The sequence below is a fragment of the Aeromonas sp. QDB25 genome, assembly GCF_027707725.1.
Lineage (GTDB): Bacteria > Pseudomonadota > Gammaproteobacteria > Enterobacterales > Aeromonadaceae > Aeromonas > Aeromonas caviae.
The window spans coordinates 1-44,386 of record NZ_JAPCIZ010000036.1 but is presented as its reverse complement, the minus strand read 5'-3'; the positions used below and the strand labels follow the sequence as shown (position 1 = coordinate 44,386).

At 63.2% G+C, this 44,386-nt stretch carries 41 protein-coding genes; 28 read left to right on the top strand and 13 right to left on the bottom strand.

From position 1 onward, the window contains the following. From PG883_RS13680 to PG883_RS13670, 3 genes are all read left to right on the top strand, one after another. On the top strand, positions 1-102 hold a 102-nt coding region (locus tag PG883_RS13680; protein WP_164882044.1), incomplete at its 5' end, for a transposase. A 140-nt stretch (positions 103-242) separates the two neighbouring features. Beyond that, positions 243-2,399, top strand: coding sequence for an AsmA family protein (locus tag PG883_RS13675; protein WP_270807316.1), 2,157 nt, complete (start codon positions 243-245; stop codon positions 2,397-2,399). A 139-nt stretch (positions 2,400-2,538) separates the two neighbouring features. Further along, positions 2,539-3,273 (top strand): SDR family oxidoreductase, encoded by a 735-nt coding sequence (locus tag PG883_RS13670; protein ID WP_043154840.1) that lies wholly within the window; start codon positions 2,539-2,541, stop codon positions 3,271-3,273. Positions 3,274-3,329: 56 nt separating this feature from the next. Here the strand turns inward: PG883_RS13670 and glnE are convergent, their stop codons facing one another. From glnE to PG883_RS13655, 3 genes are all read right to left on the bottom strand, one after another. Then, complete coding sequence (glnE, locus tag PG883_RS13665) at positions 3,330-6,203, bottom strand: bifunctional [glutamate--ammonia ligase]-adenylyl-L-tyrosine phosphorylase/[glutamate--ammonia-ligase] adenylyltransferase (RefSeq protein WP_048208431.1); 2,874 nt, start codon at positions 6,201-6,203, stop codon at positions 3,330-3,332. A 135-nt stretch (positions 6,204-6,338) separates the two neighbouring features. Beyond that, a complete protein-coding gene (locus PG883_RS13660) occupies positions 6,339-6,779 on the bottom strand; it encodes a GNAT family N-acetyltransferase (RefSeq protein ID WP_039040551.1) in 441 nt (146 codons plus the stop codon). Positions 6,780-6,886: 107 nt separating this feature from the next. Beyond that, a complete protein-coding gene (locus PG883_RS13655) occupies positions 6,887-8,137 on the bottom strand; it encodes a methyl-accepting chemotaxis protein (protein ID WP_010675666.1) in 1,251 nt (416 codons plus the stop codon). 100 nt (positions 8,138-8,237) lie between these two features. Here PG883_RS13655 and PG883_RS13650 point away from each other — a divergent pair, with 100 nt between their 5' ends. The 9 genes from PG883_RS13650 (at position 8,238) to PG883_RS13610 (ending at position 17,921) form a co-directional block, all read left to right on the top strand. Beyond that, positions 8,238-8,990 (top strand): potassium channel family protein, encoded by a 753-nt coding sequence (locus tag PG883_RS13650; protein WP_270807315.1) that lies wholly within the window; start codon positions 8,238-8,240, stop codon positions 8,988-8,990. Between the two features lie 152 nt (positions 8,991-9,142). Beyond that, on the top strand, positions 9,143-9,748 hold the full coding sequence (locus tag PG883_RS13645) for a TIGR04211 family SH3 domain-containing protein (RefSeq protein ID WP_010675664.1): 606 nt from the start codon (positions 9,143-9,145) through the stop codon (positions 9,746-9,748). Positions 9,749-9,912: 164 nt separating this feature from the next. Beyond that, positions 9,913-10,692 (top strand): NAD(+) diphosphatase, encoded by a 780-nt coding sequence (gene nudC / locus PG883_RS13640; protein WP_270807314.1) that lies wholly within the window; start codon positions 9,913-9,915, stop codon positions 10,690-10,692. Positions 10,693-10,831: 139 nt separating this feature from the next. Beyond that, positions 10,832-11,899, top strand: a complete 1,068-nt coding sequence (hemE, locus tag PG883_RS13635; protein WP_263308299.1) for a uroporphyrinogen decarboxylase — start codon at positions 10,832-10,834, stop codon at positions 11,897-11,899. 151 nt (positions 11,900-12,050) lie between these two features. Further along, positions 12,051-12,980 carry an ROK family protein gene (locus tag PG883_RS13630; protein ID WP_113068976.1) on the top strand — a complete coding sequence of 310 codons (930 nt, stop codon included), beginning with the start codon at positions 12,051-12,053 and terminating at the stop codon, positions 12,978-12,980. Positions 12,981-13,030: 50 nt separating this feature from the next. Next, positions 13,031-14,041, top strand: a complete 1,011-nt coding sequence (gene epd / locus PG883_RS13625) for an erythrose-4-phosphate dehydrogenase (protein WP_041211676.1) — start codon at positions 13,031-13,033, stop codon at positions 14,039-14,041. 66 nt (positions 14,042-14,107) lie between these two features. Then, positions 14,108-15,271 carry a phosphoglycerate kinase gene (locus PG883_RS13620; protein ID WP_010675659.1) on the top strand — a complete coding sequence of 388 codons (1,164 nt, stop codon included), beginning with the start codon at positions 14,108-14,110 and terminating at the stop codon, positions 15,269-15,271. A gap of 115 nt (positions 15,272-15,386) precedes the next feature. Continuing rightward, on the top strand, positions 15,387-16,466 hold the full coding sequence (gene fbaA / locus PG883_RS13615) for a class II fructose-bisphosphate aldolase (protein WP_010675658.1): 1,080 nt from the start codon (positions 15,387-15,389) through the stop codon (positions 16,464-16,466). A gap of 153 nt (positions 16,467-16,619) precedes the next feature. Next, complete coding sequence (locus PG883_RS13610; protein ID WP_270807313.1) at positions 16,620-17,921, top strand: NAD(P)/FAD-dependent oxidoreductase; 1,302 nt, start codon at positions 16,620-16,622, stop codon at positions 17,919-17,921. A gap of 19 nt (positions 17,922-17,940) precedes the next feature. Here PG883_RS13610 and PG883_RS13605 read toward each other — a convergent pair whose 3' ends face one another. From PG883_RS13605 to cutA, 4 genes are all read right to left on the bottom strand, one after another. After that, positions 17,941-18,366 carry a hypothetical protein gene (locus tag PG883_RS13605; RefSeq protein ID WP_039040544.1) on the bottom strand — a complete coding sequence of 142 codons (426 nt, stop codon included), beginning with the start codon at positions 18,364-18,366 and terminating at the stop codon, positions 17,941-17,943. Positions 18,367-18,452: 86 nt separating this feature from the next. Further along, on the bottom strand, positions 18,453-18,905 hold the full coding sequence (locus tag PG883_RS13600) for a GNAT family N-acetyltransferase (protein WP_270807312.1): 453 nt from the start codon (positions 18,903-18,905) through the stop codon (positions 18,453-18,455). Between the two features lie 63 nt (positions 18,906-18,968). Continuing rightward, the gene (locus PG883_RS13595; protein WP_270807311.1) at positions 18,969-20,747 is read right to left on the bottom strand and encodes a protein-disulfide reductase DsbD; all 1,779 of its coding nucleotides are present in this window, start codon (positions 20,745-20,747) and stop codon (positions 18,969-18,971) included. Beyond that, on the bottom strand, positions 20,744-21,061 hold the full coding sequence (gene cutA, locus PG883_RS13590) for a divalent-cation tolerance protein CutA (protein WP_010675653.1): 318 nt from the start codon (positions 21,059-21,061) through the stop codon (positions 20,744-20,746). The genes PG883_RS13595 and cutA overlap by 4 nt, the downstream gene beginning before the upstream one ends. A gap of 183 nt (positions 21,062-21,244) precedes the next feature. On the opposite strand from cutA, the gene PG883_RS13585 reads away from it, so the two are divergent. After that, complete coding sequence (locus tag PG883_RS13585) at positions 21,245-21,586, top strand: hypothetical protein (protein WP_162726114.1); 342 nt, start codon at positions 21,245-21,247, stop codon at positions 21,584-21,586. Positions 21,587-21,656: 70 nt separating this feature from the next. Here PG883_RS13585 and PG883_RS13580 read toward each other — a convergent pair whose 3' ends face one another. Further along, on the bottom strand, positions 21,657-22,094 hold the full coding sequence (locus PG883_RS13580) for a PACE efflux transporter (protein WP_039040541.1): 438 nt from the start codon (positions 22,092-22,094) through the stop codon (positions 21,657-21,659). Positions 22,095-22,218: 124 nt separating this feature from the next. Here PG883_RS13580 and PG883_RS13575 point away from each other — a divergent pair, with 124 nt between their 5' ends. Next, complete coding sequence (locus PG883_RS13575; RefSeq protein ID WP_010675650.1) at positions 22,219-23,100, top strand: LysR family transcriptional regulator; 882 nt, start codon at positions 22,219-22,221, stop codon at positions 23,098-23,100. Positions 23,101-23,107: 7 nt separating this feature from the next. Here PG883_RS13575 and ygfZ read toward each other — a convergent pair whose 3' ends face one another. Next, positions 23,108-24,019, bottom strand: coding sequence for a tRNA-modifying protein YgfZ (ygfZ, locus tag PG883_RS13570; protein WP_201996499.1), 912 nt, complete (start codon positions 24,017-24,019; stop codon positions 23,108-23,110). A 113-nt stretch (positions 24,020-24,132) separates the two neighbouring features. Between ygfZ and PG883_RS13565 the strand changes: the two genes are divergently transcribed. Both PG883_RS13565 and PG883_RS13560 read left to right on the top strand, forming a co-directional pair. Then, positions 24,133-24,402, top strand: a complete 270-nt coding sequence (locus tag PG883_RS13565; protein ID WP_354005962.1) for an FAD assembly factor SdhE — start codon at positions 24,133-24,135, stop codon at positions 24,400-24,402. Between the two features lie 58 nt (positions 24,403-24,460). Then, on the top strand, positions 24,461-24,832 hold the full coding sequence (locus PG883_RS13560; protein ID WP_270807317.1) for a protein YgfX: 372 nt from the start codon (positions 24,461-24,463) through the stop codon (positions 24,830-24,832). 101 nt (positions 24,833-24,933) lie between these two features. On the opposite strand, the gene nadB is transcribed toward PG883_RS13560, so the two are convergent. After that, the gene (gene nadB / locus PG883_RS13555) at positions 24,934-26,541 is read right to left on the bottom strand and encodes an L-aspartate oxidase (protein WP_010675646.1); all 1,608 of its coding nucleotides are present in this window, start codon (positions 26,539-26,541) and stop codon (positions 24,934-24,936) included. 181 nt (positions 26,542-26,722) lie between these two features. Here nadB and rpoE point away from each other — a divergent pair, with 181 nt between their 5' ends. The 10 genes from rpoE (at position 26,723) to pdxJ (ending at position 35,590) form a co-directional block, all read left to right on the top strand. After that, entirely contained in the window at positions 26,723-27,304 is a 582-nt protein-coding gene (gene rpoE, locus PG883_RS13550; protein ID WP_010675645.1) for an RNA polymerase sigma factor RpoE, read from the top strand. 22 nt (positions 27,305-27,326) lie between these two features. Next, positions 27,327-27,914, top strand: coding sequence for a sigma-E factor negative regulatory protein (locus PG883_RS13545; RefSeq protein ID WP_270807310.1), 588 nt, complete (start codon positions 27,327-27,329; stop codon positions 27,912-27,914). Between the two features lie 21 nt (positions 27,915-27,935). Continuing rightward, entirely contained in the window at positions 27,936-28,916 is a 981-nt protein-coding gene (locus PG883_RS13540; protein ID WP_010675643.1) for a MucB/RseB C-terminal domain-containing protein, read from the top strand. A 90-nt stretch (positions 28,917-29,006) separates the two neighbouring features. Beyond that, the gene (locus PG883_RS13535) at positions 29,007-29,468 is read left to right on the top strand and encodes a SoxR reducing system RseC family protein (protein WP_039040538.1); all 462 of its coding nucleotides are present in this window, start codon (positions 29,007-29,009) and stop codon (positions 29,466-29,468) included. Positions 29,469-29,627: 159 nt separating this feature from the next. Beyond that, positions 29,628-31,421: a translation elongation factor 4 gene (gene lepA / locus PG883_RS13530; RefSeq protein ID WP_010675641.1), complete on the top strand. Its 1,794-nt coding sequence runs from the start codon at positions 29,628-29,630 to the stop codon at positions 31,419-31,421. Positions 31,422-31,424: 3 nt separating this feature from the next. After that, positions 31,425-32,348: a signal peptidase I gene (gene lepB / locus PG883_RS13525; protein WP_010675640.1), complete on the top strand. Its 924-nt coding sequence runs from the start codon at positions 31,425-31,427 to the stop codon at positions 32,346-32,348. Next, entirely contained in the window at positions 32,349-33,020 is a 672-nt protein-coding gene (gene rnc / locus PG883_RS13520) for a ribonuclease III (RefSeq protein ID WP_270807309.1), read from the top strand. Between the two features lie 58 nt (positions 33,021-33,078). Further along, the gene (gene era, locus PG883_RS13515) at positions 33,079-33,984 is read left to right on the top strand and encodes a GTPase Era (RefSeq protein WP_270807308.1); all 906 of its coding nucleotides are present in this window, start codon (positions 33,079-33,081) and stop codon (positions 33,982-33,984) included. Further along, on the top strand, positions 33,985-34,695 hold the full coding sequence (gene recO / locus PG883_RS13510) for a DNA repair protein RecO (RefSeq protein WP_039040537.1): 711 nt from the start codon (positions 33,985-33,987) through the stop codon (positions 34,693-34,695). It abuts the gene before it with no gap. A 157-nt stretch (positions 34,696-34,852) separates the two neighbouring features. Continuing rightward, the gene (gene pdxJ, locus PG883_RS13505; protein ID WP_010675636.1) at positions 34,853-35,590 is read left to right on the top strand and encodes a pyridoxine 5'-phosphate synthase; all 738 of its coding nucleotides are present in this window, start codon (positions 34,853-34,855) and stop codon (positions 35,588-35,590) included. Positions 35,591-35,731: 141 nt separating this feature from the next. Here the strand turns inward: pdxJ and PG883_RS13500 are convergent, their stop codons facing one another. The 3 genes from PG883_RS13500 to barA all read right to left on the bottom strand — a co-directional run bounded on the left by PG883_RS13500 (position 35,732) and on the right by barA (position 39,925). Continuing rightward, positions 35,732-36,622, bottom strand: coding sequence for an N-acetylmuramoyl-L-alanine amidase (locus PG883_RS13500; protein WP_270807307.1), 891 nt, complete (start codon positions 36,620-36,622; stop codon positions 35,732-35,734). A 32-nt stretch (positions 36,623-36,654) separates the two neighbouring features. Continuing rightward, a complete protein-coding gene (locus tag PG883_RS13495; protein ID WP_270807306.1) occupies positions 36,655-37,140 on the bottom strand; it encodes a DUF1456 family protein in 486 nt (161 codons plus the stop codon). A 64-nt stretch (positions 37,141-37,204) separates the two neighbouring features. Then, a complete protein-coding gene (gene barA / locus PG883_RS13490; RefSeq protein ID WP_270807305.1) occupies positions 37,205-39,925 on the bottom strand; it encodes a two-component sensor histidine kinase BarA in 2,721 nt (906 codons plus the stop codon). A gap of 269 nt (positions 39,926-40,194) precedes the next feature. Here barA and rlmD point away from each other — a divergent pair, with 269 nt between their 5' ends. Together rlmD and relA are read left to right on the top strand one after the other, a co-directional pair. After that, positions 40,195-41,517 (top strand): 23S rRNA (uracil(1939)-C(5))-methyltransferase RlmD, encoded by a 1,323-nt coding sequence (gene rlmD / locus PG883_RS13485; protein WP_270807304.1) that lies wholly within the window; start codon positions 40,195-40,197, stop codon positions 41,515-41,517. A 349-nt stretch (positions 41,518-41,866) separates the two neighbouring features. Beyond that, complete coding sequence (relA, locus tag PG883_RS13480; protein ID WP_134996887.1) at positions 41,867-44,077, top strand: GTP diphosphokinase; 2,211 nt, start codon at positions 41,867-41,869, stop codon at positions 44,075-44,077. Positions 44,078-44,386 lie beyond the last annotated feature (309 nt).

Sequence of the window (44,386 nt, the reverse complement as noted above, 5' to 3'; positions counted from 1 at the left end):
AACAACAAGATCAAAGTGATAAAGCGCATGGCATATGGATTTAGGGACTCAGAATACTTTTTTCTGAAAATCAAGGCGGCCTTCCCCGGAAAGCCGCGATGAACCCTTTTTATTGCCGCGTGTTTGAACGTGGGCCTGCGACCATCCCTGTCTCGCCGCTGGCCCGTTTTGGCAGACGGGCCCCATCTGTCATCCCCCCGGTGGTATAGTCAGCCACAAGATCCGCATTCAAGGAGTCCATCGTGAAGAAGATCATCTACATCCTGCTGGGGTTGGCGCTGGCGGCCGTGGTGGCCATCGCCGCCCTGGTGTCCCTCATCGATCCCAATCAGTTCAAACCCCAGCTGGTGGAACAAGTGCGCAAGAGCACCGGCCGCGAGCTGGTGATACAAGGGGATATCGGCTGGCGTTTCTGGCCAAGCCTGGGCCTCTCCCTCGAGAAGGTGGCGCTGCGCAACCCCGCCGGCTTTGCCGAGCCCGACCTGGTGCGCTTCACGCGCGGGGAGGCCTCGGTGGGCCTGCTGCCCCTGCTCTCCCACAAGCTTGAGATAGGCAAGGTGACCCTGAGCGGCGCCCATCTGTTTATCCAGACCAGGGCTGACGGCAGCTCCAACCTGAGTGACCTGCTCAAGGCCTCCGCCGAGCCTAAGGGGGAAGCGACCTCCGAGCCTGCCGCAACGACGCCCCCACCCGCCAATGACAAGCAGCCCTGGCAGATCAGCCTGCAAGGAGTGGAGCTGCAACAGGCCAGCGCCCTGGTGCAGGACGATCGCAACGGCACAGTCTCTCGTCTCGAACAGCTGGACCTGAACCTGGGCCAGCTGGCGGTCGATCAATGGGTACCGGTGACTCTGGCCGCCAAGGGGGCCCAGGGTGAGCTGGCGTTTGATCTCAAGGGGTCGGCCCAGCTCAAGCTGGCGTCCGATGCCAGCCGCAGCGAGCTGAAAGACGTCGCACTGGCGGGGAGCCTGAGCGAACCGACCCAGCGGCTCGATGCCTTCACCCTCAAGGCCGATCGGCTGGCATTGGGGGAGTGGAGCAGTCTGAGCCTTAGCCTCGGCGGGGCACAGGGGGCGGCGGACAAGCCGACCCTGGCCGGTACGCTGGAGGGGACCCTCAAGGCGCGCCTCGATGAAAACCGGCAACTGCTGGAGATATCGGATGCCGTGCTGGCCGCCAAGCTGAGCGGCGACGCCCTGCCGCGCCCGCAGATGCAGGTGAAGCTGGCGGGCTTTGCCCGCGCCGAGCTGGGCAAACAGGCTGTCACCCTCAGCAACCTGGTGATGGGGGTGGATGACGCCCTGCTGAGCGGCAGCGGCGCCGTTCGTCTGGGGGCCGTACCCAAAGTGGACTTTGACCTCAAGGGGGACAAGCTCGACCTGGACAGTTGGCTGGGTCAGCCAGCCAGGACGGCGTCCGCTGCGGCCACCTCGGGAGCGGCTGCACCGGCCGGAGCAAAGGAGCAGGCTGCGGCGCCCGCCAACAGGGCGCTCTCCACGGTAGAGCCTGATCTGACCGCCCTCAAGGCGGTGGACCTGGCTGGCCGCCTGCAACTGGGCAGCCTGCGCCTCAAGGGGCTGGATCTCAGCGCCGTGGATCTGCAACTGGCCCTGGCGGGTGGTCAGCTCACCCTCAAGCAGTTCAGCGCCGGGGTGGCCGGCGGCCAGGTGACCGCCAGCGGCGTGCTCGATGCCCGTCAGCAGCCGGCCCGCTATCAGGTGCACAAGCGGGTGCAGGGGGTCGATGTGCGGCCCCTGCTGCAGACCCTGGCCCAGACCGATCTGCTGGAGGGCAAGGGGGATCTGGAGGTCGAGGCGCAGGGTAGCGGTCTTTCCGAGCAGGCGCTGCGCAGCCGGATGCAGGGCAAGGTGAACCTCAAGTTGAGCGATGGCGCCCTGCACGGCATCAACCTGGCGGAGATGATCCGCGAGGCGCGGGCCACCCTGACCGGCAAGGGGGCGGATCAGGTGAAGGAGGTGCGCAAGACCGACTTCAGCGCCCTCACCGCCAGCTTCCAGATTGCCAACGGGATTGCCAGGAGCGATGACATCCAGCTCTTTGCCCCCGCCCTGCGGGTGAAGGGGCAGGGCCAGACCGCCCTGGTGCCGGAGACCCTCGACTTCCTGTTCCTCACCTCCGTGGTGGAGAGCAGCAAGGGGCAGGGGGGCAAGACGGTGGATGAGCTCAAGGACATCACCATACCGGTGCGCATCGGCGGCCACTGGCAGGCGCCGAGCTACAAGCTCGACGTGAAGGAGCTGCTCAGCAACAACAAGGTGCTGGAGGAGAAGGCCCGCAAGGAGGCCGAGCGCGGTCTCAAGAAGCTGCTGGGTGACAAGGCCGACAACGAAGGGGTGAAAGGGGTGGCGGACCAGCTGCTCAAGGGCCTGTTCAAATAGCCAGCCTCCCGTTGTTGTCATCAAGAGCCCGCCCCGTGCGGGCTCTTTGTTGTGGTGCCGGGCGTCACGGGACGAGGTGTGGTCGGCAACATGAGGTACTATGCGAAACAGTCTTCGAAACCGGGAACCAGGAGGGTTCATGAACAAACGGGTGCTGATCACCGGCGGCGGCAGAGGTATCGGGGCCGCGACAGCCCGCTATCTGGCGGCGCAGGGTTACCATCTCTGTCTCAATTATCGTCAGGACAGGGCGTCCGCCGAGGCGGTGGTGGCCGAGATCCTGGCCACCCATCCGGTCGAGTGCATCGCGGTGCAGGCCGATGTCAGCGTGGAGGCCGAGGTGGTGCGCCTGTTCGAGGAGATGGACGCGAGGCTCGGCCCCGTTACCCACCTGGTGAACAACGCCGGCAGGTTGCAGCCCCAGATGCGGGTGCTGGAGATGAGCGCAGAGCGCATCAACCAGACTCTGACCACCAATGTCACCAGCTGCTTTCTCTGCTGCCGCGAGGCGGTGCGCCGCATGACGGCGGGGGGCGCCATCGTCAACGTCTCTTCCGCCGCCGCCCGGCTGGGCTCCCCCGGGGAGTACGTGGATTATGCCGCCGCTAAGGGGGCCGTCGACGTGCTGACCAGAGGCTTGTCGCTGGAGCTGGCGGCCCAGGGGATCCGGGTCAACGGGGTGCGTCCGGGTTTCATCTACACCGACATGCATGCCGACGGCGGCGAGCCCGGCCGGGTGGACAGGATCAAGGGGGCCATTCCGCTGCAACGGGGCGGCGAACCCCGTGAGGTGGCGACCGCCATCGCCTGGCTGCTGTCGGACGAGGCCTCCTATGCCACCGGCACCTTTATCGATGTGGCGGGCGGGCGCTAGGTCATCTTCAACAAGCCTTTCGTCAACGAGAAGGGGCGCCATGGCGCCCCTTCTGCTTATTCTCCCAGCAGCTGTTGCCAGACCGCCAGCACATGGCCCCGCTCTCGCGGCAACTGATCGTCCCCCACCTTGCGGGAGATCTCCGAGAGGTTGAGGCGATGGCCGAGGTTGCGGATCTCCAGATAGGCCTGCTTGAGCCCCTCAGCCTGCTCCAGTGTGAGTACCCCCGCCATCACGCACTCATCGAAGATGCGCACATTGTCTGACCAGCGGGTGAGGGCGTCCGGCTCACCGCAGGCGTGGGCCAGCACCAGGTACTGGGCGATGAACTCGATGTCCACCATGCCGCCGGGGGACTGCTTGAGATCGAACTCTCCCTCTCCCGCCTTGAGCAGGTGATCCCGCATCTTCTGGCGCATCTCCCGCACTTCGCGGGCCAGGGTGGGCAGATCCCGCTCCTTGGCCAGCACGTCGCGGCGGATGCGGGCAAATTCGGCGACCACGGCATCATCGCCATAGATGGGACGGGCTCGCACCAGAGCCTGATGCTCCCAGGTCCAGGCTTCCTGCTGCTGGTACTGCTCATAGGCCGACAGCGATGAGACCAGCAGGCCTGAGTCGCCGGAGGGGCGCAGCCGCATGTCGATCTCGTAGAGGATGCCGGACGGAGTGCGGGTGCTGAACAGATGCAGGATCCGCTGGGCCAGGCGCAGGTAGAACTGGCGGCTGTCGATGGGCTTGCGGCCATCGGTGTAACTATTGGGGTCGCCGCCGTGCAGGAACACCAGATCGAGATCCGAGCCGTAGCCGAGTTCGATGCCCCCCAGCTTGCCGTAGGCCACCACCGCAAAGCCGCGCTGGCCGCTCACCGCCACCTCGGGCGGCACCCCGTAGCGTTCGCTCATCTGGGCCCACGCCTGATTGACCACCTCCTCGGTGATCGCCTCCGCCAGCCAGGTGAGGTGGTCGCTCACCTTCATCAGCGGCAGGGCGCCGGCGATGTCGGCGGCGACGATGCGCAGGAGCTGCACCTGCTTGAACTGGCGCAGCGCCTCCATCTGCTGCTCCACGTCCTCCTCGGGGATGCGCAGCAGGAACTGGCGCAGCTGGGGCTTGTACTGATCCAGCGGGGTGGGGTGGTAGAGGTGTTGGGGATCCAGCAGCTCGTCCAGCAGGATGGGGTAGCGGGCCAGCTGCTCGCTCACCAGGTTGCTCTCGTCACACAGGCGCACCAGCTGGCGCAGGGCGGCGGGGTTTTCCGCCAGCAGTTGCAGATAGGCGCTGCGGGTGAAGATGCGGGTCAGCAGGGTGCAGACCCGCTCGAACAGGCGGGCGGGCTCGCGGCTCGCCACCACCAGCCGCAGCAGCTCCGGCATCAGCCAGTCCAGGGCGATGCGCCCCTGGGGCCCTACCTGACGGCGCTTGTACTCCTCCTTGAAACGCAGCAGAGCGGCGCAGAGGGGGGCGGGCTCCACCACTCCCTGCGTGGTCAGCAGTTTTTCCAGCTCGGCGGCGTCGAGCTCGGTGCGCCAGAGATCGAGCCAGAGCTGTTCCAGGTGGGCGGGGGCCTCCTTCTCTTCCCCCACCACGGCGACGAACTCCTGATGGACGGCGGCCATCTCCTCATCGAGGTGGGCCATGAAGGCGTCCCAGTCGGTAAAGCCAAGGGTGGCGATGAGCCGCTGGCGATCCCGATCCTCGGTGGGCAGAGTCTGGGTCTGCTGATCGCCGATCTCCTGCAAGATGTTTTCCACCCGGCGCAGGAAGCGATAGGCGGTGAGCAGGCGTTCGCACTGGCTCCCCTCCAGGGCACCCCCCTGGGCGATGGCGGCCAGCGCCTCGGGCAGGTGGCGTACCCGCAGGGCGGGCTCGCGCCCGCCACGGATGAGTTGCAGCGCCTGGGCGATGAACTCCACCTCGCGAATGCCCCCGGCCCCCAGCTTGATGTTGCCCTCCAGTCCCTTGCGGCGCACCTCGGCGGCGATCATCGCCTTCATCTGGCGCAGGCCGTCGATGACGCCGAAGTCGATATAGCGGCGGAACACGAAGGGGCGCAGCAGTTCGGTCAGGGCCATGGCGTGTTCGCACTGGGGGCCCAGCACCCGCGCCTTGACCATGGCGTAGCGTTCCCAGTTGCGGCCGTGATGCTGGTAGTAGTCCTCCATGGCGGCGAAGGAGATGGCGAGCGGCCCCGCATCGCCAAAGGGACGCAGCCGCATGTCGACCCGGAACACCTGACCATCCTGGGTGGGCTGGTGGAGGGCGTTGATGAGACGCTGCCCCAGCTTGATGAAGAACTGCTGGTTGGCGAGCTCCCGCCGACCGCCAACGGTGTAGCCGTTCTCGGGGAAGGTGAAGATAAGGTCGATGTCCGAGGAGAAGTTGAGCTCGCCGCCGCCGAGCTTGCCCATCCCGAGGATGAGCAGCGGCTGGGGGTTGCCATCGCCGTCCATCGGGGTGCCCAGCTCGCTGCACTGTTTGGCATAGAGCCAGTCGCGGGCACCACAGATGAGGGCATCCGCCAGCTTGGTGAGATGGATGAAGCTCTCTTCGACCTCGGACTCCCCGAGCAGCTCGCGCCAGGCGATCACCAGCATGCGGCTGCGGCGGAACTGGCGCAGGATGCGCTTGAGCGCCTCCTCGTCCGCGACCTCGGCGAGCAGGGCTGCGAGCTCAGGTTCATAGGCGGGCCAGCGCTCGGCCCGGGTCAGTGCGTCCGATGCCAGGGTCTCGGCCAGCAGCCCCGGCTGCTTGATGAGGGAGTCGGCGACAAAGTCGGAGAGGCCGAGCAGGGTCAGCAGAGTCTGGCGGGTGGGCTCGGGCAGTGCGTCATACTGGGGCGCCAGAGCGAGCAGCCGCTGCCAGTGGCGCAGGGCCTGCTCCTGCAGCAAGGGAGAGAAGGCGGAGAAAGAGGGAGAGTGCTGGGCCACGGTTGCCATCCTTGTGGTTGACGAGTCTGCAGGGAGAGTGAAATGCCGGCTGCCAATCTAGCACTCCCGGGCGCTGGCGTCACAGCGCCGCTGCCCGGAAGGTGATCCGGCGACGGATCTGGCGATCGGCCGGGCTCAGGGACGCCGGTAGATCTCGGGGTCGTAGATTTCCATCAGGCTGCCGGGGCTTCTCGGCGGCACAAAACCGAAACCGGCGTAGAGGCCGTGGGCATCGGAGGTGGCGAGGGAGAGACGGCGCAGCCCTTGCAGCTCCGGGTGGGCGAGGATGGCGGCCACCAGGGCCTTGCTGTGACCGCGCCCGCGATGTTCGGGCAGCACGAAGACGTCGGCGAGATAACCGAAGGTGGCCTTGTCGGTGATGACCCGGGCGAAGGCGACCTGCTGGCCGTCGAGATAGGCTCCGAAGCACAGGGAGTGGTTGATGGCCCGCTGCAGGGTAGCGAGGGGAATGCCGAGGCACCAGTAGGCCTCTTCACTGAGGAAACGGTGAATGAGCGGGACGTCGAGGCGCCCCTTGTCGTCGCTTATCTCAAGCGCAGGTTCTGTGGTCTGCATCCTGGCTCCTTGCCGTGATGAAAAAAGAAAGGCCCCTAAGGGGGCCTTCCAGTGTACTCAAATCACGACCTCAGGCCAGCCTGAAGGTTTGACGATGGGCGCCAGCATCAGGCCAGCTTGAAGGCCTGGATATGGCTGTCCAGCGTCTGGCTGTGGTGTTCCACCAGTTCGGAGGCATCTTTCAGCTCCCGCAGCACCACGACGGAGCCTTCCACCACCTGTTTGACCTGCTCCAGGTTGGCATTCATCTCCTCGGCGACCGAGCTCTGCTGCTCGGAGGCGGCGGCGATCTGGCGGTTCATGTCGGCCACTCCCTGCACCCGTTGCACTATGGTGTCGAGCTGGGTACCTGCCTGGGTCACCTGCTCCACCCCCTTGTCCGCCTGCTGCACGCTCTCGGCCATCAGGCCGACGGCCTGGCGGGCGTTGCCCTGAAGCTGCTCGATCATCTTCTGGATCTCGACGGTGGCCGCCTGGGCACGGTTCGCGAGTTCGCGCACCTCGGAGGCGACCACTGCAAAACCGCGACCCGCCTCACCGGCGCGGGCGGCCTCGATGGCGGCGTTCAGGGCCAGCAGGTTGGTCTGCTCGGAGATGCTGCGGATGGTGTCCACCACGGAGCCGATGCGATCGACCCCGTGCTCCACTTCGTTGACCACGGTGGAGGAGCGCTGGATGTTGCCGGAGAGAGTGTCGATGGTGTTGACGGTAGCCGCCACGCAGCGGCTGCCCTCCTCGGCCAGCTGGCTGGTTTCGGCGGTGGCGTGGGACGCCTGCTCCGCGTGGTTGGCCACTTCTCGAATGGCACCTACCATCTGGCTCATGGCGCTGGCAAGCTGCTCAATCTGGGTGAACTCCTCGTTGATGGCCTCGTTCGCCTCATCCATGCAGAGAGTCACCTGGGAGGCGATCTCGTTGAGCTCCTTGCAGGCTGCACGCTGGGTCCCGAACACCTCCTTGAGGTTCTCCTGGGAGTGGGCCACCGCCTTGGCGATGTCGCCGAACTCGTCCCGGGACTTGAGCAGCACGCTGTGGCTGAGATCCTTGTTGGCGAAACGCTCCAGCAGCCCCACCAGGTAGTGGACCTGCTTGACCATGAGGCGGGAGCCGGTGAGCAGCAGCACCACGAAGACGACCCCCATGAGCGCCGTCTCCACCAGCCCGGTCCAGAGCAGGCGATCGGCGATGGTGTTGGCCATGGCGGCATCAATGCCCTCGCTGAGCAGGGTCGCTTCCAGGTTGCTGGCATCGAACCAGAGTTTGGCCAGCAGCAGCAGGGTGCTGAACACCATGAGCAGCACCACCTTGGGCACCAGTCGGATGTTGCTCATGCGCCTCTCCAGCGGGTTCAACTGCATAATTTTTCTCCTTTCAACGTCCATTATTCCTTTGCCGTCATAGCTATCGGCATTATCTTCCTTTTTATTAATTTGCACCGTGCTTAAAGTTGGAAAATGTATGCGACATCACTTAACTCATTTGCGTACCATGGATCTGCTGATGGGGTTTCTCTCCGTGATTTCGGTTTGCCTGGTGGCTGCTCGCTGGCTGGGGCACGGTGAACTGAGCCCCCAAACTTTGCAGCTCTTTTATGATGTCGACAGCCTGATCAGCTACTTCTTCCTCGCTCACTTCGCCTATGGCTGGGCGCGCGCCTCCGACAGGATGGCCTTCTTCAAGAGCAACTGGTTCTATCTGCCCGGCAGCCTGCCCATGGTGGAACAACTGCGCTGGGCGCGGCTCATCCAGCTGTGGCGGGTTTACCAGTTGCTCCGGGACAGACCGGATCTGCTGGCCATGTTCCGTCGTGAACGCAACGAAACCACCCTCTCCGGCATTCTCTTCCTCTTCTTCCTGTTGCTGGGGGTCGGCTCCGGCGTCATGTACTGGCTGGAAACGGGGCAACCCGGCAGCCTGATCCAGACTCCTTACGATGCCTTCTGGTGGACGCTGGTGACCCTCTCTACCGTGGGGTACGGGGATCTGGTGCCCAAGACGGAGGAGGGGCGCTTCGTCGCCAGCCTGCTGATCCTCTTTGGCGTGGGGTTGTTTGGCGCCCTCAGCGGCTTCATGGCCAGCCTGTTCGTCCATCCCGGCAAGACCAACGACGACACCGCGGTGTGGCGACGCCAGCAGAGCGAACAGCAGGCGCAACTGCTCAAAGAGCTCAAGGCCCTGCGCGCCGAGGTGCAGGCGCTGAAACAGAAGTAGGTACGACGTCTGGAATGGTCGCGTGGCAAACCGGCGGCGCTGCGAGACAGCTCTCACTCGGGGAGATGGCGCTTTTCTTTGCTTGTCCTTTGACCCGCAGGCGGCTTAACATTCGGCCTGCAACCTAATCCAACGAAGAGAATCGATCGACCATGCGCGCCCTTCTCGGGATCCTGATCTGCTTGTGTGCCCAACAGGCACTGGCCGATACCCGCTATGTTTCAGACAACATCTTTACCTATATCCACAACGGTCCGGGTACCCAGTACCGGATCCTCGGCAGCGTCAAGGCCGGTGAGCCGCTGGAGGTCAAGGCGGTGAACCAGGAGGCCGGATTCACCCAGGTGGTGGACGGTCGTGGCCGCGAGGGCTGGATCAAGAACAGCGAGCTGCAGGGAGAGATCAGCCTGCGTGAACGCCTTCCCCAGGTTCAGAAAGAGCTGGACGAAGCCAAGGCCCGTCTGCTGAACCTCAATGGCGACAACGAGAAACGCTTCGCCGAGAAGGATGGCAAGATCGCCGAGCAGAGCAAGGAGATCGCCAGCCTCAAAGCCCGTCTGGACAGCCAGAGCGCCGAGATGAGCAGCCTCAAGGAACAGAACGACGCCCTGACCCAGAGCTATGACAACCGTGAGCACGACATGCAGATGGACTGGTTCATCCGCGGTGGTGCCATGGTGGGGGGCGGCATCCTGCTCGGGATCCTCCTGCCCATGCTCCCGCGCCGTCGCAAGAGCAGCGAGCGCTGGATGAACTGATCGCCCGGCGGTCAACAGGATGAAAGGTCGCCAGAGGCGACCTTTTTTCATGGCGTGCCTGGCGAGAAGAGGGCCATGTCGGGGGTCGCCATCGGCCCTTCCCGCTCGTAAGATGAGGCGAACGATCCTGTGCCGCGCGCATTCTCAACAAGAGCCTTCATCATATGTCATCAACTGAACAGGCCGTCTGGTTCGTGCTGGGGGGCGATCACCTCGTCCTGCTGGATGAACAGGGGCGCATTCCACAAGGGCCCCGCGCCGTTTTGCCCACCCATCTGCACACCGCCCCCTTCGAGCGCTTCGACGAGTGGGGCGGCCTGCCTTGCCATCTGCTGGATCTGGGGGGCGAGGCGGAGACCGGGGCCATGGCCCCGCTGCGCCAGCTCATGGTGGCGGGGGACGAAGAGGGCTTTCGCCTCGCAGGACGGGCCTGGCAGCTCGCCACTTTTCGCCGTACCCATCGTTTCTGCGGTGAGTGCGGCGCCCCCATGACCCCGAGGGAAGGAGAGTGGGCCCAGGGGTGTCATCACGGCCATGTCGTCTATCCGCGCATCTCCCCCTGCATCATCGTCGCGGTGCGCAAGGGGCCGGCCATCTTGCTGGCAGCCCACCGCCGTCACTATCAGGCGGATGATCCCATGTATACCGTGCTGGCCGGCTTCGTGGAGGCAGGGGAGAATCTGGAGCAATGTGTGGCGCGGGAGGTGTTCGAGGAGAGCGGCATCCGGGTGGCCAATGTGCGTTACGTGGCGAGCCAGCCCTGGCCCTTCCCCCACAGCCTGATGATGGGCTTCACCGCCGACTATGAGAACGGCGAGATCCGGGTGCAGGATGACGAACTGGTGGCGGCAGGCTTCTTTGAGGCTGACCGGCTGCCGCGCTTGCCCCCTCATGGCACCATAGCGCGCCGGCTCATCGAACAGTGCCTCGCCGAGGCGCGTTGAGGGAAAACGGGGGCGCTTGTATGCGCCCCCTCACATCTTTGCACTCCTGCGGCGATGTGCGGCGTCAGGGTCGCCCTCAGCCTTGCACAAAGTGGTATCATGTCCGCCATTTTATGCGTGACATGACTCAGGAACTGGGATGAAAGAGCTGAAAAACGATCGATACCTGCGTGCCCTGCTGCGCCAGGAAGTGGACATGACCCCGGTATGGATGATGCGTCAGGCTGGCCGTTATCTGCCGGAATACAAGGCGACCCGCGCCGTTGCGGGGGATTTCATGTCCCTGTGTCGCAACGCCGAGCTGGCCTGTGAAGTCACCTTGCAGCCCCTGCGCCGCTATCCACTCGATGCCGCCATCCTCTTCTCCGACATCCTGACCGTGCCCGATGCCATGGGGCTGGGCCTCTACTTCGAACAGGGGGAAGGCCCGCGCTTCGAGCGCCCGATCACCTCCATGGCCGACGTGCAGGCCCTGCCCATCCCGGATCCGGAAGACGAGCTCGGCTACGTGATGAATGCGGTGCGCACCATCCGCCGCGAGCTCAAGGGCGACGTGCCGCTCATCGGCTTCTCCGGAAGCCCCTGGACCCTGGCCACCTACATGGTGGAGGGGGGCAGCTCCAAGGCGTTCACCAAGATCAAGCAGATGATGTATGCAGAGCCGCAGACCCTGCACCTGCTGCTCGACAAGCTGGCAGACAGCGTGATTAGCTATCTCAACGCCCAGATCAGGGCGGGTGCCCAGGCGGTCATGGTATTCGACACCTGGGGCGGCGTGCTCACCCCGCGCGATTACCGCGATTTCTCCCTGCAGTACATGCACAAGATCGTCGATGGCCTGATCCGTGAACATGAGGGCCGCCGTGTGCCGGTCACCCTGTTCACCAAGAACGGCGGCCAGTGGCTGGAGCAGATCGCAGCCACCGGCTGTGATGCCCTGGGGCTGGACTGGACCACCGATATCGCCGACGCCAAACGCCGGGTCGGCGACAAGGTGGCGCTGCAAGGCAACATGGACCCCTCCATGCTCTACGCCACCCCGGAGCGGATCCGCGAAGAGGTCGCCACCATTCTGGCCGGTTTCGGTCATGGCAACGGTCATGTCTTCAACCTGGGCCACGGCATCCATCAGGATGTGGACCCGGAACATGCCGGCGTGTTCGTCAACGCGGTGCATGAGCTCTCCGCCCGATACCACGGTCGCTGAGGGCGGCATACAGCGTGATGAACGGGGCCTGCGGGCCCCGTTTTGCTGTCCGTGACACAGGGGGCTGCATCCTGGTCGCGGCTCGGGTTACACTGCACCCCCATGTTGGCAGTCGTGGCCGGGATGGGGTCGTTGAGGGGCAGGAGGCTGGATGGAGAAGCGGGTGTGGGATTGGGGCATCGACCTTGGCGGGACCAAGTGCGAGTGCGTGGTGCTCGATGGCGACGAGGTGCTGCTGCGCCACCGCATTCCCACTGAACGGCACGGCGGCTACCAGCACATGCTGGGCCAGATCGCCAAACTGGTGGACGAGTGTGCCGCCAAACTCGGTCAGCGTCCTGTACTCATCGGCATGGGGACGCCGGGGGCCCGGGACCCCCAGACCGGGCTGCTGAAAAACAGCAATACCACCGAGTTCAACGGCAAGCCGCTCAAGGAAGATCTGGAGCGCAGGCTGGGCGTCCCCGTGCTCATCGCCAACGACGCCAACTGTTTCGCCCTGGCGGAAACCCATCTGGGGGCGGTGCGCCAGCATCACCCCTCTGCACGCGTGGTGTTCGGCATCATCATGGGCACCGGAGTCGGGGCCGGCATCGTCATCAACGGCCAGATCCTCAACGGTCACCACGGCATCGCCGGGGAGTGGGGGCACAACGTCCTGTTGCCGGAGGGGCCAGAGTGCTACTGCGGCAAGCGCGGCTGCGTCGAAACCCTCATCAGCGGCCCGGCGCTGGAGGCCTGGTACGAGGCCAGGACCAAACGCCGTCTCTCGCTCGCCCAGATTGCTGCGGCCAGTGCCCATGATCACGTCGCCAGGCTCACCATGGATAGGTTGCACCTGCTGTTCGGCCAGGCCCTCGCCAACGTGATCAATATTCTCGATCCGGACGTCATCGTCATCGGTGGCGGCGTGGGCAATGTGCAGAGCCTCTATCGCGCCGGGCGCGAAACGGTATTGCCCTTCCTGTTCAACCCCCGTTTCGCCACCCCCATGATAGCGCCGGCCCTGGGGGACAGCGCCGGGGTATTCGGTGCCGCACTGCTGGCCCGCGGCGTCTTTCGCGAGGCACTGCTCTCGTGAGTCGCCCCTTCCTCCCATCCCTTTGTCGCAGCTAAGGACACAACGTTTCCATGATCAAGATTGCCATCAACGGCTATGGCCGCATCGGCCGCAACGTGCTGCGGGCCCTCTACGAGAGCGGCCGCGACAAGACCATCAAGATAGTGGCCATCAACGAGCTGGCGGCCCCCGAGGCCATGGTACACCTGACCCGCTTCGACACCAGCCACGGCCGGTTCCGCTATCCGGTGCAACTGGCGGGCAACAGCATGCAGGTGGGGGAGGATCTCATCGCCCTGTTTGCCGAGCGGGATCCGTCGAACTTGCCGTGGCGGGCGCTGGGGGTGGACGTGGTGCTGGACTGCACTGGGGTGTTCGGCTCCCGGGCCGATGCCGAGCTGCATCTGGGGGCGGGAGCGGGCAAGGTGCTCTTCTCCCATCCGGCGGACGCGGATGTGGACGCCACCATCGTCTACGGGGTTAACCACCAGGTGCTGACCGGGCGGGAGCGGATCGTCTCCAACGCCTCCTGCACCACCAACTGCGTGGTCCCCGTCATCGAAACATTGCATCGAGAATTCGAGATAAATTGTGGTACTATTACGACAATTCATTCGGCCATGCACGATCAGCAAGTCATCGATGCCTATCACGGCGACTTGCGCAGAACCCGGGCAGCCAGCCAGTCCATCATCCCGGTGGACACCAAGCTGGCAAAGGGGTTGGAACGTATCCTTCCCCACTTCGCCGGCAAGTTCGAGGCGATCGCGGTGCGGGTACCCACCATCAATGTAACCGCCATGGATCTGAGCATTACTGTTCGTAAAAAAGTGACAGTTAGTGACGTAAATCAAGCCCTGCAACGGGCATCCAGAGGTACATTACACGGTATTCTGGACTACACGGAAGAGCCACTGGTCTCCGTAGACTTTAATCATGATGCACACTCCTGCATCATTGATGGTACCCAGACCCGGGTCAGCGATGCCAACCTCGTCAAGATGTTGATGTGGTGCGATAACGAATGGGGCTTCGCCAACCGCATGCTGGATACCACCCGGGCCATGATGGCCGCAGGCTGAAAGTCTGCACCGGGCGCAAGGTTACTGTTTTTTTAACATTACCTGAAAATATATAGAGGACTGAATATGTCTGTTATCAAGATGACCGACCTGGATCTGGCGGGCAAACGCGTTCTGATCCGTGCTGACCTGAACGTGCCGGTAAAAGACGGCAAGGTCACTTCCGATGCACGTATCGTTGCGACTCTGCCGACCATCAAGCTGGCTCTGGAAAAGGGCGCCAAGCTGATGATCACCTCCCACCTGGGTCGTCCGACCGAGGGTGAATACAACGAAGAATTCTCCCTGGCTCCGGTTGTCAACTATCTGAAAGACGCACTGTCCTGCCCGGTTCGTCTGGCCAAAGACTACCTGGATGGCGTAGACGTCGCCGCCGGTGAGCTGGTTGTGCTGGAAAACTGCCGCTTCAACAAAGGCGAGAAGAAGAACACCATCGATCTGGCCAAAAAATACGCCGCCCTGTGTGACGTCTTTGTAATGGATGCGTTCGGTACTGCTCACCGCGCCGAAGGTTCTACCTACGGTGTGGCCCAGTTCGCGCCGGTTGCCTGTGCAGGCCCCCTGCTGGCTGGTGAACTGGAAGCCCTGGGCAAAGCCATGCTGAAGCCCGAGCGCCCCATGGTTGCCATCGTGGGTGGCTCCAAGGTCTCCACCAAGCTGACCGTACTGGAATCCCTCTCCAAGATCGCTGACCAGCTGGTGGTCGGTGGTGGCATCGCCAACACCTTCATCGCTGCTGCCGGTCACAACGTCGGCAAGTCCCTGTGCGAGCACGACCTGATCGACACCGCCAAGAAGCTGGCTGCCGAAACCAACATTCCGGTGACCACCGACGTGGTTGTGGGTAGCGAATTCTCCGAATCCACCCCGGCCACCATCAAGTCCGTGTCCGACGTGACTGACGGCGACATGATCTTCGACATCGGTCCGGATTCCGCCAAGGCCCTGGCCGACATCATCATGAACGCCAAGACCATCCTGTGGAACGGCCCGGTCGGCGTGTTCGAGTTCGACCAGTTCGCTGAAGGCACCAAGGTGATCGCCGAAGCCATCGCCGCTTCCCCGGCCTTCTCCATCGCTGGCGGTGGTGACACCCTGGCTGCCATCGACAAGTTCGGCATCGCCGACAAGGTCTCCTACATCTCCACCGGCGGCGGCGCCTTCCTGGAGTTCGTAGAAGGCAAGGTACTGCCGGCTGTCGCGATTCTCGAAGAGCGCGCCAAAGCCTAATTGACCCGGGACGGGGGGCAAAAGCCTCCCGTTTCGTTTATCATGTGGCCGCTGTGCCGGTTCATGATGAACCCCCCACTTTTTATTAACGGCATACGAGACAGGACGATTAAACATGTCTAAGAAAATTTTCGACTTCGTAAAACCCGGCGTGATCACTGGTGATGACGTTCAGAAAGTATTCGCCATCGCCAAGGAAAACGGCTTCGCTCTGCCGGCCGTCAACTGCGTCGGTACCGACTCCGTGAACGCCGTGCTGGAAGCTGCTGCCAAGGTCAAAGCCCCGGTTATCGTACAGTTCTCCAACGGTGGTGCCGTGTTCACCGCCGGCAAGGGTCTGAAGCTGGAAGGCCAGCAAGCTGCCATCCTGGGTGCCATCTCCGGTGCCAAGCACGTGCACGCCGTTGCCGAAGCCTACGGTGTACCGGTGATCCTGCACACCGACCACGCCGCCAAGAAGCTGCTGCCGTGGATCGACGGTCTGCTGGATGCCGGTGAGAAGCACTTTGCCGAAACCGGCAAGCCGCTGTTCTCCTCCCACATGCTGGATCTGTCCGAAGAGTCTCTGGAAGAGAACATCGACATCTGCTGCGAGTACCTGACCCGCATGGCCAAGATGAACATGACTCTGGAGCTGGAACTGGGCTGCACCGGCGGTGAAGAAGACGGCGTGGACAACAGCCACCTGGACCAATCCTCCCTGTACACCCAGCCGGAAGACGTGGCCTACGCCTACGAGCGTCTGTCCAAGATCAGCCCGCGCTTCACCATCGCTGCCTCCTTCGGCAACGTGCACGGTGTGTACAAGCCGGGTAACGTCAAGCTGACTCCGAAGATCCTGGACAACTCCCAGAAGTACGTCTCCGAGAAGTTCGGTCTGCCTGCCAAGTCCCTGGACTTCGTGTTCCACGGTGGCTCCGGCTCTACCCTGGAAGAGATCCGCGAATCCATCTCCTACGGCGTGGTGAAGATGAACATCGACACCGACACCCAGTGGGCGACCTGGGAAGGCGTGCTGAACTTCTACAAGTCCAACGAAGCCTACCTGCAAGGCCAGCTGGGCAACCCGGAAGGTGCCGACAAGCCGAACAAGAAGTTCTACGATCCGCGCGTATGGCTGCGTGCCGGTCAGACTTCCATGATCGCGCGTCTGGAGAAGGCCTTCTCCGACCTGAACGCCATCGACGTACTGTAATTCGCAGCACCTTGATTGCATGAAAAGGCGCCCTTCGGGGCGCCTTTTGCATTTCTGTGATCCTGACGGGCTGGATTGGGGATGGGGGGCTGGGTATTATCGATGACACCCGTTTAATTTAGTAAACGAATGCAACCAGGCAGGATGCTGAGCATGCAGACAGGAAGACAGGGACATCAGGAACACACGGCCTCCTATTACGCGGCCACTCGCAACGACCATCGGCAGTGGCCCGAGCTCAGTGGTGAGCTGGATGCGGACGTCTGCGTCATTGGTGGCGGTTTCACTGGCCTCAACACCGCCATCAACCTGGCCGATGCCGGTTACAAGGTGGTGCTGCTGGAGGCCAACCGCATCGGTTGGGGAGCGTCGGGGCGCAACGGCGGCCAGCTGATCCGCGGCATCGGCCACGATACCAGCCAGTTTGCCCGCTGGATTGGCGAGGCGGGCGTGCGGGAGCTGGATCTCATGGGGATCGAAGCGGTGCAACTGGTGCGCGAGCGGGTCGAGCGTTTCAATATCGAGTGCGATCTCACCTGGGGCTATTGCGATCTCGCCACCAAGGCGCGCCACCTGAAGGGGTTCGAGGAGGATGCCGAGCACCTGGCGAGCCTGGGTTACCGGCACGCACTGAAAATGGTGGCGCGGGAGGAAATGCACACCGTGGTCGGATCGGATCGCTATATCGGCGGGATGATCGACATGGGCTCCGGTCACCTGCATCCTCTCAACCTGGCCCTCGGCGAAGCGCGTGCGGCAGCCAGTCTCGGGGTCTCCCTGTTCGAACACTCAAGGGTGACCCACATCGATTACGGCGAGCGGGTCGAGGTGACCACGGCCCACGGCCGGGTCAGCGCGGACTACCTGGTGATCGGCTGCAACGCTTACCTGGGCGACCTCCAGCCCGATCTCGGGGGCAAGGTGCTGCCGGCGGGTTCCTACATTCTCGCCACCCAGGTGCTGGAGAAGCGCCAGCGCCAGCGTTTGCTGCCACAGAACATGGCGGTGTGCGATCAGAATGTGGCGCTCGACTACTATCGGCTGTCGGCGGACGGTCGCCTGCTGTTTGGCGGGGCCTGCAACTACTCGGGCCGTGACCCCCGCGATATCAAGGCCTTCATGCTGCCCAAGCTGCTGCGGGTCTTTCCCGAGCTCGCGGGTACCGCCATCGAGTTCCAGTGGGGGGGCATGATAGGCATAGGCGCCAACCGGCTGCCCCAGATAGGCCGCCTCGAGCAGCATCCCAACGTCTTCTATGCCCAGGCCTATTCGGGCCATGGCCTCAATGCCACCCACATGGCGGGCAAGCTGGTGGCGGAGGCGATCAAGGGGGAGAGCCGGGGCTTCGATCTCTTCAGCCGCGTCCCCCACATGACCTTCCCGGGTGGCCCGGCGTTGCGCTCTCCGCTGCTGGCGCTCGGGATGCTCTGGTATCGGCTGAAGGATCTGCTCTAGGGAGAGGGGGAGCTCGGGATTATCCCTGCTGCGTCGCGTCTGGCTCGGCCAGGCGCCAGCCCTGCTCCGTCTTCATCATCCAGACCTGGGTCTCCTGCGCCAGGGCCTGGCCTGCCTCGAAGTCGCCATATTTGCGCTCGAGCTCCATCAGCCCCATCTCCTGCTGGAAGGGGCCGACCCTGTCATAGACGAGATCCTCGTCGTGCAGCACCTGCAACTGATCCAGTCCCTGCTTGAAGTGGAGCTGGTAGCTCACCTTGACCAGATAGACCCCCTCCATCCGCTCTTCCTTGCCGAGCACGGCGAAGTCGCGGATGTCGAACAGGTCAGCATCTGTGCCCGCCTGCAACCTGGCGGTGACCTGGCTCTGGATGGTCTCTTCACCGGGACCTGCGTTGCAGCCATAAAGCCAGAGGGCCAGCAGGGGGATGAACCACTTTTTCATCAAAACTCCGGATGATGCGAGACAGGAGGGGCAAAGTTTGCCACGGTACGGGCCAGATACAAGGGATAGCCAGAAAAATCAGCAGTCTATGGCAGGTCCGAGGTAAGGGGACGGCGAACGATGCAGGTCATGACCAGGGTATCGCCGCTGAACCCGGCGATCTGTTTGCGATCTACTTGCTGGAAGCCGTGCTTGGTCCAAAAATGCAGGGCTGGCAGGTTGGTTTCTATGACCCCGAGCCGCATGTTGGTGCAACCCCAGTTTGCCGCCATCTCCATGAGCCGTATGACGACTTGGCTGCCGATGCCACGGCCTTGCCTGCACTCCTTCAACAGCAGCAGACCGAGATAGGCGGTATCCGGCGTGGGATAGCCACGGATGAGATCGACGCAGCCAAGCAATTCTTCCCCCTCCAGCACGGCCAGCACAAACTTGTCCTCTTGCCCCATCCCCGGTGGACAGACCTTGAGTATCTCTTCGGCATCCGCAGGGGCAGGCCCCTTGCTTTCGGTCAGCCAGCTGTAGGCTGGGGCTGCCATGACAACTTCCTCCAGCCAGCCCCTGTGCTCTGGGTGAAACGCTGACAGACGCCGAAGCTCCATCTAGCGCAGCTTGTCCAGCTGGCCGAGAAATTCGACAGGCCCCATGAAGCCGGTCACCCGCTGGCCGTTCACCTCGTTGCCATCGCGATCGAAGAAGAGGAGGGTCGGCAATCCCAGCACGTTGAGGCCGTTGAGCAGATCCACGTCGGCGTCGTCGTTGGCGGTGACGTCCGCCTGCAGCAGCACCATCTCGCTGAAGCGCGCCTGCACATCGGGGTCGCTGAAGGTCTTGTGCTCGAACTCCTTGCAGGCCACGCACCAGTCGGCGTAGAGGTCCAGCAACACCGGCTTGCCGCGGGCGGCGACAAGCTGCACCTTGAGATCGTCCAGGGTCTTGATGCGAATGAAGCGGGGGGCCTGGGTCTGGGCGGCGGCATTGGCCCCCTCGGGTGGCAGCAGCAGATCCTTGCCCACCACCACCAGACCCATCATCGCCAGCAGCAGGACGAAGCCGCCGAGGCTCTTGCCCACCGAATGGGCGCGATGCTGGTTGTGGTGATAGAGATAACCGCACAGCACCAGCCCCCAGCCGAGCCAGAGCAGGGTGGACATCTGGTCGCTCAGGAGCCTTGAGAGCAGCAGGATGGGTACCGCCAGCAGCGCAAAACCGAAGAGTTGCTTGATCACATCCATCCAGGCGCCGGCCCTGGGCAGCAGCTTGCCGCCAGAGGTGCCGAGCAAGAGCAGCGGCAGCCCCATGCCCAGGGAGAGGGCATAGAGGGCCGCACCGCCGAGCCAGAGATCGCCACTCTGGGCCACGTAGATAAGGGCCCCGGAGAGCGGCGCCGTGGTGCAGGGGGAGCAGACCAGTCCCGAGATCATGCCCATGATGGCGACGCCGGCCACGGATCCGCCCTGCTGGCGGTTGGAGAAGCCCGAGAGACGGGTTTGCAGGCTGCTTGGCAGTTGCAGGGTGTAGAGCCCGAACATGGAGAGGGCGAGCAGCACGAACATCACCGAGAGGCCGATGAGCACATAGGGGTGCTGCAGAGCCGCCTGGAATTGCAGGCCCGCCGAGGCGACGACGAGCCCGAGCAGGGTATAGGTGACCGCCATCCCCTGCACATAGACGAAGGAGAGCAGGAAGGCGCGACGGGTGGAGAGGCGATGCCCTGCCCCGGCGATGATCCCGGTCAGGATGGGATACATGGGGAAGACGCAGGGGGTGAAGGCGAGGCCGAGACCCAGGGCGAAGAAGGCGGCGACGCTGATCCAGAACCCCTGGCTGCCGAGGGCGGCCGCCAGCCTGTCCTGCTGGCTGCCCGGCACGTCGGTGGCCTGAAGGGGGGCCGGCGCTTCCGCCCGGGCGGGGGCGGCGAGGGGCTCGACGGCGATCCGCTTGTCGGTGGGTGGGTAGCAGAGTCCCTCGGTGCAGCCCTGGTAACTCAGAGTGAGGCTGGCCGCGTCCCCGACCCGGGTCAGCGCCACGGGGATCTGCACCTCCTGGTAATAGACCCGGCTCTTGCCGAAGAAGTCATCCTCGTGCTCGGTGCCGGGGGGCAGGACGGGCTCGTCGAAGGCGAGGTTCTCTCCCTTCACACGGATGCTGTGGCGATAGAGGTAGTAGCCGTCGGCGATGCGTATCCGGAGCAGCAGCCGATCACCCTGTTGTTCGCTCTCGAGGGCGAAGGCCTGATCCACCTTGAGGAATCTGGGCTGGGTCTCGATGCCGAGGCTGCCGAGCAGATCCTGGCTGCTGGCCCGGGCGGGGGCCGTCGTCAGGACGCAGAGCAGGCCCAGCAGCATCAGCAGGAAGGAGAGGGGGCGAGAGGCGGTCATGAGGTCTCCTGTGTCAACCAGTCGAGATAGGCAGGGTGGCCCTGGCTTGCCGGGAGCGCCAGGATCTCCGGTACCTCGTAGGGATGGTGGGCGAGAATGCACTGGCGCAGGGGTTCGAACAGAGCGGCCCGACTCTTGATGACGAGCTGGATCTCCCGGGTTCGTTCCGTCTTGCCCTGCCAGCGATAGACGGAGGTGACCCCGGGCAGCTGGTTGATGCAGGCGGCGAGGCGCTGGTCGAGCAGCTGCTCGCAGAGGCGGTCTGCACTGGTCTCGTCGGGGCAGGTGCAGAGCACCAGAATGGCGTCGGTCATAGGGATGGACGGTCTCGGCAACGGGGCGCACGGGCCCCCTGGATCAGCCGTTACTATACCGGGCCGGGGGGCAAATAGCACCCGGCCCCCCGCACCCGGAATAAGTCATGCGCCCGAGATGGACGCTGTGAAAAGGACAGGGCAGAATGAGCGGGCTTGTTCCAATTCTACGTAAGGAAATGTATGACCCAACAGAATGAGCAGCAGAGAAACCGCATGTTGAGCCTGTTGCGTGAAGGGGAGCGCCGCATGCTGGTGCAACTGGCCGGTCTGCTGCGTACCAGTGTCGACGAGATCAATGCGGAGCTGGAAAAAGAGGAGCTGTTGTCGGCGTTGGAGCAGCCCATCACGGTGGAGTACCTCAACGGCGTGGTGCAGCATCATCTGTTCGAGCGCCTGCACAAGGGGGACATGGTGGCGGCCCAGCGCATGCTGAACCAGTACCAGAGCGACCTCGAAGCCATGATGCGCCAGGAAGCCAGGCAGGACGACACCCCGCCGGAAGAGGTCAAGGCCCAGGCCTGACCCCGCGAGGCCCTCTTCAGCACCATCATGCCATCGCATGATGGTGCCTCGCCCTTACCCCTCGAATCGCTTATCCCAGCGCCTTCTGCACCTGTCCCATGGGAATGGGGAACACCTTGTCGTAGCTCCAGTTGTAGACGAAGGCATAGACCAGGTAGAAGAGCACGAAGCCCATATCCAGCACCAGCGCCTCCAGCAGGCCGATGTCGAGCCACCAGGACATCACCGGCAGGGCCACGATCAGCAGGCCCCCCTCGAACCCCAGGGTGTGCAGCACCCGCTGCCACAGCGCCTTGTGGGTGTGGCCCTGATAGCGCAGCAGCAGCTTGTCCACCCCGATGTTGTAGACATAGTTCCAGACGGTGGCGACCACCGAGAAGAACAGGGCCAGGGGGCCCATGTGGTTGAGCCCGACGCCGGTCACCCAGCTGGCCAGCGGGGCGGCGATCAGCAGGCCAATCAATTCGAAGCCGATGGCGTGGCGCAGGCGGTCACGGGTCGTACGCATGGTCTGTCTCTCTCTTTGGTCAGGGAATGGCGACAATGTATCGCCAAAACCGGATAGATTCACGTTGGTATCTATCGCTAAAATAGATAGATGTGACGACACAACAGCACGGCGGAGCAGGCTCATGACCCCTTCACTGGAACACTTCAAGGCATTGCTGGCGACGGCCGAGACCGGGTCGTTCTCGGCGGCGGCGCGCAGGCTGGGCAAGGCTCAGTCGGTGGTGAGTGCCGCCATCGCCAACCTGGAGATCGATCTCGGCCTTGCGCTGTTCGATCGCAGCGGCCGCTATCCCGTGCTGACCGAGGCGGGGGCCCGCATCTGTCAGGAGGCGGGGGTGCTGCTGGCCCAGAGCGAGCGACTGCAGGCCATCGCCGGCGAGCTGGCCAACGGTGTCGAGTCGCGCCTCACCCTGGCCATCGACGATGACTCCCACCTGCCCTGGCTTGGTTCCCTGCTGGAGGAGTTTGCCAGCCGTTACCCGGCGGTGGAGCTGGAGCTGCTGTTTCCGCTGATGGAAGACGTGACCGAGCTGCTCAAGAGCGGCCGTGCCCAGCTCGGCATCAGCTATCAGAAGGCGCACCCCGAGCGGGAGCTGGTCTCCCGCTCCCTGGGGACGGTCACCATGCCCCTGGTGGTCTCTCCGGATCACCCCCTGGCCCACAAGACGCCGTTGAAGGAGAGCGACCTGCAAGGGGCTCGCCAGTTGATGGTGACCGGACGGCGGGAGGGGACGGAGCGTCATCGCTTCCGCCTCTCGGCGCAAGTGTGGTGGGTGGAGGGGGATCTCGGGATCCTGGAGCTGGTGAAACTGGGGCTGGGATGGGCGGCGGTGCCCGAGTTTCTGCTGCACCGGCCCCTGGCGCGGGGGGAGCTGGTGGTGCTCAAGCCGGACTTCATCGCCGAGGCGGAACTTGCGCTGGAGTTGCAGTGGTATCGCGCCCGCCCGCTCGGGCAGGCGGGGCGCTGGTTGCAGGAGGCACTGCTGGCGCGGGTGCCTCGCTAGGGGGGATTCAGTCGATCAACGCATAGGGCAGGGGTTGCAGACCGAGGCTGGAGCCCTCTTCCAGCTTGAGGCGGAAGCGGGCGTCGGCCTCGGTATCCTTGGGCAGCACGGCGGTGAGCCACACCTGACCCTGCTGCTGCCAGGCGTTGAGCACCAGACCGCTGCGGCGCCAGTTGTCACCGAGCTGGATCTCCAGGGTGTCACCGCTGGCCACCTGCGTTGCGGCAGTGCCGCTCAGCACGAAGAGGGCGCGGTTGTTGGCGCCGCGATACTTGGCGCGCGCCACCGTCTCCTGCCCCATGTAGCAGCCCTTGTTGAAGCTGATGCCATCAAGGGCTTGCAGGTTCAGCATCTGGGGGATGTATTCCCCCTGATGGACAGCTTCCAGATGGGGGAGACCGGCTTTGATTTCCAGCCCCCACCAGAGTCCTTCGTCGCCCACCGGCAGGTTCAGGGCCAGCGGAGATGTGCTCGCCAGCAGCCAGCGGTCCGCCTCCACCCTGACTGCCATGCCGCCCTCCACCAGGCCGGTGCCGGTCAGCGCGAAGTGCTGTGCCATCCAGTCGTCCGTCCCCTGACCGGCCAGTCCGGCCAGGCTGCCCTGAAACTCGCCGATCTCGACCTTGGCAAAGATCGCAAACTTCTTGAGCTCCGGCAGCTGGCGGGCCAGCACCGAGGGCTTGGTCAGCATCAGCAGGCTGTCTTCCAGGCAGAGCAGGCGAAAATCGCTCCACAGCTTGCCCTTGGGATCGCAGTGGCCGCCGAGGGTGCTCTGGCCCGGTTGCAGGGCGTTGACATCGCAGGTGACCTGACCTTGCAGATACTTGGCGCGATCCGGGCCGCCGAGGCGGGTGATGGCCAGATTGGTCAGGGAAAACAGGGTCGGCTCGGCAGGAAGAAGAGGGGTCGGCAGGCTCACGATGGGATTCCAGAGACAGAAAGTATGTGACCTGCATGGTAAAGACGTAAGGAATGTTTGTCAGCCGGAAAATCCTGCTGCTACCATTCCCCGGTCTTTGTAAGGAGAGTTCCATGTTGAACCCAAGTGAGAAGTCCCGCCTGAAGTGGGCCTGCCGTCGCGGCATGCTCGAGCTGGATGTGATCTTTATGCCCTTCTTTGAGCACGAGTTCGATGGCCTCGGCGAGGCCGAACAGCGCACCTTCATCCGCCTGCTGGAGTGCGAGGATCCCGAGCTGTTCCGCTGGTGCATGGGTCACGGCGTGCCCGAGGATCCCGATTTTGCCGTCATGATCCCCCTGATCCTCGAGCGCAACCAGGCCCGTCACGACAGCCTGCGCTGAGCCCGACTCGCGACCGCCACCCCTCATGGCCAGCCTCGCGTCTCCCCAGCGGGTAGTGATGCCCGTGATCGCCTCCCGCCAGCAGCGTCTGCTGCTGTGCATCCTGTTTCTGTTGCTGCTCTTGCCCGTCGCCAGCCTGATCCAGGGCTGGCAATGGGGGCTGTTCCTCCCTGTCTGGGGGCTGAGTCTGTGGCGCGCGTTGCGCCGCCATCCGGCGGCGAGCGGCGTGCTCGTCTGGGACGGGGAGTGGCTCGAGTGGCAAGGGGCGCGCCATCGGCTGGATCCCCGCAGCCGCATCCTGCCCGGGGTGCTCTGGTTACGGCTGAAGACGCTGGAGGGCTCCGAGGGGCAGCTCTGGCTCTTCTCCGATGCCCTGGCCTCTGCACACTACCGCGCCCTGGCCCGCGCCATCCACCTCGCTGTCCGCTAGGGGCGTCTCTCTACCTGCCACATCTGCCGCTCATAGCAGATGACCCCGCCTGGGCGGGGTCATCTGGGGGAGGGCATACGCCCGAATCGAACGCAACGGCCTTATTCCCGATCCGGGGTCAGCACGGTCGGCTTGGAGTCCGGCTGCATGTCCGGATAATCCAGGTTGTAGTGCAAACCGCGAGACTCCTTGCGCTCCAGGGCGCAGTTGACGATGAGCTCGGCCACCTGCAACAGGTTGCGCAGCTCCAGCAGGTTGTTGGAGACCCGGAAGTTGGCGTAGTACTCCTGCACCTCCTGCTTGAGCAGATCGATGCGACGCTTGGCCCGGGCCAGGCGCTTATTGGTGCGCACTATGCCCACGTAGTCCCACATCATCAGCCGCAGTTCGTGCCAGTTGTGCTGGATCACCACCTGCTCGTCCGAGTCATCCACCTGGCTCTCGTCCCAGGCCGGCAGGCTGGGGGGCGCCACGCTGGTGGGCAGCTTGGCCAGGATGTCGGCTCCCGCCTGATGGGCATAGACCACGCATTCGAGCAGGGAGTTGGAGGCCATGCGATTGGCGCCGTGCAACCCGGTATAGGTCACCTCGCCGATGGCATAGAGGCCGGGGATGTCGGTCTGGCCGTTGTTGTCGATCATCACGCCGCCACAGGTGTAGTGGGCCGCCGGGACGATGGGCATCGCCTCCCTGGTGATGTCGATACCGACCGCGAGGCAGCGCTCATAAATGGTCGGGAAGTGCTTGATGATGAAATCCGCCGGCTTGTGGCTGATGTCCAGATACATGCAATCCGCCCCGAGGCGCTTCATCTCGTGGTCGATGGCGCGGGCGACGATGTCCCGCGGGGCCAGCTCGGCCCTCTCGTCAAATTCCGGCATGAAGCGGCTGCCGTCGGGACGGCGCAGGTAGGCCCCTTCGCCGCGCAGGGCCTCGGTCAGCAGGAAGTTGGGGTCGTCCGGGTGGAACAGGCTGGTGGGGTGGAACTGGTTGAACTCCAGATTTGCCACCCGGCAGCCGGCCCGCCATGCCATGGCGATGCCGTCGCCAGAGCTTACATCGGGGTTGGAGGTGTACTGGTACACCTTGGAGGCCCCGCCGGTGGCCAGCGCCACGAAGCGGGCGCGGATCACCTCGACCTGCTCGGCGTTGCGATTCCAGACATAGGCTCCCAGTACCTTGTTGCCCGGCAGACCCAGCTTGCGGGTGGTGATGAGATCGACCGCGTTGAAGCGCTCCATCAGCTGGATGTTGGGGTGGGCGCGCACCTGGTCGATCAGGGTGAGCTGCACCGCCTTGCCGGTGGCGTCGGCCGCGTGGAAGATGCGGCGATGGCTGTGGCCCCCTTCCCGGGTCAGGTGATAGTGGGATTCCCCCTCGGCATCCTCTTCCTGATCGAAGGGGACCCCCTGCTGAATGAGCCACTGGATGGAGTCGCGGGCGTTGCGGGCGGTGAACTCCACCACCGCCGGGTCGCACAACCCGGCGCCGGCGTTGAGCGTGTCGCTCACGTGGGATTCGATGCTGTCGGTCTCGTCGAACACGGCAGCGATGCCTCCTTGCGCATAGAGAGTGGCCCCCTCACTGATGGGCCCCTTGCTCAGAACCAGGACTTTGGCCTGGTCTGCCAATCGCAACGCGAGGGACAGACCGGCGGCACCGCTGCCAATGATGAGTACGTCGCAAAGGTATTCAACACTTGCTTTCATAAGTATCATTGGCCTGGATTAAGAACTGGCCCCATGGTAGCCCAAGGGGGGTTGTGATGCAGCCCGCATCACATTTTTTTCAATGCAAGCGAACTTTCCCTGATTCCTCCTGTCTGAACTTGTGCGCTTAGAAGGGGCCGGAAAAGAAAAACGATAACCTGATGGGGGTTTTACGGCTCTGATGAGCGACCAGAATCTACTGGACGAACAGCTGGTTGAACGGGTCCAGCGTGGCGATAAAAATGCATTCAACCTGTTGGTACGCAAGTACCAGCACAAGGTGGTCAACCTGGTGGCCAGGTATGTCAACAATCCGGGCGATGTACCGGATGTGGCGCAGGAGGCCTTTATCAAGGCCTACCGTGCGTTGCCGACATTCCGTGGCGAGAGCGCGTTTTACACCTGGTTGTACCGGATCGCCGTCAACACGGCCAAAAACTACCTGACGTCACAGGGGCGCAGACCGCCCAGCAGTGATGTCGAAGCGGACGAGGCTGAATATTATGGTGGTGGTGAAGCCCTGCAAGAGGTGGCCACCCCGGAAAACCTGGCGCTGACCGACGAGATCAAGCGTACTGTGTTTACCGCCATAGAAGCCTTGCCAGAAGATTTGAGAACGGCGATCACCCTTCGTGAAATGGAAGGGCTGAGCTACGAGGAGATTGCGGAGATCATGGATTGCCCGGTGGGTACGGTGAGATCCCGCATCTTCCGGGCGAGGGAAGCAATCGATAAAAAGCTGCAACCTCTGATCGAGCATTAACTGGGGAAAGACAGGCAAACTTATGGCAAATAAAGAGCAACTTTCAGCCCTGATGGATGGCGACCTCAGCGAAATCGAGGTACTGAACGAGCTGGGAACGGATCCCGCTCTGCAGGATACCTGGTCGCGTTACCATCTGATCGGTGATGCCATGCGGGGTGACCTGCCGGTCAGTCTGCAACTGGATCTCAGCGACAGCATCATGCTGGCGCTGGAGGATGAACCCGCCATACTGGCGCCCAAGCCGGCACAGCCTGCTGCGCCCCAGGTGCAGCCCGCCGGCAAGGTGATCCCCTTCGTTCGCCGCTTTGGCCAGCAAGTGGGGCAGTATGCCATTGCCGCCTCCGTGGCTGCCGCCGTCATCTTCGGCGTGCAGCAGTACCAGGGCAAGGATGGTGTACCGACCAGTCCGGTGCTCAATACCATACCCGTGGGTGGCAGTGCTGCGCCGGTGAGCGTGCACTATCCCCAGGATGGCAGCCGGACCGGTGTGCGTCAGCAAGGTCTGAGCGAGCAGCAGATGCAGGAGCAGCGCGAGCGCATCAATGCCTTCCTGCGCGACCATCAACTGCAACAGCGTCTGCTGCAAGACAAGCAGATTCAGGAATAACGCATTTTTAGGGATCAGATCGTGCGCCAGTCCAGCCGTATCCTGCTGGCCTCTCTCCTGTTGATTTGTGCCAAGGCCTCGGCCGACGATCTGTCGGCCGAGGCCTTGTTGCAGCAGATGCAGAGTGCCGTTTCGCAACAAAACTTCGAATTGTCCATGGTCAAGGCCCGCCAGGGGCGCCTCGAGCCTATCCGTTTCAGCCACGGGATCATCGATGGCAAGGAGGTGGCTCACCTGAGCTATCTCGACGGCAAGGCCGTGGAGTTCCTGCAACGCCAGAACGAATACACCTTCTTCGAAAACACCCATGAACCCTACACCCTCAAGGGGGCGCGTTTCCCCGGGGTGTGGTCGAGCCTGGTGAGGATGCCGCTGCCCCGGGTGATGGAGAGCTATGACCCCGTGCTGGCGGGCCGCAGCCGGGTGGCCGGCCTGGTGGCACAAGTGGTGCGGCTGGTGCCCAAGGAGGCGGACAAGTACGGCTTCGTGCTCTGGATTGACGAACAGAGCCATCTGCTGCTGCGGGTGGACATGGTGGATCGGGAAGGCAATCTGGTGGAACAGGTGCTGGGGGTGGATCTGGACAGGCAATCTGCGCCGGCCCCCTGGCTGGTCACCCTGGCACGCAGCAAGCTGCCGGATGCGCTGGCGCTGGAAGATGCCTATCCCGCTCCCCAGCAGACCCTCAACTGGCACCTGACCTGGTTGCCCGATGGCTTCAAGGTGCTCTCTCAGGATCGGCATCAGCTGGTCAGCACCAGTCTGCCGGTGGATTACATGATGCTCTCCGACGGGCTGGTGGATCTCTCCGTCTACGTCTCCCGGGTCGATCCCAAGCAGGCGGTGCGCCAGCAGTTGATTCGCCAGGGGGCTACCTCGCTGGTGAGCTTCGTCAACGAGGTCGGGGTGGAGATCACCGTAGTGGGCGAGGTGCCAGCCGAAACCGCCAAGCGCATCGCCGAGGCAGTGCAGCCCCTGGCCCGCAACGAGGCGGTGCAGTGAGTCTTTGCCGTGAGACTTGCCCTGAGGGTGCCGCCGTGCTGAGATCCGGTGCATCCACCGCCCCCTGTGAGGAGTCATCAGGTGAGTAACATGAGTGAAGAGCTGGCCACAGTAGTGGCTATCGACGGCAATCACGCCTGGGTGGAGTGCGAGCGGCGATCCGCCTGCAGCGGTTGCCACCAACAATCCAGCTGCGGGACCGGCACCGTCGCCAAGGCCTTTCCCATGAAGGCGCAGCGGCTGCGGGTCGCCCTCACCGGCGATGTGGCGGTGGGCCAGCAGATCCGCCTGGGCATCCCTCAGGCCAGCATCCTGCGCGGTGCGGCTCTGGTGTACGTGCTGCCGCTCTTCTGTCTGCTGCTGGGCGCCCTGCTCGGCCAGCTCTGGCTGGTGCCGCTCTTGTCGGCGGGAGAGGGGGTGACCATCCTCTGCTGTCTGCTGGGCGGCGCCATCGGATTTTTACTGGTTCGTTACTTTTCTGACCGGCTCGAGCAGGGGGAATACGGTCCCCGCATGCTCGGGGTGGTGCTCAATACCCGTCATCTCTCTTGAGGGGCCGGGTCTGGCGGAGGGCATCCAGGTGCCCAACGCCCGCCAGACAAGGCGCTATTTGTGGGGCCCGCCGACTAAAGATTGGCCGTCGACCGGGTTATCCAGTAAAATCCTGCCCTCATATCCGACCCTAACTTAATTTTGAGTGATTCTTGCTCGATGAAACACATTCGTAACTTTTCGATTATTGCGCACATCGACCACGGTAAGTCGACCCTGTCGGACCGTCTGATCCAGACTTGCGGCGGCCTGTCCGATCGCGAGATGCAGGCCCAGGTGCTGGACTCCATGGATCTGGAGCGCGAGCGCGGCATTACCATCAAGGCACAGAGTGTGACCCTGAACTACCAGGCACAAGACGGTAACACCTATCAGCTGAACTTTATCGACACCCCGGGCCACGTGGATTTCTCCTACGAGGTTTCTCGCTCCCTGGCTGCCTGTGAAGGGGCACTGCTGGTGGTGGATGCCGGTCAGGGGGTTGAGGCACAGACTCTGGCCAACTGCTATACCGCCATGGAAATGGATCTGGAAGTGGTGCCGGTGCTGAACAAGATCGACCTGCCGGCCGCAGAGCCCGAGCGGGTTGCCGAGGAGATCGAGGACATCGTCGGCATCGACGCGGTGGACGCGGTGCGCTGCTCCGCCAAGACCGGCCTCGGTGTCGATCTGGTGCTGGAAGAGATCGTCGCCAAGATCCCGTCCCCGGAAGGGGATCCGGAGGCGCCGCTGCAGGCGCTGATCATCGACTCCTGGTTCGACTCCTATCTCGGGGTCGTGTCGCTCGTGCGGATCAAGAACGGTTCCCTGAAAAAGAACGACAAGATCAAGGTGATGAGCACCGGTCAGGTGTGGGGTGTGGATCGCATCGGTATCTTCACGCCGAAGCAGGTGGACACCGACGGCCTGGGTTGTGGCGAGGTAGGTTGGGTCGTCTGCGGCATCAAGGATATCCACGGTGCGCCGGTGGGGGATACCCTGACCCTGGCCAAGCACGGTGCCGAGAAGGCGCTGGCCGGCTTCAAGAAGGTGAAGCCCCAGGTCTATGCGGGCCTGTTCCCCATCTCCAGCGATGACTACGAGTCCTTCCGCGATGCGCTGGAGAAGCTCTCCCTCAACGATGCCTCCCTGTTCTACGAACCGGAGAGTTCCACGGCATTGGGCTTCGGCTTCCGCTGTGGCTTCCTCGGGATGCTGCACATGGAGATCATCCAGGAGCGTCTGGAGCGTGAATACGACCTGGATCTCATCACCACTGCGCCGACCGTGGTCTACGAGATCGAGCTGAACGATGGCTCCACCATCCACATCGACAGCCCGGCCCAGATGCCCGCCATCAACAACATCAAGGAGATGCGCGAGCCCATCGCCGAGTGTCACATCCTGCTGCCGCAGGAGTACATGGGCAACGTCATCACCCTCTGCATCGAGAAGCGCGGCGTACAGACCAACATGGTCTACCACGGCAAGCAGGTGGCGCTGACCTACGAGATCCCGATGGCGGAAGTGGTGCTCGACTTCTTCGACCGTCTGAAGTCCACCAGTCGCGGCTACGCCTCCCTGGACTACGGCTTCAAGCGTTTCGAAACCTCCGACATGGTCCGTCTGGACATCATGATCAACGGCGAGCGGGTCGACGCCCTGGCCATCATCACCCACAAGGAGAACGCCCAGTATCGCGGTCGCCAGGTGGTGGAAAAGATGCGCGAGCTGATCCCGCGCCAGATGTTCGACATCGCCATTCAGGCCGCCATCGGCAACCAGATCATCGCCCGCAGCACCGTCAAGGCATTGCGTAAAGACGTCACCGCCAAGTGCTACGGTGGTGACGTGAGCCGGAAGAAGAAGCTGCTGAACAAGCAGAAAGAAGGCAAGAAGCGGATGAAGTCCCTGGGCCGTGTGGACGTTCCGCAAGAGGCCTTCCTCGCCATTCTCCACGTCGGAAAGGATTAATCGATGGCAAGCACCTTTTCCCTGATCCTCGTCGTCGTCACCCTGCTGACCGGCATCATCTGGACGCTCGACAAGCTGGTCTGGGCCAAGCAGCGGGCGGCCAAGATTGCCGCCGCCCGTGCCAATGCCGGTCCGGATGTGGACGAGAAGACACTGGCCAAGGTGGCCCCCATGCCGGTCTGGATCGAACAGACCGGCGGGGTTTTCCCGGTGATCGCGCTGGTGCTGATCCTGCGTTCCTTCATCTTCGAGCCGTTCCAGATCCCGTCCGGCTCCATGATGCCGACCCTGCTGGTGGGCGACTTCATCCTGGTGGAGAAGTTTGCCTACGGCCTCAAGGACCCGGTGACCAACACCAAGTTCCTCGAGACCGGCGAGCCGAAGCGCGGTGATGTGGTGGTCTTCAAGTATCCGCTGGATACCCGGGTGGACTACATCAAGCGGGTGGTCGGCATGCCCGGCGATCGGGTCATCTATCGCAACAAGGAGCTGATGATCCGGCCCAAGTGCGATGAGCAGGAAGGGAAAACGTGCCCCGGCTTCCAGAAGCTGGACGTCAAGTTCGAGCAGCGCGGCGAGTTCAGCCAGATGGGGATCCCGCTGGATCGCTACACCGAACAGCTGGGCGATGTCTCCCACGAGACCTTGCGCAACCCGCTGATGCCGGACCTGGTGGACCGTTACTATCGCCAGCCCGGCACCTACCCCGACGAGTGGGTAGTGCCGGAAGGCCACTATTTCGTGATGGGTGACAACCGCGACAACAGCACCGACAGCCGTTTCTGGGGCTTCGTGCCCGAGCAGAACCTGGTGGGCAAGGCGGTCGCCATCTGGATCAGTTTCGAATTCGAGCGCGAGGAAGGGTCCAGCTTGCCGAGCTGGGTGCCGACCGGTGTGCGCTTCAACCGCATTGGCGGAATCAAGTAAATGAATATCAAGATGAACAGACTGCAGTCCCGTCTCGGGCATGTCTTTCAGGATCCTGAGCTGCTGACCCGGGCACTGACCCATCGCAGCGCAGGGTCCCGTCACAACGAGCGCCTGGAATTTCTGGGGGACTCCATCCTGAGTCTGGTGATTGCCGATGATCTCTTCCACCGCTTCCCGCAGGCGGCGGAAGGGGATCTCAGCCGGATGCGCGCCACCCTGGTGCGCGAGAAGACGCTGGCCGAGCTGGGCCGGGAATTCGACCTCGGGGATCACCTGATCCTGGGGCCGGGGGAGCTGAAAAGCGGCGGTTTTCGCCGCGAGTCCATCCTGGCCGACACCGTCGAGGCGGTGATCGGCGCCGTCTATCTGGACACGGATCTGGAGCGGGTGCGCAGCCTCCTGCTCGGCTGGTATGCCAGCCGCCTTGGCGAGATCAAGCCCGGGATCGAACAGAAGGATCCCAAGACCCGGCTGCAGGAGATCCTGCAGGGCAGCCGCCGGTCCCTGCCGACCTATACCGTGACCAACGTCAAGGGCGAGGCCCACAACCAGGAGTTCACCGTGCAGTGCGAGGTGGACGGTCTGGATGGTCCCCTGGTCGGGGTCGGCACCAGCCGTCGCAAGGCCGAACAGGCCGCGGCGCAGCAAGCATTGGAAAGGCTGTCATGACTGCTATGAATGCAAGAGGCCGCGGTCTTTCGACACAACCAGAATTGGAAAGATTGCCATGACGGATACAGATAGCACCTATTGCGGCTTTGTTGCCATCGTGGGCCGCCCCAACGTGGGCAAGTCCACCCTGCTCAACAAGCTGCTTGGCCAGAAGGTCAGCATCACCTCGAAGAAACCCCAGACCACCCGTCACCGGATCCTGGGGATCGACACCGAGGAGAACCATCAGACCATCTATGTGGATACCCCGGGTCTGCACATCGAGGAGAAGCGGGCCATCAACCGCCTGATGAACCGCGCAGCCACCAGTTCTCTGGGGGACGTGGCCATGGTGGTGTTCGTGGTTGACGGCACCCACTGGACCAAGGACGACGAGATGGTGCTGGGCAAGCTGCGCCACCTCAAGTGCCCCGTGGTGCTGGCGGTCAACAAGATCGACAACGTCAAGGAGAAAGAGGATCTGCTGCCGCACCTCGAGTGGCTGGGTCAGCAGATGAACTTTGCCCACATCCTGCCCATCAGCGCCGAGAAGGGCACCAACGTGGAGAAGATCCGCGAGTGGGCCAAGGATCTGCTGCCAGAGAACGTCCACTTCTTCCCGGAAGATTACGTGACCGACCGCTCTTCCCGCTTCATGGCCTCCGAGATCATCCGCGAGAAGCTGATGCGCTTCACCGGCGAGGAGCTGCCCTATTCGGTGACGGTGGAGATCGAGCGCTTCAAGGTGGAGGAGACCGGTCTCTACCACATCCACGGGCTCATCCTGGTGGAGCGCGAAGGCCAGAAAAAGATGGTCATCGGCAACAAGGGCGAGAAGATCAAGACCATCGGCACAGAGGCGCGCATCGACATGGAACGGCTGTTCCAGAACAAGGTGCATCTCGAGCTGTGGGTCAAGGTCAAGTCCGGCTGGGCCGACGACGAGCGGGCCCTGCGCAGCCTCGGGTATGGCGACGACTGATTGCTGACCCCGGCTTTCGTCATCCACAGTCGGCCCTATCGGGAGACCAGCCAACTGGTCGAGGTCTTCACCCAGGATAGCGGTCGATTCACCCTGGTGGCTCGCGGTTCCCGCGGGCCACGCTCCTCTCTGAAGGGGCTGCTTCAGCCCTTCACCCTGCTCACCATTGCCTGGCGCGGCAAGGGGGATCTCAAGAACCTCACCCAGGTGGAGTGCCCGGATCACTCGTTGCGCCTCGGCGGGGATCGTCTCTTCTACGGCCTCTATCTCAACGAGCTGGTCTACTACCTGCTGGAAGCGCACACCCCCTTCCCCGAGGTGTTCGACGCCTATGCCCGTGCCATCATGGCCCTGGCTGACGGCGAGACCCCGGAGCTGCCCCTGCGCCGCTTCGAGTTCCTGCTGCTGCAGGCCTTGGGCTACGCGGTGGATTTCGAATATGCCGCGGACGACGACTCCCCCATCGACCCTACCCTGCTCTACGGCTTCGAGCGGGAGCTCGGCTTTGTCGCTTGCGAGCGGGCGCCGGATCCCCGTACCCTGTTCCTCGGTGCCCACCTGCTGGCCTTCGCCGAGGGGCGTTTCGACACGCCTCCCTTGCTGCAGGCGGCCAAGCGTTTCAGCCGGTTGGCGCTGCAGCCCTATCTCGGCAAGCGTCAACTGAAGAGCAGGGAGCTCTTTTTGAAGCGAAAAGGCAGTGTTTCAAGCTGATTTTTATTATCTGGTGATGTTTTGTGTTTATGACATCGCCTTTCATGAACAATAATGCTGTCGCCGTGGCCAGAACCGGCCTGCGGCGGCACATGGACAGAGGAGCGGGCACCACCCGCTCCGGCATTCACAGATGACCTGTATCAAGGAGTAAGCAATGAGCGAGATCTACCTGGGTGTGAACATCGACCATATCGCCACCCTGCGCAACGCCCGCGGCACCCAGTATCCGGATCCGGTACAGGCCGCCTTCGTGGCCGAGCAGGCCGGTGCCGATGGCATCACGGTCCACCTGCGGGAAGATCGCCGCCACATCACCGACCGGGACGTGGAGATCCTGCGCCAGACCATCCAGACCAGGATGAACCTGGAGATGGCGGTGACCGAGGAGATGATCGGCATCGCCTGCCGCATCAAGCCCCACTTCGTCTGCCTGGTGCCGGAGAAGCGCACCGAGGTGACCACCGAGGGTGGTCTGGACGTGGCGGGCCAGTTGGACAAGGTGACCGATGCGGTGACCCGCCTGGCCGCCGTGGGCGCCCAGGTGTCGCTCTTCATCGATGCGGATCCGCTGCAGATCGATGCGGCCGCCGCGAGCGGTGCTCCCTTCATCGAGATCCACACTGGCCGCTACGCCGATGCCACCACGGATGCCGAGCGCAACGCCGAGTTCAAGCGCATCGCCGCCGGTGCTTCCTACGCCGCTGGCAAGGGCTTGAAGGTCAATGCGGGCCACGGCCTGCACTACCACAACGTCAAGGCTATCGCCGCCATCCCCGAGCTCTATGAGCTCAACATCGGTCACGCCATCATCGGTCGCGCCGCCTTCGACGGTCTGGCCAAGGCGGTCAGCGACATGCGTGCGCTGATGCAGGAAGCCCGTCAGGGGATCTGATGCCGCTTCGCTGGTATGAAAACCACAAGGGACGCTTCGGCGTCCCTTGTGGTTTTCAGGAGTGGAAGGCGGGGTGAACCCCGTGATCATCTGGCATGGGGCCGGGCATCCGTGTGCAGAGGGCGAAAGGGAAGGGGCGTCTCAGCCTGGTTCCGGGAAGTAGCGCTCCAGCAGGGCGGTGAGGATGGCCTGGCACTCGGCATCCGGCTCGCCGGTGACCAGGGCGGGGCGAAAGTGAAGCTGGAAGGCGCGCAGGACGGCGCGGCTCTGCTCATCCCAGGCGCCGTGCTGGGGGAGGCCGTAGCCGTAACGGGCAAGCTGCTGCTGCCATTGCAGCGCATCCCAGGGATTGAGCTGCGTCTGGCGCAGCTCGGCCACCCGGGCCTCGTCGGGCCAGGCGCCGACACCGTAGCGCAGGGCGAGCTCGCGCCAGGGGAACCGGGGGCCGGGATCCTGCTTGCGCTCGGGGGCGACGTCGCTGTGGGCCAGCACCTGGGTGGGGGGGATCTGGTAGCGTTCGATCAGATCCCGGGCGAGGGCGCCGAGGGCGGCGATCTGGGCAGGGGGATAGGGTTGCCAGTGTCTCAGATGGGCGGGCAGGGCCGCGTCTTTCTCGTCATACCCGAGATTCACTATCTCGATGCCGAGCGAACTGGCGTTGAGCCCGGCGTAGTGATGCCAGCGACTGCGTCCGGCGTGCCAGGCCCGCTGGCTGTCGGGCACCAGCTGGTAGACCGGGAACGGTTGTTCGTCGGTGTCGCGGGGGATCAGGTAGTGGGCGCTCACCTTGTGCTCCGGCTCGGTCAGCAGGCGCAGGGAGCGGGCATCCTCTTCATCCGTGTAGTGCAGGATGAGAAAGGCGATGCGCTCGTTCTGGCTGGCGCTCTGATGCTCCTGATTGAGACGATAGGGCGCAGGCTGGCAGGCGCCGAGCAGCAGGATGAGGGGCAGTGACCAGCGCCAGCGCGCCGCGAACTGGCACACGCCGCCGCTCGCCGACGGGCGTGGAGCCAGCAGGCGGCGCCAGCCCATGGTCTAGCCTCGCACCTGGCCGGAGGCGGTCATCAGGGCCCGGGCCTGTATTTGGCGGTGAGGCCAATCAGGAAGTTGCGCAGGATCTGATCCCCGCAATCCTGATAGTGCTTGTGATCCCTGGCGCGGAACAGGGCACTCAGCTCGGACTTGGAGAGGTTGAAGTTCGCGAGCTTGAGGGTGCCCAGCATCTCCTCTTCCTTGTAGTTGAGGCCGATGCGCAGCTTGCGCAGGATCAGGTTGTTGTTGATCCGGTTCGGGATCACCTGGGGCGGGGCATCTTCCCGCACACCGCGGCGCAGGGCGATGAAGCCGTCGAGGAACTGGCTGAGTGCCGAGTCCGGGCAGGCGGCGAAGCCCGCTTCCTGTGCCTCGCCCTCTTCGGCCTTTTTCATCAGCCAGCCGTGCAACTGGGCATGGGTGATGGCCAGATTGCCCTTGGCAAAGATCTCGACCATCTGGTCGTTGCTGATGCTGAGGGCATAGCGCAGGCGGCGCAGAATATCGTTGTTGGTCATGTTGACTCCTGTGGAAACGGCGCAGATGTTACCACCTGCCGCCTGTCCAGTCAGAAAAAGCGCCTCAGTCGGTCAGGGCCAGGTAGCGGGGGGCCTCTTGCCTCACCTGCTCCAGGGCATCCTGCAGCTCCAGCAATTCGGGTTCCAGATCGCTCACGGCGACCCCGTCGCGCAGCTGCTGCTCGAGCTGGGAGAGCAGGCGTTGCAGACCCGGCACCCCGGAGTAGGCGCAGCCACCGTTGAGGCGGTGGAGCTGGGCCAGCACGTCTGCATCCTCGGCACTCCCTTCCAGCGCCGCCGCCAGGATGGGCTCCACCTCGTCGAAGCTGGCCAGCAACATGGTCAGCATCTCCCGGGCGAGGGCCGGCTTGCCGGCGGCCTGACGCACGGCAAGGGGCCAGTCTATCTGCTGATCCCCGTGATTCTGGTGCCGCCGGTGGGCGAAGTCGGTGATGAGCTGCGCCAGCATCCCCTCGTCGATGGGTTTGGCCAGGTAGTCGTCCATGCCCTGGCGAATGAGGCGCTCCCGCTCACCGGGAATGGCATGGGCGGTGACCGCGACGATGGGGGTCTCGGTGTTGAGGGAGTGGTGGCGGATCGCCTGGGTGGCGCTGATGCCGTCCATGACGGGCATCTGGATATCCATGAAGATGATGTCGAACGGCTGGCTCTGGGCCAGGTTGACCGCCTCCTTGCCGTTCTTGCACACCACCACCTCGGTCACCATCTCTTTGAGCATGGCGGCGATGAGCTTGAGGTTGGCGGCGTTGTCATCCACCGCCAGCACCTTGACCGCCTGCACGCTGCGCGGCATCGGCGCGGGCAGGGGGGCACGGCGTACCGCCTCGGGGGAGAGCAGAGCGTGCAGCAATTTGCGATGGTTGATGGGCTTGGAGAGGCAGTGGACGGCGCCGTGAGACAGCATGGCGTCGTAGAGGGCCGGCTCGTGGCTGCTGAGCAGCACTATGGTGTTCTGCTGGCCGTCCAGTCCGTCGAGACGGGCAATCACCTGCTGCGGGCTGTGCAGGGTGCTGCTGCCGATGAGCACCATGTCCTGGCTGCTCATCGGGGGCCACTCCTCGTCCACCGTCAGGGAGTGCACATCCAGGTGCCACTCTCCCAGCAGGGCGAGCAGGGAGGCGTGAGTGAAGGGATCCGGCTCCAGCAGCCAGACCCGCTTGCCCTGGATGCGATCCAGCGGAAGCCGCTCGCTCTGTGGCAGGGGAGAGACATCCAGATCCAGGTGGAACGAGAAGACCGACCCCTTGCCGAGTTCGGATTCGAAGCGGATCTGGCCCCCCATCTGCTGCACCAGCTTCTGGGTGATGACGAGCCCGAGCCCGGTGCCCCCATAGCGGCGGGAGATGGAGGAGTCTGCCTGGTTGAAGGCCTGGAACAACTGGCGCTGCTGCTCTTCCGAGATGCCGATGCCGGTATCGCGAATCAGCACCCGCAGGCGCACCTTGTTGCCGTTCGATTCCCCGGTCTGCTCGACACGCACGTCCACGTTGCCGCGCTCGGTGAACTTGATGGCGTTGCCGGTGAGGTTGGTGAGCACCTGCTGCAGACGCATGGGGTCGCCGGTGAGGTAGTCCGGCACGGCGGCATCCACCTGGAGGGAGAGTTCGAGCTGCTTGTCGTGGGCGCTCGGCCCCAGCAGGTGCATGGTCTCGTTGAGGGTGTCCCGCAGGCTGAAGGGGATGTGCTCGAGCTGCAGCTTGCCCGCCTCCAGCTTGGAGAAGTCGAGGATGTCGTTGATGATCCCAAGGAGGTTGCGCGCCGACTTCTCGATGGTCTGCATGTAGTCGGTCTGGCTCGGGGTCAGGCTGGTCTTGAGCAGCTGGCGGGTGAAGCCGATGACCCCGTTGAGAGGGGTGCGCAGCTCGTGGGACATGTTGGCGAGGAACTCGGACTTGACCCTGGCGGCCTCCTGGGCGCGCTTCTTCGCCATGTCGAGCTCGACGTTCTGGATCTCGATCTGCTCGAGGGTCTCCCGCAGATCCGACGTCGCCTGATCGATGTTCTGCTGCATCTCCTCGTGATATTCGGAGAGCGCCTTGGCCATGGCGTTGATGCCGTTCTTGAGCATGTCCAGCTCGCCGGTGAGCTGGCCGCTGACCCGGGTATCGAGTCGCCCCTCCCTGATCCGGTGCACTGCCTGCACCATGTCGGTGATGGGCTGGGTCACACTCTTGACCAGACGGAAGCCGAACAGGGCGCTGATGGCCAGCCCGATGAGCACAATGATGACCGCGAAGAAGGCGTCGCGGTACTGCAGGACGATGGCCCTGTCCGTGGCGAGTTGCATGGAGATGTAGCCGATGACCGGCGGCTCCAGATCGCTTGGCAGCGGGAAGCCGTCCAGGCTGGTCTCTGCCTGGATGGGGGTGCGCAGTATGATGTCATCGCCGTTGACGGAGACGCTGGTCAGGGCCGGGATGACGCTGCCGTCCGGCAGACGAAGCTGGCTGAAGTCCCTGTGGTAGTTGGACGTCACGAACAGCTGGTTCTCCTGGGTGAAGACGGCGATGGACTTGATGAAGGGCGAGTTCTTGCGATGGGTGAGCCCGATCAGCCGCTTGAGGGATTCGCGGCTGTGCTGTGTCATGCCGTATTCGCTGGCGATGGCCAGGGGCTCGATGATGTTGATGCCCTGATCGATGAGGTTGTTTTCCAGCTGCTGATAGCGGTGGAAGGTGAAATAGCCGGCGATGAGGCCGCCAATGATGAGGGTCGGCAAGATGGTGAAGGCCAGCACCCGGGCCCTGAGACCGTACTTGGTCATGCCGCCGACCCGCCTTTCGCAAGAGAAGCCATGACCCGGGGCGCATGCAGGCACTGGGGTCGGGCAGGCAATACAGTCATTGTCGCTGTACGGGGTCTCAGGCCGTATCCGGTCATATCAATGGGCCACTTTTGGTCAGAATGGACGATGGGGCGGATGCCGCGGCTGGGGCCCTCAGGCCGTATTTGGTCATACGATTATTCTTGTGGGACAATGGTCTGCCGCAGATTCCACAATCATGACATAGCCACCTATAGGCACCAAGTTTTATGGCCCAGTTTTTCAAGCCCCAAAAGAAATCCACCCAGCCCCAACGTATTGAATTTACGGTAGACAGTCTGGATCACCACTGTGTCGGCGTCGGCCGTCATCAGGGCAAGGCCATCTTCGTCGAAGGGGCGCTGCCCGGCGAGGCCATCAAGGCCCGCATCATCGACGACAAGAAGCACTATGCCCACGCCGCCCTGCAACAGGTGGTGACCCCGGCGGCCAACCGGGTCGCCCCCTTCTGCGACCACTATCGCGAGTGTGGCGGTTGCAGTGCCCAGCACCTGGGAGAGGGAGATCAACTGGCGGCCAAGGAGGCGGGACTGGTCAGCCTGTTCGAGCGCCTTGGCAACATCCAGGCGCCGGCGCTGGCACCTGCGCTGACGGGGGAGTCCCGCGCCTACCGCCGGGTCTGCCGTCTGGCCATCAAGTTTGACAAGAACGGTCGCTGCACCCGGGTGGGCTTTCGTCGTCGCCATTCGAACGATCTGGTAGAGATTGCTGGCTGTCCTGTGCTGGCCGAGCCCCTCTCTGCTCTTATCGCCCCTCTGCGCGAATGCCTCAACCGGCTGAAGAGCCAGCGCGAACTGGGCCATGCGGAACTCATTCAGGGGGAGCAGGGCATTCTGATGCTGCTGCGCCACACCGGTCGCCCCACCGAGGCGGACCGGGCGCACTTGACTGAGTTTGCCACCGCCCAGGGGATAGACCTCTATCTGCAGGCGGCGGACGAGCAGATCGAACCTCTGCGTCAACAGTCTCAGCCAAGTTACACGCTTGATGGCCTGTCTCTTGCATTCGCTCCCGGCGACTTCATCCAGGTCAACGGGCCCGTCAACCAGCGCATGGTGGAGCAGGCATTGAGCTGGCTCGACGCAGGCAAGGATGACAAGGTGTTGGACCTCTTCTGCGGCATCGGCAACTTCACCCTGCCGCTGGCCCGTCAGGCCCGCGAAGTGGTGGGGGTGGAAGGGGATCTCGCCATGGTGACGCGTGCACAGGAGAATGCCCGCCGCAACGGCATCGACAACGCCCGCTTCTACAAGGCGGACTTGAGCGGCGAGATCGTGGGCATGTCCTGGGCCCGGGAAGGGTTCGATCTGGTACTGCTGGATCCGGCCAGACCCGGGGCGCTGGAGGTGATGAGCCACGTGGTGGCACTTTCCCCCAAACGGGTGGTCTATGTTTCCTGTAACCCGGTCACCCTGGCCCGTGACAGTCAGGTGCTGGTGCAGGGGGGCTACAAGCTGACCCGTCTGGGGATGCTGGACATGTTCCCCCACACCGGTCATCTGGAGTCCATGGCGCTGTTCGAACGGGGCTGAGTCGAGGCGCCCGCATTATTCTGGATGAATCAAGATGCGGTCGTGATGATTTTTCGATGTGCATGATGCTGCCAGAGTGAGGTAAAACAGGTGTTTTTCGCTGCCTTCAACGGGCAGGGCAGCATGCGGTTATCTTGGTTTTCCAGCGGCGGCAGCGCTGTTTGAGCGGGAGTGATTAGGGTAATCTAGGTCGTCGATAGTGGATCGGATGCGGGGAAGAGCCCTGTCACCTTGCACGGTGACATGCCTTGAAAACTCTTTCATGCATCCCCATTTGAGGCAGTCATCAGTTGATGAGGGGATGAGGAGAGCATCGGCTTTCGACCCCACACTTTTAAGGATTGATACCATGGTTGCGGTGCGCGATATTCATTTGAAAGACAATTTCACTCTGGATGAGTGGGTCAGTTCCCTTACCCTGAGTGAAAGTGACAAGAATCAGCTGCGAACCGTCTACCAGTATTGCCTGACCCTGGGTGACGAAGCGCTCACCAACCGCCTGCTGGTGCGCGGGGTCGAGATGGTGGGCATCCTGCTGATGCTCAGCATGGATCTCGCCACCCTCAAGGCCGCCATTCTCTATCCCTTCGTCGAAGCCGGTCTCATCAGCCAGGAAAAGGTGAACGAGGACTTCGGCCCCAAGATCGCCAAGCTGGTTGAAGGGGTGCTGGAGATGGAGGCCATCCGCTCCCTGCAAACCCTTCACCGCAGCGAAACCTCGCCGGAGCAGGTGGACAACGTGCGCCGCATGCTGCTCGCCATGGTCGAGGACGTGCGCGCCGTGGTCATCAAGCTGGCGGAGCGCATCGCCTGCCTGCGTGAGGCGAAGAAGGCGGATGAGGAGACCCGGGTGCTGATGGCCCAAGAGATCACCAACATCTATGCCCCCCTTGCGAACCGCCTCGGTATCGGTCAGCTCAAGTGGGAGCTCGAGGATCTCGCCTTCCGCTACCTGCACCCGGACACCTACAAGCAGATCGCCAAGCAACTGGACGAGAAACGGCTCGACCGCGAGCGCTACATCCGCGAATTCGTGCAGTCCCTGCGCGATGCCCTGGCCGAGGCCGGCGTCGAGGCCGAGGTCTATGGCCGACCGAAACACATCTACAGCATCTGGCGCAAGATGCAGAAGAAGCACCTCGAATTCAACGAGCTGTTCGATGTGCGCGCGGTGCGGGTGATCACCAAGCGGCTGCAGGATTGCTACGCGGCGCTCGGTATCGTTCACACCCATTTCCACCATATTCCCCGCGAATTTGACGACTATGTCGCCAACCCCAAGCCCAATGGCTACCAGTCCATCCACACCGTGGTGGTGGGGGAGGAGGGCAAGACAGTGGAGATCCAGATCCGTACCGAGCAGATGCATCAGGATGCGGAGCTCGGTGTGGCCGCGCACTGGCGCTACAAGGAAGGGGCCCAGGCCGCTACCAAGACCAGCACCTTCGAAGACAAGATCGAATGGCTGCGCAAACTCCTCGCCTGGCAGGAGGACCTCTCGGAGAGCGGCTCCTTGCTGGACGATCTGCGCAGTCAGGTGTTCGAGGACAGGGTTTATGTCTTCACTCCCAAGGGCGATGTCATCGACCTGCCGGCAGGGGCGACGCCGCTCGACTTCGCCTATCACGTGCACAGCATGATCGGTCACCGCTGCATCGGCACCAAGATCGACGGCCGCATCGTGCCTTTCACCTATACGCTGCAAACCGGTGATCAGGTGGAGGTGATCACCCAGAAGGAGCCGAACCCGAGCCGCGACTGGATGAACCCGAACGCCGGCTTCCTGCGCTCCAGCCGGGCGCGGGCCAAGGTGGCCACCTGGTTCAGAAAGCTGGACCGGGACAAGAACATCGCCGCCGGCAAGGAGCTGCTGGAGAAAGAGCTGGACAGACACAACCTCACCCTCTCCAAGGTGGACAAGGTAGTGCTGGAGCGCTTCCATGCGGAGGAGCTGGAAGATTTGCTGGCCGGTATCGGCAGCGGCGACATCCGCATCAACCAGCTGCTCAATTATCTGGACACCCGCTACAACAAGCCGACGGCGGAAGAAGAAGATCGCCGTCTGCTGGAGAAGCTGGAGCAGAAGGCCAATGTGCCCTTCCGCCCCAAACCCAAGGATCACATCGTGGTGGAAGGGGTGGGCAACCTGATGACTCACATCGCCCGCTGTTGCCAGCCCATCCCGGGGGACGCCATCCAGGGCTTCATCACCATGGGACGGGGGGTTTCCATCCACCGGGAGGATTGCGAGCAGCTCAAGGAGCTGTCGCGTCGCAACCCGGAGCGCCTGATCGATGCGGTCTGGGGGGAGAACTACTCCGGCGGTTACGGTCTCACCATCCGCATTCTCTCCAACGACAGATCCGGCCTGCTGCGCGACATCACCACCGTGCTCGCCAACGAGAAGATCAACGTGATGGGAGTGCGTTCGCGCTCCAACGTGCGCGAGCAGACCGCCGAAATCGACATGGAGCTGGAGATTTACAACATCAACGCCTTCAACCGGGCGTTGGCCAAGCTCAGTCAGCTCAACGACGTGATCAGCGCCAAGCGGCTGTAATGCTCAACCGACCGGCCCCAGTGGCCGGTCTGCATTTTCTCCCTCCTTGCAGAGCATTGAAGACGGATATCACGCGCCCCATCTCCGTCCGCCATGGCTCCACATCATGTGGAGCAGTGGCGTGAGCGGATATTCATGAACCCATTTACTGAATCGAAAGTGAGTTGCCCATGTCCCAACGCTACGACCTTCCCCAACCTGACTCTTATACACAAATAGCGGTCTGAACGGAACTTTTCCCGTTTTCCAGGATCTGATCTTCCATGTGACTCCCAACATGGTAACGATCATGCTAACTTCTGCTCTTCA

Excerpts from the sequence above, each read along its gene's own strand:
- PG883_RS13670 (WP_043154840.1), top strand. The coding sequence starts at position 2,539 with ATGAACAAACGGGTGCTGATCACCGGCGGCGGCAGAGGTATCGGGGCC.
- PG883_RS13660 (WP_039040551.1), bottom strand. The coding sequence starts at position 6,779 with ATGCAGACCACAGAACCTGCGCTTGAGATAAGCGACGACAAGGGGCGC.
- PG883_RS13655 (WP_010675666.1), bottom strand. The coding sequence starts at position 8,137 with ATGCAGTTGAACCCGCTGGAGAGGCGCATGAGCAACATCCGACTGGTG.
- PG883_RS13650 (WP_270807315.1), top strand. The coding sequence starts at position 8,238 with ATGCGACATCACTTAACTCATTTGCGTACCATGGATCTGCTGATGGGG.
- PG883_RS13645 (WP_010675664.1), top strand. The coding sequence starts at position 9,143 with ATGCGCGCCCTTCTCGGGATCCTGATCTGCTTGTGTGCCCAACAGGCA.
- nudC (WP_270807314.1), top strand. The coding sequence starts at position 9,913 with ATGTCATCAACTGAACAGGCCGTCTGGTTCGTGCTGGGGGGCGATCAC.
- hemE (WP_263308299.1), top strand. The coding sequence starts at position 10,832 with ATGAAAGAGCTGAAAAACGATCGATACCTGCGTGCCCTGCTGCGCCAG.
- PG883_RS13630 (WP_113068976.1), top strand. The coding sequence starts at position 12,051 with ATGGAGAAGCGGGTGTGGGATTGGGGCATCGACCTTGGCGGGACCAAG.
- epd (WP_041211676.1), top strand. The coding sequence starts at position 13,031 with ATGATCAAGATTGCCATCAACGGCTATGGCCGCATCGGCCGCAACGTG.
- PG883_RS13620 (WP_010675659.1), top strand. The coding sequence starts at position 14,108 with ATGTCTGTTATCAAGATGACCGACCTGGATCTGGCGGGCAAACGCGTT.
- fbaA (WP_010675658.1), top strand. The coding sequence starts at position 15,387 with ATGTCTAAGAAAATTTTCGACTTCGTAAAACCCGGCGTGATCACTGGT.
- PG883_RS13610 (WP_270807313.1), top strand. The coding sequence starts at position 16,620 with ATGCAGACAGGAAGACAGGGACATCAGGAACACACGGCCTCCTATTAC.
- PG883_RS13605 (WP_039040544.1), bottom strand. The coding sequence starts at position 18,366 with ATGAAAAAGTGGTTCATCCCCCTGCTGGCCCTCTGGCTTTATGGCTGC.
- PG883_RS13600 (WP_270807312.1), bottom strand. The coding sequence starts at position 18,905 with ATGGCAGCCCCAGCCTACAGCTGGCTGACCGAAAGCAAGGGGCCTGCC.
- PG883_RS13595 (WP_270807311.1), bottom strand. The coding sequence starts at position 20,747 with ATGACCGCCTCTCGCCCCCTCTCCTTCCTGCTGATGCTGCTGGGCCTG.
- cutA (WP_010675653.1), bottom strand. The coding sequence starts at position 21,061 with ATGACCGACGCCATTCTGGTGCTCTGCACCTGCCCCGACGAGACCAGT.
- PG883_RS13585 (WP_162726114.1), top strand. The coding sequence starts at position 21,245 with ATGACCCAACAGAATGAGCAGCAGAGAAACCGCATGTTGAGCCTGTTG.
- PG883_RS13580 (WP_039040541.1), bottom strand. The coding sequence starts at position 22,094 with ATGCGTACGACCCGTGACCGCCTGCGCCACGCCATCGGCTTCGAATTG.
- PG883_RS13575 (WP_010675650.1), top strand. The coding sequence starts at position 22,219 with ATGACCCCTTCACTGGAACACTTCAAGGCATTGCTGGCGACGGCCGAG.
- PG883_RS13565 (WP_354005962.1), top strand. The coding sequence starts at position 24,133 with ATGTTGAACCCAAGTGAGAAGTCCCGCCTGAAGTGGGCCTGCCGTCGC.
- PG883_RS13560 (WP_270807317.1), top strand. The coding sequence starts at position 24,461 with ATGCCCGTGATCGCCTCCCGCCAGCAGCGTCTGCTGCTGTGCATCCTG.
- nadB (WP_010675646.1), bottom strand. The coding sequence starts at position 26,541 with ATGAAAGCAAGTGTTGAATACCTTTGCGACGTACTCATCATTGGCAGC.
- rpoE (WP_010675645.1), top strand. The coding sequence starts at position 26,723 with ATGAGCGACCAGAATCTACTGGACGAACAGCTGGTTGAACGGGTCCAG.
- PG883_RS13545 (WP_270807310.1), top strand. The coding sequence starts at position 27,327 with ATGGCAAATAAAGAGCAACTTTCAGCCCTGATGGATGGCGACCTCAGC.
- PG883_RS13535 (WP_039040538.1), top strand. The coding sequence starts at position 29,007 with ATGAGTGAAGAGCTGGCCACAGTAGTGGCTATCGACGGCAATCACGCC.
- lepA (WP_010675641.1), top strand. The coding sequence starts at position 29,628 with ATGAAACACATTCGTAACTTTTCGATTATTGCGCACATCGACCACGGT.
- lepB (WP_010675640.1), top strand. The coding sequence starts at position 31,425 with ATGGCAAGCACCTTTTCCCTGATCCTCGTCGTCGTCACCCTGCTGACC.
- rnc (WP_270807309.1), top strand. The coding sequence starts at position 32,349 with ATGAATATCAAGATGAACAGACTGCAGTCCCGTCTCGGGCATGTCTTT.
- era (WP_270807308.1), top strand. The coding sequence starts at position 33,079 with ATGACGGATACAGATAGCACCTATTGCGGCTTTGTTGCCATCGTGGGC.
- pdxJ (WP_010675636.1), top strand. The coding sequence starts at position 34,853 with ATGAGCGAGATCTACCTGGGTGTGAACATCGACCATATCGCCACCCTG.
- PG883_RS13500 (WP_270807307.1), bottom strand. The coding sequence starts at position 36,622 with ATGGGCTGGCGCCGCCTGCTGGCTCCACGCCCGTCGGCGAGCGGCGGC.
- PG883_RS13495 (WP_270807306.1), bottom strand. The coding sequence starts at position 37,140 with ATGACCAACAACGATATTCTGCGCCGCCTGCGCTATGCCCTCAGCATC.
- barA (WP_270807305.1), bottom strand. The coding sequence starts at position 39,925 with ATGACCAAGTACGGTCTCAGGGCCCGGGTGCTGGCCTTCACCATCTTG.
- rlmD (WP_270807304.1), top strand. The coding sequence starts at position 40,195 with ATGGCCCAGTTTTTCAAGCCCCAAAAGAAATCCACCCAGCCCCAACGT.
- relA (WP_134996887.1), top strand. The coding sequence starts at position 41,867 with ATGGTTGCGGTGCGCGATATTCATTTGAAAGACAATTTCACTCTGGAT.